We start from the raw sequence: 56,953 nt of genomic DNA, 5'->3' as shown, positions 1-56,953 counted from the left end.
TGTGGATCCCCCGGGACGTGCGCGGCACCTGCTGCGCGACGATCTGGCACTCCAAGGGGTACGAGGCCGGCAACCGGCTGATGGCCGACCGGATCGTGGAGGCCGCCTGGGGCTGGACCGCCGGGGGCCGGCTCCCGCTGGTGGTCGACGCCTCGTCCTGCGCCCTGGGCCTGTCCCGGGAGGTGGTCCCCCACCTGAGCGAGGACAACCGGGCCCTGCACGCGGAGCTGCGGATCGTGGACTCGGTCGTCTGGGCGGCCGAGGAACTCCTGCCGCACCTGGAGGTCCGGCGCACCGTCGGGTCGGCGGTCCTGCACCCCACCTGCTCGATGCGGCACCTGGGCGACGAGGAGCAGCTGCGCGCGGTGGCCGGGGCCTGCGCGGACGAGGTCGTGGTCCCGGACGACGCGGGCTGCTGCGCCTTCGCGGGCGACCGGGGGATGCTGCACCCGGAGCTGACGGCTTCGGCGACGCGGCGGGAGGCGGCGGAGGTGGCCGCGCGGCCCTTCGACGCGTACCTGTCGGCGAACCGGATGTGCGAGGTGGGCATGGAACGGGCCACCGGGCACGCCTACGCCTCGGTCCTGCTCGAACTGGAGCGCGCCACCCGGCCCTGAACCGCTGCGCGCGCTCCGCTCACGCCCCCGCGCCGCGCACGCCCCCCGAGGGTGCACGGCATGCGCCGGCGGCGCTCCCCCGCCGGAAATTCGATTGCCCGGCCCGCGACCGGAAGGCGAACCTTGCGTGGTTTGCACTCACCGAGCCGTGATGGGGCGTCATGCAGATCAGCGACCTTCCGTATCCGGATCCCGGGGTGCCGGACGCCCGCTCCGGCGCGCGTTTCCTGTGGTGGCTGGGCCGGGGGCAACTCGGCGGGCAGGCCCGCAGCCTGGCCTGGGGGCTGGTGCACTTCTGCGGCATCGCCGGGCTGCCGTACGTGGTCGGCCTGGGCGTCGAGGCGGCCGTCGACCGCGACGGAGGGCGGCTGCTGCTGGTCGGCGGGCTCCTCCTGCTGGTCGGCACGGCCATCGCGGTCGGCGACGCCATGCTCCACCGCACCGCCGTCACCAACTGGATCACCGCCGCCGCCCGCGTGCAGCAGCTGCTCGCCCGCAAGACCGCCGAGTTGGGCTCCGCCCTGACCCGCCGGGTCGCGGCGGGGGAGGTGGTGGCCGTGTCCACGGGGGACGTGGAGAAGATCGGCTGGTTCGTCGAGGCGGTCTCCCGCTTCCTCGCCGCCGCCTTCGCGGTCGTCGCCATCTGCGTCGGGCTGCTGTTCTACGCGCCCGCGATCGGCGTGGTCGTGGCGGCGGGCGTCCCGGTCCTCGCGCTGTCCGTGCTGCCGCTGCTGCCGCGCGCCACGCGGCGGGCCGACGTCCAGCGCGAGAAGGCGGGCAAGGCCACCGAGCTGGCCTCCGACACCGTGGCGGGCCTGCGGGTGCTGCGCGGCATCGGCGGCGAGGAGCTCTTCCTCGACCGCTACCGCGAAGCCTCTCAGGAGGTCCGCCGGGCCGCGGTGCGCAGTGCCCGGATGTGGGCGCTGATCGCCGCGGTCCAGGTGCTGCTCCCGGGCGCCCTGATGGTCGCGGTGGTCTGGTACGGCTCCGTGCTCGTCCTGGACGGCCGGCTGGCGGTCGGCGAACTCGTCGCCGCCTTCAGCGCGGTGGCCACGATGCTGTATCCGCTCCGGCACTTCGAGGAGATCGCGATGTCCTACTCCTTCTCGCGGCCCTCCGCCCAGCGGGCGGCCCGGGTGCTGTCGCTGACGCGTACGGACGGCGGGGCGGGTCCCGCCTCCGCGCCGCCGCCGCAGGCTCCGGCACCGGGCGGGGACCTGTACGACCCCGCGACGGGGCTGCTGGCACCGGCCGGGCGGTTCACGGCCGTCGTGTGCGGGGACCCGGACCTGGCGGGCCGGCTCGCGGAGCGCCTGGGCGGTCACGCCGTGCATTCCGGGGACGGGGCCGGGGCCCCGCCGTCGGCACTGCTCGGCGGGGTCGCGCTGGACGGGCTCGCGCTGGACGCGGCGCGCGGGCTGGTCCTCGTCCAGGACAAGGATCCGGTGCTGCTGTCGGGGACCCTGCGCGAGCTGTTCGACGTACCGGCGTCGGGCGCCGTCCCGCCCCCGGCGGCGCTGGCGGCGGCGCAGTGCGGGGACGTCCTGGACGCCCTGCTCCAGGCGGCCCCCGACGGGGTGGACGACGCCATGGACACCCGGATCACCGAGCGCGGCCGGTCCCTGTCCGGCGGGCAGCGCCAGCGGCTCGCGCTGGCCCGGTCTCTGGTCACCGACCCGGAGGTGCTGGTGCTGGACGAACCGACCTCGGCGGTCGACGCGCACACCGAGGCGCGGATCGCCGACGGGGTCGCCACCCTGCGCGCCGGGCGCACCACCGTGGTGCTGGCGTCCTCGCCGCTGCTGCTGGACCGCGCCGACCGGGTCGTCCTCGTGCACGGGGGCCCGGCCGTGGCGGCGGGCACCCATCGCGAACTGCTGCGCGCCGAGCCCCGCTACCGGGCGGTGGTCACCCGGGAACCGGACGGGGAACGGGGCCGGATCGGCGGCCCCGCCGGGAACATCACCGAGGAACTCACAGGGATCGAGGAATCAGCATGATCGGCGTGGCGCCGCCGGAGCACGATCCGGCGGCCCCCGAGACGGCCGCGACACTGCCCGTGGGTACGTCGGCGACCGTACGGGGCTATGTGCGCGGCCTGCTGCGGAGGCACCGGCGGGCCTTCGCGGCGCTGGTGGCGGTCAACGCGGTCGCCGTGGTCGCCTCCATGGCCGGCCCGTACCTGCTGGGGCGGGTGGTGGACGAGCTCTCGGCGGGGGCGCGCGAGCTCCATCTGGGGCGCGTGGCGCTGCTGTTCGCGCTGGCGCTGGCCGTCCAGACCTGCTTCGTGCGGCTGGTCCGGCTGCGCGGGGCGATGCTCGGCGAGGAGATGCTGGCCGACCTGCGCGAGGACTTCCTGGTGCGGTCGGTCGGCCTGCCGCCGGGGGTCCTGGAGCGAGCCGGTACCGGGGACCTGCTGTCGCGGATCACCACCGACATCGACCGGCTGGCGAACGCGATGCGCGAGGCGGTGCCGCAGCTGGCCATCGGCGTGGTCTGGGCGGGGCTGCTGTACGGGGCGCTCGCGGTCACCGCGCCGCAGCTGGCACTGGCCGCGCTGGTGGCGCTCCCGATCCTGGTCGTCGGCTGCCGCTGGTACTTCCGGCGGGCGCCCTCCGCGTACCGCTCGGAGGCCGCCGGGTACGCGGCGGTCGCGGCGGTGCTGACGGAGACGGTGGACGCGGGGCGGACGGTCGAGGCCCACCGCCTGGGCGGGCGCCGGATCGCGCTGTCGGAGCGGCGGATCCGGGAGTGGACGGCCTGGGAGCGGTACACGCTGTTCCTGCGGACGGTGCTCTTCCCCGTCGTCAACGCCACCTATGTGACGATCCTCGGCGCGGTGCTGCTGATCGGCGGGTACTGCGTGCTGCGCGGCTGGATGTCGGTCGGCCAGCTGACCACGGGCGCGCTGCTGGCGCAGATGATGGTCGACCCGATCGGCCTGATCCTGCGCTGGTACGACGAGCTCCAGATCGCGCAGGTGTCGCTGGCGCGGCTGGTGGGGGTGCGCGAGATCGAGCCGGCGGCGGGTGACCGCGCAGTGGTCCCGGAGGGCCGGGACGTCCGGGCGGAGGAGGTCCGGTTCGGCTACCGGGAGGGCGTGGACGTGCTGCACCGGGTGTCGATGTCGGTGCCGCCTGGCACCAGGATGGCGCTGGTCGGCCCCTCGGGCGCGGGAAAGTCCACCCTGGGCCGGCTGCTGGCGGGGATCTACGCGCCGCGGACCGGGGAGGTCACCCTCGGCGGGGCGCGGCTCTCGCGGATGCCCGCGGAGCGGGTGCGCGAGCACGTGGCGCTGGTGAACCAGGAGCACCACGTGTTCGTGGGCTCGCTGCGGGACAACCTGCGGCTGGCCCGGACGGGCGCCGAGGACGCCGAACTGTGGGCGGCGCTGGGCGCGGTGGACGCCGACGGCTGGGCGCGGGCGCTGGAGTCGGGGCTGGACACGGAGGTGGGTTCGGGCGGCAGCGCGCTGACCCCGGCGCAGGCGCAGCAGATCGCGCTGGCCCGGCTGGTGCTGGCCGACCCGCACACGCTGGTGCTGGACGAGGCGACCTCGCTGCTGGACCCGCGGGCGGCCCGGCACCTGGAGCGGTCGCTCGCGCGGGTGCTGGACGGCCGTACGGTCATCGCGATCGCCCACCGGCTGCACACGGCGCACGACGCGGACGTGATCGCCGTGGTCGAGGGCGGCCGGATCAGCGAACTCGGTTCGCACGACGAGCTGGTGGCGGCCGACGGGGCGTACGCGGCCCTGTGGCGGTCCTGGCACGGGTGACTTGGCCGGGCGGCGCCGGGCGGGTCCTCCCGCCCGGCGCCGCCCGGCCCTCGCGGGACGCTGCGGGCCCTCAGAGGGCCTCGCGGTCGGGCGGTCGGGCGGTCGGGCGGTCGGGCGGTCGGGCGGTCAGATGAGACCCAGGGCCGAGGCCCCGCCGACGCCGCCCAGGAGCATGAACACCGGCATGAGGACCTTGAGCTCCACCCAGCTGCCGGCCCGGAAGCGCATCGCCTTGGGCGGGCCGATCGGGTACCAGCGCTTCCCCTTGATCGGCAGGGGCCAGAGGATCGGGCAGCCGGAGACGGTCAGCGCGTCGCCGATGTCGTGGACGAGGGCGCCGAGCAGGATCGGCAGGCCGAGCCAGAGGTACTCCTGCCCCGGGCCGGTGAACAGCCAGCCGGCGCCGTTGCCCGGCTCGTCGAGGACCCCGGCCAGGATCCAGGCGCTGGTCGCGCCGAGCAGCCAGACCAGGACGTCGCTGGACATCCGCGCGGCCCGCCACAGCAGGCCCTCGACGGCCAGCACCAGGTGGACGAAGAGGAGGACGAGGACGCCCCAGCGGTCGAAGCACACCGCGACGGCGGAGGAGCCGGCGCCTATGAGGACCGCCCAGAGCCAGGTGTGGGTCAGGGTGCGGTGGCCGCCGCTGCGGCGGGCGTCGCGCGGCGCGCGGGTGGCCTTGTAGACCGCGTACGAGATCTTGTCGACCACCTCGCACAGGCCCCGGGACAGCGGCCCGAAGGCGCGGGAGATCGTCGCCGACTTGTGGTCGAGGTCGGGGGCGAGTGCCGCGCCGGCGCAGATCAGGGCGCCGACGACCAGTACGGGCCAGGGCATCGGGTGGCCGAAGGCCGCGGTCGCGGCTCCCACCCCCAGCCAGGCCGCAGCCCCGGACAGTGAGTGCGCCGGACCCATCATGCTTGTTTCCCGCCCCGGTCCTGTCGTGGTGGGGCCCCGTCGACGTCTTCGGTCGGGCCGCCTCGACGGCCCAGCGTACCTGCGATGATCTTCTTTCCGTCCGCCGGTTCCCTCTTCCGGCGGGAAGACAGGCAAGATGGGGGCGTGACCCTCATTGATCAGCTCCCGCCGACCGCCGACCCCGACGCCCTCTTCGAGGCTTTCTCCTCGTGGGCGGAGGACCAGGGCATCACCCTGTACCCGGCGCAGGAGGAGGCGCTGATCGAGGTCGTCTCCGGCGCGAACGTCATCCTGTCGACCCCGACCGGCTCCGGCAAGAGCCTCGTGGCGGCGGGCGCGCACTTCACCGCGCTGGCCCAGGACAAGGTCACCTTCTACACCGCCCCGATCAAGGCGCTGGTCTCGGAGAAGTTCTTCGACCTGTGCAAGCTCTTCGGCACCGAGAACGTCGGCATGCTGACCGGCGACGCCTCCGTGAACGCCGACGCCCCGGTGATCTGCTGCACCGCCGAGGTCCTGGCCTCCATCGCCCTGCGCGACGGCAAGTACGCCGACATCGGCCAGGTCGTGATGGACGAGTTCCACTTCTACGCGGAGCCGGACCGCGGCTGGGCCTGGCAGATCCCGCTGCTGGAGCTGCCGCAGGCACAGTTCGTCCTGATGTCGGCGACGCTCGGCGACGTGAAGCGGTTCGAGGAGGACCTGACCCGGCGCACCGGCCGGCCGACCTCGGTGGTCCGCTCCGCGACCCGGCCCGTCCCGCTCTCGTACGAGTACGTGACCACGCCGATCACCGACACCATCACCGAGCTGCTGGAGACCCGGCAGGCGCCGGTCTACATCGTGCACTTCACCCAGGCCCAGGCGGTCGAGCGGGCGCAGTCGCTGATGAGCATCAACATGTGCACCCGCGAGGAGAAGGACAAGATCGCGGAGCTGATCGGAAACTTCCGCTTCACCACGAAGTTCGGCCAGAACCTCTCGCGCTACGTCCGCCACGGGATCGGCGTGCACCACGCGGGCATGCTGCCCAAGTACCGGCGGCTGGTCGAGAAGCTGGCCCAGGCCGGCCTGCTGAAGGTCATCTGCGGTACCGACACCCTCGGGGTGGGCGTCAACGTCCCGATCCGCACGGTGCTGTTCACCGCGCTCACCAAGTACGACGGCAACCGCGTCCGCACCCTGCGCGCCCGCGAGTTCCACCAGATCGCCGGCCGCGCGGGCCGCGCGGGCTTCGACACGGCCGGGTTCGTGGTCGCCCAGGCGCCCGAGCACGTCATCGAGAACGAGAAGGCCCTCGCGAAGGCGGGCGACGACCCCAAGAAGCGCCGCAAGGTGGTGCGCAAGAAGGCTCCCGAGGGCTTCGTCGCCTGGTCGGACACCACCTTCGAGAAGCTGATCGCCGCCGACCCCGAGCCGCTGACCTCCCGCTTCAAGGTCACCAACATCATGCTGCTGTCGGTCATCGCCCGGCCCGGCGACGCCTTCCAGGCGATGCGCAGCCTTCTGGAGGACAACCACGAGCCGCGCAAGGCGCAGCTGCGGCACATCCGCCGGGCCATCGCGATCTACCGCTCCCTGCTGGACGGAGGCGTCGTCGAGAAGCTCGACACCCCGGACGCCGAGGGCCGCACCATCCGGCTCACCGTCGACCTCCAGCAGGATTTCGCGCTGAACCAGCCGCTGTCCACCTTCGCGCTGGCCTCCTTCGACCTGCTGGACCCGGAGTCCCCGTCCTACGCGCTGGACATGGTCTCCGTCGTCGAGTCCACGCTGGACGACCCGCGCCAGATCCTGGCGGCCCAGCAGAACAAGGAGCGGGGCATCGCGGTCGGCGCGATGAAGGCCGACGGGATCGAGTACGAGGAGCGGATGGAGCGCCTCCAGGAGGTGACCTATCCCAAGCCCCTGGAAGACCTGCTGGTGCACGCCTACAACGTGTACAGCAAGAGCCACCCGTGGGTCCGCGACCACCCCGTCTCCCCGAAGTCGATCATCCGCGACATGTACGAGCGGGCGATGACCTTCACCGAGTTCACCTCCTTCTACGAGCTGGCCCGCACCGAGGGCATCGTGCTGCGCTACCTGGCGAGCGCCTACAAGGCCCTCGACCACACCATCCCCGACGACCTGAAGTCCGAGGACCTCGAGGACCTGATCGCCTGGCTGGGCGAGCTGGTGCGCCAGGTCGACTCCAGCCTGCTCGACGAGTGGGAACAGCTGGCGAACCCGGAGGTGGAGACGGCCGAGCAGGCCCAGGAGAAGGCCGACCAGGTCAAGCCGGTCACGGCCAACGCCCGCGCCTTCCGCGTGCTGGTCCGCAACGCGATGTTCCGCCGGGTCGAGCTGGCCGCCCTGGACCACGTCGACCAGCTGGGCGAGCTGGACGCCGAGTCCGGCTGGGACGCCGACGCCTGGGGCGAGGCCATGGACGCGTACTGGGACGAGTACGACGACCTCGGCACCGGCCCCGACGCCCGCGGCCCCAAGCTGCTGCAGATCGAGGAGGACCCGGCGCACGGCCTGTGGCGCGTCCGTCAGACCTTCGCCGACCCGAACGGCGACCATGGCTGGGGCATCAGCGCCGAGGTCGACCTCGCCGCGTCCGACGAGGAGGGCCGGGCCGTGGTCCGGGTCACCTCGGTGGGCGAGCTCGGCGCGCTCTGACCTCCCCCGGACCGCGTCCGGGGGGATCCCCGATGCGCAAGGCACCGGCCCGGGCGGACCCGCCCGGGCCCCCGGACCCGCCGAACACGACAGTGGAGAGCCCGTGACGACGAACCCCGCCGAGAGACTGGTCGACCTGCTCGACCTGGAGCAGATCGAGGTCAACATCTTCCGGGGGGCCAGCCCCCAGGAGTCCCTCCAGCGCGTGTTCGGCGGGCAGGTCGCCGGCCAGGCCCTGGTGGCGGCCGGCCGCACCACCGAGAGCGACCGCCCGGTCCACTCCCTCCACGCGTACTTCCTGCGCCCGGGGATCCCCGGGGTCCCGATCGTGTACCAGGTGGAGCGGGTCCGCGACGGGCGCTCCTTCACCACGCGCCGGGTCACCGCCGTCCAGCAGGGCAAGACCATCTTCAACCTGACCGCCTCCTTCCATCACCCGGAGGAGGGCAGCATCGAGCACCAGCTGCCTCCCCGCCTCGACTTCCCCCACCCGGACGAGCTCCCGAAGGTCGTGGACGAGATCCGCGAGCACCTGGGCGCGCTGCCCGAGGCGCTGGAGCGGATGGCCCGCCGCCAGCCCTTCGACATCCGGTACGTGGACCGGCTCCGCTGGACCCCCGAGGAGCTCAAGGACGCCGACCCGCGCAGCGCGGTGTGGATGCGCGCGGTCGGCCCGCTGGGCGACGACCCGCTCGTGCACACCTGCGCCCTCACCTACGCCAGCGACATGACACTCCTCGACGCCGTGCGCATCCCCGTGGAGCCGCTGTGGGGCATGCGCGGTTTCGACATGGCCTCCCTGGACCACGCCATGTGGTTCCACCGGCCATTCCGGGCGGACGAGTGGTTCCTGTACGACCAGGAGTCCCCCATCGCCCACGGTGGCCGGGGCCTGGCCCGCGGACGCATCTACGACCTGGAGGGCAGGCTGCTGGTCTCCGTGGTCCAGGAGGGCCTGTTCCGCCCCTACCCGGCGGAGAAGGCGATGCCGGCCGTGTCCCCGCAGTAGAGCGGGCCCGCCGGGTCACCCGGCGGCGCCAGCCACCCTGCCGGTCCACCCGGCCCGCCGCCCCTCCTCGTTCCTCCCGTCGCCCCTCCCGTTTCCCGAAGAACTGAGCCTCTCCATGACCACCCCGGCCCTCCCCTGCCCCTGCGGGCTGCCCGCCGCCTATCCGGCCTGCTGCGGCCGCTTCCACTCCGGCGCGCAGCAGGCGCCCACCGCCGAGCTGCTGATGCGCTCGCGCTTCAGCGCCTTCGCGGTCGGCGACACCGCCTACCTGCTGCGGTCCTGGCATCCCTCGACCCGCCCGGGCCGGCTCGACCTCGATCCGGACCAGCGCTGGGAGCGGCTGGAGGTCCTCGCGACCGAGCGCGGCGGGATCTTCGAGACCGAGGGGTCGGTGGAGTTCCGCGCGCACTACCGCGAGGGCGGGCACACGGGATCGCTCCACGAGAACAGCACCTTCTCCCGGGAGGGCGGGGCGTGGGTCTACGTCGGCCCCCTCTCCCCCGTCGAGTTCGACTGATCCCGCGCCCCGGCCAGGGCCGAGTCCAGCCTGGCGCGGTACCGGTCGACCTCCTCCGGCCGCTGCGCCAGCAGGAGCGGGCGGGCCACCGCCGCGGCCGCCGGGACCTGCGGGTGGCCGTAGGGCGGGGGTGGTGCGAGCGCGGCGAGCACGACCCGCTCGGCCGGGTCGGGCACGGCGGACAGCACCTCCTCGTCCGGGAGCACGGAGGCCACCACGGCAGCCCGCTCCCACGGGTCGGCGGTGCGTCTCAGCAGCAGTCCCACATGCCGCTCCCGCCACTTCAGCGGGCGCAGGTCCGCCCGGGCCGCCCACAGCTCCCGGTCCGCAGGGGGCGCGGCGCCCCGCAGCAGCCCCGGCTCCCGGGCGGCGAACTCCCTCAGCTCCGCCGCCAGATAGAGCCAGACCAGAGCCCGGTAGCGGTTGACCCGGTAGCCGACGGGGCCCAGGTGCCCGCAGCGGGCGAGCCGGGTGAACCGGGTCGGCCCGGTGCCCAGTACCCGTGCGCCGTGGTCCGCGCCGGCCACCGTCTCGACCTGGGCGCGCAGCGCCTCCGGGAATCCCCGCGCCGCCTTGACCCGCTCCAGCTCGCTCCGGGTGTAACGGGCGGCGACGCCCGCCGCACGGGGCCCCTGGCACACCAGCCCCAGCTGGACTGCCCGGGCGAACTCACCGCGCCGCAGGCCCAGTTCCGCCGCGGCCCGGACCCCGCCGAGCAGGGCCTCCGGCCGCGCGTGCGCCTCCGGCGGCACGCCGGCCTCCTGGGCCGTACCGACGGGCGCACGCTCCCCCATGTCCACCTTCATCACGGTCCTCCCCCACACCTTGCGACCACCCCCGGCAGTCACTCTGTGTAAAGACCGTAACCGAGAGCTACGAGATCGCGCCCGGCCTGTGGACAACTCCCCGGACCCTGCCGGTTCCCCGCCGGATCAGCGGACCCGGGCTGCTCCTCGGACTCCCCCCGACCGCCCTCCGCTCAGCCCCCGGTGATCCGCCGCTCCGCGACCCCCAGGTGTTCCCCCACCCGGTTGACCAGCAGCGTCATCTCGTACGCGACCTGCACGATGTCCGCCTCGGCGGCGCTCAGGGCGCACAGGCTGCTGCCCGAGCCGGCCGCCACCACGAAGAGGAAGCCCTCGTCGTACTCGACCATCGTCTGGCGCACCTCACCCGCCCTGAAGTGCCGTCCGGAGCCCTTCGCCAGGCTCTGCAGCCCGGCCGCGACGGCGGCGAGGTGCTCGGCGTCCTCCCGTGCCAGGCCCGCGCTCGCCGCCGTCACCAGCCCGTCGTTCGACAGCACCACCGCGTGGCGCACCTGCGGGACCCTGCGCGTCAGATCGTCCAGCAACCAGTCGAGCTGCTTGTCCAGTGCCATTTCCAGCCCCTCCCCGTTGACCCGGCCGACGTGGCCGCGCCCCTCCCCGCGTGGTCGTGCCGCAAGCCTTCCCCACCAGGGGCTTTCCGGCAAGGAGGATGGACGCCTGGCACGGAAGATGACTCAAGAGGAATGGCGGGCCTCCGTCCCGCGCTCCGCCCGCGCCGGAAGGGCGTCCGCACCCCACACGGAGGGGAGCCCTGCCACCCCTCCCACCCGGTCCGTTCCCGACGGCGGACGCTCGGCATGCACCACCGCCGCCGACAGCGTCAAGAGGCGGAATCCGGCCCTTCACACGGAACCGGCCTGCGGCGCCACGGCTTCCAGCAGCCGGGCGGTGTGCACCCGCCCCGCGTACTCGACGAGCCGGATCAGCACCTCCTTGCCCGAGTCCTTGTCCCGCGCGTCGCACAGGACCACCGGTGTCCCCGGCTCCAGGTCCAGCGCCCGCGACACCTCGTCCGCCCCGTAGCGCCGGGCGTCTGCGAAACAGTTGACGGCGACCACGAAGGGGATCCGCCGGTGCTCGAAGTAGTCCACCGCCGGAAAGCAGTCCTCCAGCCGCCGGGTGTCGGCGAGCACCACCGCCCCGAGCGCGCCCTGCGCCAGCTCGTCCCACAGGAACCAGAAGCGGTCCTGGCCCGGTGTGCCGAACAGGTACAGCGACAGCCCGGAGCGGATGGTGATCCGCCCGAAGTCCATGGCCACGGTGGTCGTGGACTTCCGTTCCACCCCGCCGGTGTCGTCGACCAGCTCGCCCGCCTCGCTCAGCAGTTCCTCCGTCCGCAGCGGACGGATCTCGCTGACCGCGCCGACCAGCGTGGTCTTGCCCACCCCGAACCCGCCCGCCACGAGGATCTTCAGCGCGAGCGCGGCCAGATCGGCATCGCCCGCCGAGCCCCCCGTCCCCGCAGGTCCGTCGTCGTGCAGTCCCATCACAGTGCTCGCAATCCCTCGATGACTTCCCGCAGAATCCGCAGCTCCGGCAGCCGGGCGGGCGGCACCGGACGGCTGACCGTCACCTGCCCCGCCTCCAGCAGGTCCCCCAGCAGCACCCGCACCACGCCCACCGGGAGATCGGCCTCGGCGGCGAGCTCCGCGACCGACTGGGCCTCTGACCGGCAGAGCCCCAGCAGGGCCCGGTGTTCGGGACCCAGCAGTGCCGCCTCCCCCACCCCGCCGGCCGCGGCGTCGACCACGACCAGGGCGATCAGGTCGAAGCGGACCCCGTGCGGCGCCGGCTTCGTCCGCCCGCCGGTCATGGCGTACGGGCGGACGAGCGGGCCCGCTTCGGCGTCGTACCACCGGCCGTCCACGCGCCGGGCCTTCGCTCTCACCCGGCGGCCGGCGGGTGGTGGACCGCGTACCGGGGCGGGGTGTAGAGGTGCTCGCCGACCCGTCTGACCAGCCGGGCCATCTCGTACGCGATCAGGCCGACGTCAGCGCCGGCCGTGCTGAGGACTGCCAGGCAGGAACCGTCCCCGGCGGCCGCGACGAAGAGGAACCCCTCGTCCATCTCCACCATCGTCTGGCGCACGTCCCCCGCGCGGAAGTGCCGGCCCGCGCCCTTGGCGAGGCTGTGGAAGCCGGAGGCCACGGCGGCCAGGTGCTCGGCGTCCTCCCGGCTCAGCCCGCTGGAGGAGCCGACGGCGAGCCCGTCGTCGGACAGGACCACCGCGTGCCGCACCTCCCGGACCCGCATCACCAGTTCGTCGAGCAGCCAGTCCGGCCCACTCGTCCGGCGGACGCCGCCGAGCGCGGCTCTGTGGTGTTCGGTCATCACACTTCTCCTTCGCTGCCTGCATGGGCGGAGTCGTCCCGGGAGCCGCGCACCCAACCAGCCCGGTAGGCCGCCATCCGGTCCCGCACCTGCTCCGGACTCCGGCCCGGCGGCCCGGCGGCAGGCCCTTCCCAGGACGCGGGCGGCACGGCGGGGGCCTCGCGCAGCTGCGGGACCAGGCTGGCCTGGCGGACCCTGTGCGGCAGGTCGGCCGCGGGGGCGGGGGCCGGGGCCAGGGCTGACGCGGGCGCTCCAAGGTCGACGGGGGCGGCGCCCTGCGGGCGGCCCGGGCCGGGGGCCGGGACGCCGCCCGCGGTCTCCCGCGCGCCCGCCGCCCGCAGCGGCTCCGGCCGCTCCGCGCCGTCCGCGCCGTCCGCCTCCGCGGACTCCGCCACGGCGGCCGGCGGGGCCTCGATGGCGCCCTGGAGGAGGGCGAGCGGCAGCAGCACCACGGCCGTGGTGCCCCCGTACGGCGAGGGGCGCAGGTGCACCCTGATGCCGTGGCGGGCGGAGAGCCGGCTGACGACGAAGAGCCCGAGGCGGTCGCTGTCGAAAAGGTCGAGGTCCTCGGACTGCTCGATCCGCCGGTTCGCCTCGGCGAGGGCCTCGCGCCCCATGCCGAGCCCGCGGTCCTCGACCTCCAGCACGTAGCCCGCGCCGACGGGCTCCCCGCTGACCCGGACCTTGGTGTGCGGCGGGGAGAACTGGGCGGCGTTCTCGATCAGTTCGGCGAGGAGGTGGGTGAGGTCGGCGACCGGTCCGCCCGCGACGGAGGTCTCGGCGAGCCCGCGCACCTCGACGCGCGGATAGTCCTCGATCTCGGCGACGGCTGCGCGCACGACGTTCGTCAGCGGTACCGGCTTCGGCCAGGCCCGGCCGGGGGCCGCACCGGACAGGATGATCAGACTTTCCGCGTGGCGGCGCATCCGGGTGGTGAGGTGGTCGAGCCGGAAGAGGTCGTCGAGCTCGCCCGGGTCGTCGGCCCGGCGCTCCATCGAGTCCAGCAGGGTGAGCTGCTTGTGGACCAGGACCTGGCTGCGGCGGGCGAGGTTGACGAAGACCCCGCTGATCCCGCTCGCGAGTTCGGCCCGCTCGACCGCGGCGCTGAGGGCGGCCCGGTGGACGGTGGACAGGGCCACGCCCACCTGGGTGATCTCGTCCTCGGCGGGCGGGCCGGCCGGGGCCTCGGCCTCGATGTCGATCTCGTCGGCCCGGCCGGCCCGGATCCGGGCCATGGCGTCCGGGAGCTTGCGGTGCGCGATCTCCAGGGCGGAGTCGCGCAGCGTCACCAGCTCCACGACCAGGAAGCGGCCGATGCGGACGGAGATGACGAGCGAGACGGCGACGGCGGCCAGGCCCAGCAGCACGGCGGCGCCGGCCGGGCTGAGGGCGGTCTCGGCCAGCGGGTCGGCGCGCCGGGCGGTCTCGGCGTGCGCGGCCTGCCGGATCTCGCGCATCGAGCTGCTGACGCTCGTGTACGCGCCGTCCCACCCCGGGGGCGTGCCGCGCGGCTCCTTCGCGGCGGAGCCCGCACTCGCAGCCGCAGCGGTTGCGGCCGGCGCCGTCAGGAACTTGTCCTCGGCGGCGGTCAGCTCGGTGTAGGCGGCGCTGTTCGCCACGGACCGCCAGACCGCCCGCTGCCCCGGGGGCAGGTCCCCGGCGCCGGCCGCCGTCAGCGCACGGCGGGACTCCACCGTGCCGGTCAGGCGGCGCTGCGCTTCGGCGTTGCGGGTGCCCGGCAGGGCGAGCAGGGCGTCCTCCCGGGAGAGCAGTTCGGCGGCCCGGGCGAACTCCAGCAGGACGCGGGCGTCCGGTCCGAGTTCGGCGTCCCGGCCGCCGGTCAGGGCTCCCTCGACGGCGAGGGCGGAGTCGGCGACGCGGGTGTACGTCTCGTAGGCCCCGTCCGGGGCGGCGCGGCGGGCGGCGATGTCCCTGCGGGCGGAGCCGAGCGCCTCGGCGTCGGCGACGAAGGCGCGGAGGCGGACGACGACGTCGGTGCGGTAGTCGCCGGAGTCGGCGACGGTGTGACGGTCGCCGAGGCGCAGCCGCCCCACCGCCGCATCGGTGCGACGGGCCTGCTGCTCGAGGGCGGACGCCTGGTCGGAGGCGGGGTCGGCCAGGAAGCGGATGGCGGCCCGGCGCTCGGCCTGAAGCTCGGTGAGAGCGGCGGCCACGGGCGTGCGCATCCCGGCGTCGACCTGCCGGACGCGGTCGAGGCGGGCCACGTCCTGGGCGGCCCCGACCGTCGCGAAGCCCCAGAGGGCGAGCAGGGAGACCACCGGGACCATGAGCAGCGAGACGACCTTGGCGCGCACGGTGGCGGGCCGCAGCCGGACCGCCGGCCGCGCCGGACCCCTGTCTCCCGCGCCGGTGAATCCGGGCACGGCCGTCACCTCGGCAGGGGGACCGGCATGGGCGCGGCGGCCGCGCACCGGGGGCACGGGCCGGCGCGGCGCCGCTGGTTCCGGTCTTCTGCGGGGTCTGCGCATGGGCTCCTCGTTCCGGGGAGTACGTCTGGACGGGGCGCGGGGGTCAGCGGGAGGGTGCGGCGCGCTCCACCGGGCGCCGGGCGGAGGGCGGCGCCGAGGCCGGCGCGGACGGGGACAGGTACGGGGGTGCCGGAGCAGGGGCCACGGCGGAGGCCGAGTCCGACGCCGCCCACTCGTCCGCCGTCGGGGACAGCGCGACGAAGGCGGCGGTGATGAAGAGGTACGAGCCGAGCCCGACCGCGAGCGGGAAGACGAACTGCAGCGCGGTGGCCCCGGGAAGGGCCTGGTCCGCGGGGGTCACTCGGACGGCGACGGCCATCATCCCGGTGTAGTGCATGCTGCTGACGGCCCCGCCCATGACGAGGGAGGCGACGGCCACGGCCAGCGGAGACCTGATGTTGAGGCCGGCCCACAGCGCGGCGGTCGCGGCGACGACGGCGATGGCGACGGACAGCCCGACGGTGAGCGGGTCGTAGGCGATCCGACCGTGCAGGCGCAGGGCCGCCATGCCGAGGTAGTGCATGCTCGCCACGCCGAGGCCGGTGGTGAGGCCGCCGAGGACCAGGGAGCGGCCGCGGTCCCTGCCGTGGCCGACCGCGAAGACCCCGGCACCGACGACGAGCACGGCGACGAGCAGGCTCAGCAGGGTCAGCGGCACGTTGAAGTGGATCTCGGTGCCGGTGACGTGGAAGCCCAGCATGGCGATGAAGTGCATCGTCCAGATGCCGGTGCCGATGGCGGAGGCGGCGGTGAGCAGCCAGTTGCGGCGGGAGGCGCCCGTCGCGGCGAGCGCGCGGACGGTGCAGCGCAGCCCCAGGGCGGCGCCGATCGATGCCATCGCGTACGACAGCACGGGTGTCAGCCAGCCATAGGCGGCGTGGTCCAGGTGTCCCATGGCCACGGGACGCTAGTCCGGGTGAGGGCACGAACAAGGGGCGCATTTCGAAAGCCGCTGGAACTGCTGGAATATGACAGAGCTACGTTCGTCTGCGATCACACCACGTGCCACCTTGCACACGGTGCACAGGGACCCCACGCGAGCCGCCGCGGGGCCGCGCAGGCCAATGCAGTTGCCTTTGAGTTGCGGAGGGGATCGTCGCCCTGTCTGTGACGGAGTAGGGCGCGGGCCGGCAGGTCAGACACGCTCCGTACCATCCATAGGTGATCAACCCGTTCTTCCACACACCCAGACGCCGCTTCATCACCCTGGCCACGCTGGCTGCCGTCGTCGCCTTCGGGTGGTACGCCGTTCAGCCGGTCTATCCACGATGTACGACCTACGCAGTCGGCTCAGGGTCCCTCATGTCCGCCGGCACTTCGACGGAAGAGTGGGAAGCCGTAGCCCGGAAGGCTTACGAGGACGCCTTGGCCGACGGCACATGCGGACCATCCCACGCCCGATTCCGAGACTGGATCGGCTGACCTGAGCCCGCATCCCCGAAGCGCTGCGGCCCTTGGTTCCGTCGTGGGGGCCTCGGGCTGCAAGCCTGTCAGTGCTGGGAGGCAGACTGCTGTGCATGACTTTGGTGACTGCGCGGGATTACGCCTGGATACGCTCCTCCCGGATGTTCGGCGACGCAATGACGGGCGGATACGGCCTGGCCCTCGTCCACGGCACCACTGCCACCGACATACTGCGTCTGATGGAGGCCAAGCCGAAGGGCACGGGTGAGGGACTGGATACTCTGGTCGAGGAGCATCTGGAGCATCGCGCTGCGACGGATTACTGGGACGATTCCTTCATCGCGGGAGCTTTCACCGTGCCGGGCACAGACGGCGACTGGACGCTCGTCTTCGACTTCAACGGTGGCGTAGGGATGTCACGGTTCATGCCGTCCCTGTCGCAGAACGGGCGAGCCGTGTCGCATTCCACCAACGGGGGCGCGCCGATCGACCTTTTCGACTGGTTTGAGGACGGTGAGCTGCGGACCGGCTTCGAATGGCCCACGAACAGATACGGCAGCACCCCGGACGAGCTGGTCCCGATGATGCGTGAGATCGGCTTCGACCTGACCGAGGACGAGGACGACACAGGCCCGAGTACCGATACCAAGGCGGCGGTGCTTGCCCTCACCGAGCGTCTGACGGGCGTACGGCTCACAGAGGAACTTCTCAAAAATGCCGAGTACCACCTCGGACACGTTCCGGAGGCGCCCGCAGAGGAGTGGACCAAGGTGGTCATCGACGTCACCGGCGCGGACGGGGAACGGTTCTACAAAGAGGTCACCCGCGAGGAGGTGGAGACCGCCACTGCCCTCGCCCGGGCCCGAGCCGAGGAACCGATCGTCATTCTCGGTCCCTCGTCACCTACTCCTTAGGCGGTGACGAGGCTCGGGTTCCCCTGAGTACCGGTCTTCCGGCTCGGCGGTTGCTTCGTGGTCCGGTTGTGGGCCCAGCGGCCCGGCTGGACTGTGTCTCGTCTGGCTCGGGTCCTCAGGACGGGCCAACGGTTCGGCTTCTTGATCGCGCGCGGGCACTCCCGGCCGCGCCGGGCCGGCAGAGGGCGTGCACGTGCCTCCCGCCCGGCCTCGGCAAAGGAGCGGGTGAGCTTGGCGGCGGTCGCTCCGAGCTGGGACGGAATGCTGCGGCGGACGATGCGTACGCACTTCAGGTAGGAGACACGGTCGGCGTCCACCGTCGGGCGGGTAAGCGCGGCCGTGTGGGCGAACTGGCGGATCGCATGGTGGACCGCGAGGTAGGCCCACAGTTCCTGTCGGACGCCTTCCGGTGTCCGCGACCTGATCGGCCCGCCCGGGCCGAGGTGGTTCTTGATCTCGTCGAAGGCGAGCTCGATCTCCCAGCGTTCCCGGTAGAGCGCAACCAACTCGTCGGCCGGATACTGCTCGGGATCCAGCAGCGTCGTGCCCAGATAGGCGACCTTGTCGCCCTTGGCGAAGGCGATGACCCGGTAGATCACGTGCCGGGGCAGCGTTCGGCCCTCTCGGGCGGCTCGGAGCCGGACGTCCTTTCCCGGTCGCGCCATCGACAGGTATGAGCCGTCCGGAAGTTCTTCCTGGGCGGTGCCCAGGTGGTTGGACTGGAGACTGACCAGCAGATCCGCGCCCCCCATGGTGAAGACGTGAGCGAACTCGACCGACCAGAAGCCGCGGTCGGCGATGACCAGGTCGCCGGGGCCGGTGGAGCCGGCCAGCGGGTAAGCGAGGCCGCGTTCTCCGTCGCGGTAACCGCCGAGGCGGGCATCGAGGACTCCGGGCGTTCCGACCTCGGCCAGGACCACCGCCCTGACCTGGGGGAAGCCGAAGGGCACACCGCCGGTGGCGGAGGGGCCGTCGAAGGTGTCGCCGTTACTCGTCGAATCCGGAAGATCGAACTGCGTGCCATCCAGGGCCAGGAGCCGCAGACCTCGCCACCATGCGCCGGGTGTGGCCGGGGTGGCGAGCGGGCCGGTCACCTGGCGGAAGACGGTCTCCAGCACGTCCTCGCCGAGGCGGGCGCGGGCCCGGCACAACGACGACCGGTTCACCCGCGCGAGGGCCCCGCTGCCCGGGATGCCGCTGGTCAGCACCCGCAGCACCTCCTCGTACGACTCCCGGGCGAACAGACACAGGGCCAGGACGAAGTACACAACCAGCCAAGCCGGCAGGAGACGACGGCGCCGCTCGGCTCGGCCGTGCTTGGCTATCGCCGCGTCCACCAGCTCAGCGGTGAACACCTTCGTCAGGATCCCGATCCGCACCCGCTGGCCCGCACCCCACCCGGTCACAAGCGGGGCAACGATCTCCTCAGCTCAAAGGCAACTGCATTGGGCCGCGCAGGCCCCCGGGGCGCCGGACCGGGCACCGGGTGCGGAATCATGGGCGTATGGACACGGTGAACCGCAGGAACGAGGACCGGGCGCGCGTACAGGAGTTCTTCGGGGCGCGTGCGGACGCCTGGGACGAGAAGTTCCCGGAGGACGGGCCCGCCTTCGCGACGGCCGTCGCCGAGCTGGGCATCGGGCCCGGCGACCGGGTGCTCGACGCGGGCTGCGGCACCGGGCGGGCGCTGACCCCGCTGCGCGCGGCCGTCGGCCCCTCCGGAACCGTGCTCGGTGCGGACCTCACCGAGCCGATGCTGGCCGCCGCCCGGCGGGCGGGACGCGGGGCGGACGGGACACTGCTGCGCGCGGACGTGGCCCGGCTGCCGCTGCGCGACGGGGCGCTGGACGCGGTGTTCGCGGCGGGGCTGATCGCGCACCTGCCCGAGCCGGCGGCGAACCTACGCGAGCTCGCCCGCGTGGTCCGCCCCGGTGGCCGGCTCGCACTGTTTCACCCGATCGGGCGAGCCGCGCTCGCCGCGCGCCACGGACGCGAGCTGACCCCCGACGACCTGCGGGCCGAGCACAACCTCGGCCCGCTGCTGTCCGGTTCCGGCTGGGAGATGACCTCGTACGCCGACGAGGACGCCCGCTTCCTGGTCCTGGCCGTACGCCGCGCCTGAGACAGGATCCCGGCCCCTCCACGTCGGCCGGGCCGCCGGGGTCCCCGCCGGACCCCCGGGGCTACGCCGGGGGCTGGGCCTCCGCTCCGGCCGGGCGGCGCGGATGGGGCACGGGGCAGCCGCTCGCCCCGGGCACCGGGAAGGTCCCGAGCTCGCCCACGTCGTAGCCGTCGGGGTAGCCCTTGATCTCCGGGTTCTGGCGCGCGTAGTGCGGAGCCTTCCGCGGCGGCAGCAGCCGTACCGCCCGGCCGCGCAGCCGCAGGGCTCCCCGGACCAGGCGGCCGAGGGCCGGGTGCGGGCGCTCGTAGCGGAAGGCCTCCAGCAGGGACTCGTCGAGGAGGGCGCGGCTCGCGCGGAGCACGGCGGGGGCGAGGGGCGCCGGATACCAGGAGGCCATCAGGCCAAGGGTGGCGTCGGCGACCCCGCGGCCGCCCTCGTCCCAGCCGAAGTGGGCCTCCTCGTAGGCGTCCAGGGTCGCCTCGAACTCCTCGTAGGAGCCGGGAACGTCCTTGATGCCCAGGTGTTTGCCGAGCGTCGCGTAGTAGTTGGCGCAGGCGCGGCGCTCGTGATGGGTCAGCGGGCGCCAGCCGTAGGCCTCGATCCAGCGCGACGGGATCACCACGAAGGTGCACAGGACGTAGCGCATGTCGTCGTCGGAGATGTCGTAGCTGCGGTGCATCTGGTTGACGCGGCGGATCGCGGTGCGCGCCGTTTCGTGCTCGAAGCCGTGCTCCACGACCGCGTCGAGCAGCAGCGCGGTGTCGTCGTAGCGCTTCTGGGGGCGCTCGGTGAACTCGGCCGTCTCGGCGAGCAGGCTGCCGATGCTCGGGACGGCGTAGGTACGGAAGAGGGCGAGTTCCAGGGCGCGGGTGAAGTCCCAGGGGAACTCGTAGGTGGCGGTGAGCCGGTAGATGGCGAGGAAGTCCTTGTCGGGGTCGAGCCGGAGGATCTCCTTCAGCCGGTCGTAACGCTGCACCGGTCTCCCTTCTCTGTGGCGGGTGGTCAACTCTACGTGCAGGTAGCAGGCTCGAAAATCGCCGCCCGCCGGGTCTCGACGTGCGAGTTACCCGCTGGTTAGGGTGCGCCGACGGGACTGCGATCGGGAGGCCACGTGTCGGACGAGGAGGGCGGGGGCTCGCTGTACGTGCTGAGCGCCGTGCTGCTGACCCCCACGCAGTTCCCGGCGCTGCTCGGGGACGACTTCCCGGAGGCCTGCGCCCTGCTGGGCGTGGCGCCGGCCGCCGAGGGGTACGGACTGGTGCTCGGCCAGGACGAGGAGGGCGCCCGCTGGACGGTCGTCGTGGACGACGTCTCGCTCGTGGCCGCCGCCATCGCCTCCTGGGACTGCGGCATGGAGTACGACCTGTCGCCCGACGAGCGGACGGTCGTGCTCTCGCTGGCGGGCTGGCCGCTGGAGCTGACGGTGTCGACGCCCGGCATCCCGGCGCCGCACGACCCGGAGCGGGGCGCGGACGGCACCGGGCGGGTACCGCTGGCCCCGCCGTCGGCGGACGCCTGGGGGCCGGTGCAGCGGAGGCTGGGCGCGGACCAGATCGCCCGGGAGTGGGCGGACTGGAGCGGGCGCGTGGCGGAGGACGGCGGGGCGGCGGCCGCAGCGCACCCGGGGCTGGCGCGGGCGCTGCGGGAGGCCGTGGACTACGCCCGGCAGGCGCCCCCGCCGGGGCGGGTCCGGTCGGCCTTCGCGGGTGAGGGCGTACGTACCTTCCGGGCGGACGGGCCCGGCTGGTCGGTGGTGGCCCGGACCGGTGACGCGGCCTTCGTCCTGCTGGACGAGGAGCCGGGCGGGGTGCTGGCGGTGCCCCGCGAGGGGGCGGACGGGCTGCCCGGGCTGTCCGCCCTGCTGGCGGCGCTGGACCGGGCGGCGGTGCGGCCGGCCTGAGGACGGACCCGGAACAGGCAACGAGGAACGGGGAACGGTGATGGTGGAGCCGGTGGGCGTGGTCGTGGGCGGCCGGGCCGAGGTCGTGGACGACGACTGGGGGCGGGAGCGGGCCGTGATCCGGCTGGACGCCGGACGGTTCGGGCCGGAGGCCCTCTACGGTCTGGAGGACTTCTCGCACCTCGAGGTCGTCTACCACTTCGACCGGGTCCCGGCGGACGCGGTCGAGACGGGGGCCCGGCATCCGCGGGGGAACCGGGACTGGCCGCTGGTGGGCATCTTCGCGCAGCGCGGCAAGAACCGGCCCAACCGGCTCGGCGTCTCCCGCTGCCGGGTGGTGAAGGTCGACGGCCTGGACGTGCACGTGGAGGGCCTGGACGCGGTGGACGGCACCCCGGTGCTCGACCTCAAGCCGTACATGAGGGAGTTCGGGCCCCGCGGCGAGGTCCGCCAGCCGGAATGGGCTTCGGCCCTGATGCGCGACTACTACTGAGCCGGCGCCGCCGGGCAGGACCGGACCGCCGCACTCGGGGCGAGCCGCATCCGGCCGGGCGCGCGCCCGCGCACGGCTCACACCCGCCCCGGCTCAGACCCGTTCAAGCGGTATGTGCGGCGGGGGCGGGAGGGTGACCGAGATGGCGTCGCCGGGGCGGACCCTACCGCCCTGCTTGACCACGCCCATGATTCCGGCCCTGCGGACCAGCCGGCCCTCCTCGTCCCGGCCGACGACCTGCTTGAGCAGTCCGTCCTGGAAGGCGTTGATCTGCGGGCACGGGTTGCGCAGGCCCGTCACCTCCACGACCGCCTCCTCCCCGATGCCCAGCAGGGTGCCGGTGGGCAGGGCCAGCAGGTCGATGCCCTCGGTGGTGACGTTCTCCCCGAGCTGGCCGGGCGCGACGCGGAAACCGGCTTCGGCGACCTCGTCGAAGAGCTCCCGGTGGATCAGGTGCACCTGGCGGAGGTTGGGCTGCGTCGGGTCCTGCGCCACGCGCGAGCGGTGCCTGACCGTGACCCCGGCGTGCACGTCGCCCTCGACACCGAGGCCGGCCAGCAGCGTGATGCTCTCCCGGTTCGGCTTGGTGAACGAGTACACGGCGTTGCTGCTGACCGCCGCGACCTGTGCGCTGGTGTTCATGTGACCGCTCCCCCCTTGGCCGCTCTCAGCGGCCGATCTGCTTTCTCGACATGCCCCGCACCCGACGCCTCTGGGAGGGGTCCAGGAAGAGGTAGGCCAGCACCGGTACCCCGATCAGCACCGCCAGCGCGGCCCAGAACCCGAACAGCCAGAACAGCACGACCGCCGCCGCGATCGCGACGACCGCGGTCCTTCCGCTCTTCGACATCTGCGGACACCTCCTCCTGCCTCCTGCGTCGGCCACTACCCGCACAACGCGCCATGGCGACGGTACGTTCCCGGCCACGCGAACGCACCCCGCGCGAGGAAGCCGGCGAGCAGCCCCGCCCCCTGCGGCCCCCGGCGGGCTCCGGCGAGGCGGCCGGCCTCCGGCGCGGACCGGCCGGGTTGCGGCGAGAACTGGCCGACGCGGCGCTTGCCGGGGTCACGGACCCGCACCACGATGGGGCCCTCCGCTCACCGCGGCTCCACGGTCCCTCGGGAGGGTGACATGCGCGATCCGTCGCCGGCGCTGCCGGGCGGGGCCGATCCCGTCGAGCGCACGCGCGTCCTGCGGCGGGCGCACGAGGCCTTCACCCGGGACGGGCGGGTCGAGCCGCCCGTCCGGGCGGTGATCGCGAAGTCCTGGCGGCGCTGCGCGCGGGCCCGGGTCAACCCCGAGTGCGCGCCCCGGCTGGAGCGGCCGGAGCCGGAGCTGCTGGCGTACCGGGAACGGCATCCGCTGGCCCGGGTGATGCCGCTGTTCCGGGACCTGGTGGGGGCGTTCGCGGCGCACGGGGCCCATCTGCTGGCGGTGTGCGACGCGCGGGGCGGGCTGCTGTGGGTCGAGGGCGAGCCCGCCACCCTGGGGCGGGCCGAGGAACTGGGCTTCGTACCGGGTTCTCGCTGGGCGGAGACGGCGATGGGAACCAACGCCCCCGGTACGGCGGTCGCGCTGGGCGAACCCGTCCAGGTCTTCGGAGCCGAGCACTTCAGCCGCCGCGTGCACCCCTGGACCTGCGCGGCCGCCCCGGTCCGGGACCCGCGCACCGGCCGGGTGCTGGGCGCGGTGGACATCACCGGCGGCGACGGGCTGGCCCATCCGCACTCGCTGGCCTTCGTGCAGGCGGTGGCCCGGGCCGCCGAGGCCCAGCTGTCGCTGCTGGCACCGGAGCCGGACGCGGACGCCCCCGACACCCTCACGGTGCTCGGCCGCGACGAGGCGCTGCTCGTGCTCGGCGGGCGCCGGATCAGGCCGGGCCGGCGGCACAGCGAGATCCTGGCCCTGCTCGCGCAGCACCCCGAAGGGCTGTCCGGGGACGAGCTGGCCCACGCCCTGTACGAGGACGAGTCGGTGGCGGCCGTGACGCTGCGGGCGGAGATGTCCCGGCTGCGCGCCCTGCTGGGCGCCGGGAACCTGCTCTCGCGCCCGTACCGCACGGCCGTACCGCTGGAGGCCGATTTCGCGGCCGTGACCCGGCACCTGGCGGCGGGGGCCGTGTCGGCCGCCCTCACCCGCTACCCCGGCCCGCTGCTGCCGTCCTCCTGCGCCCCCGGCATCGTCCGGCTCCGGCGCCGGATCGAGGACCAGGCGCGGGCGGCGGTGATCGCGCGGGCGGACGTGGGGCTGCTGTCCGACTGGGTGTGCAGCCCGTGGGGCGCGGAGGACCCGGCGGTGTGGCGGGCCCTGGCCGCGGCGCTGCCGCCGCGGGACCGGCCGGCCGCGCTGGCCCGCGTACGTTCCCTCGACGAGGAGCTGGGCGCGGGGCGTGCAACGTTGCCGCAACCTGCCCGCTCCTAGCCTCCCTCCCGAGCGCTGTCCGACGGCGGCCGGCGCCCGGCAAGGGGAGGACCACCATGGCCCGTTACGCTGCGCCCGGAACCGAGGGCGCCCTGATGGCGTACGCGTCCCGCTACGACCACTACATCGGCGGCGAGTACGTCGCGCCCGCCCGCGGCCGGTACTTCGAGAACCCCTCCCCCGTCACCGGGCAGCCGTTCACGGAGGTCGCCCGGGGCACGGCGGAGGACGTGGAGCGGGCCCTGGACGCGGCGCACGCGGCGGCCCCGGCCTGGGGCCGTACGTCGGTCACGGAGCGCGCGGGCGTCCTGCTGCGCATCGCGGACCGGATGGAGCAGAACCTGGAGGCCCTGGCGGTCGCGGAGACCTGGGAGAACGGCAAGCCCGTCCGGGAGACCCTCGCCGCCGACCTCCCGCTCGCCGTCGACCAGTTCCGCTACTTCGCGGGGGCGCTGCGCGCGCAGGAGGGGTCGCTCAGCCAGCTGGACGAGGACATGGTGGCCTACCACTTCCACGAGCCGCTGGGCGTGGTCGGGCAGATCATCCCGTGGAACTTCCCGATCCTGATGGCGGTGTGGAAGCTGGCCCCCGCCCTGGCCGCCGGCAACACTGTGGTCCTCAAGCCGGCCGAGCAGACCCCGGCCTCCGTCCACTACTGGCTCGGCCTGGTGGCGGACCTCCTTCCCCCCGGGGTGGTGAACATCGTCAACGGCTTCGGCGAAGAGGCGGGCAAGCCGCTGGCGTCGAGCCCGCGCGTGGCGAAGGTGGCCTTCACCGGGGAGACGGCGACGGGCCGGCTGATCCTCCAGTACGCGGCGGAGCACCTGAAGCCGGTCACGCTGGAACTCGGCGGGAAGAGCCCGAACCTCTTCTTCGACGACATCTGGACGAAGGACGACGACCTGCGCGACAAGGCCCTGGAGGGCTTCACGATGTTCGCGCTGAACCAGGGCGAGGTGTGTACGAGCCCTTCGCGCGCGCTGATCGAGCGAGGCCGCTACGGCGACTTCCTGGACGCGGCGGTCGCCCGCACGGAACTGATCGTGCCGGGCCACCCGCTGGACACGGACACGATGATCGGCGCACAGGCCTCCGAGGAGCAGCTGAAGAAGGTCCTCTCGTACGTGGAGATCGGCCGGCGTGAGGGCGCGAAGATCCTCACGGGCGGCGGCCGCATCGACCACGGCGGGGACCTGGCGGGCGGCTTCTACGTCCAGCCGACCGTCTTCGAGGGAGACAACCGGATGCGGATCTTCCAGGAGGAGATCTTCGGCCCGGTGCTGTCGGTGACCTCGTTCGAGGACTTCGACGACGCGATCCGCATCGCCAACGACACGGCGTACGGCCTCGGCGCGGGCGTCTGGACCCGCGACGTCAACACGGCGTACCGCGCGGGCCGCGCGATCCAGGCGGGCCGCGTCTGGACGAACTGCTACCACGCCTACCCGGCACACGCGGCGTTCGGCGGCTACAAGCAGTCCGGCATCGGCCGCGAGACCCACAAGATGATGCTGGAGCACTACCAGCAGACGAAAAATCTCCTCGTCTCGTATTCGCCGAAGCGGCTCGGCTTCTTCTAGGAGCACGAAAAACGGCGCCTGACCTGGGCTTTTGCCCGTCAGGCGCCGTTGGCGCGACCCGCTCCACGCGGATATCAGTATTTCCTGTTCCTCCCAGTTCCTCCCGCCCGTCTCCCACTCCAGACCGGCTGTTCCGGACCAGTCACGGACCAAACCGGCTCACGGAGTGAGCGGCACTCCCTTGCTGACGCGGTCCCACTCCTCCATGGACTGCTCGATGAGACGGTTGGCCTGCTCCTGAACGCCATCAAGGAACTTGGCGTAGTACTTGAACAGGACATGGATGCTGTGACCGGCCCGCCGAGCACACTCAGCAGGGTCGACACCCGGGTGGAGCCAGAACGAGATCCCGGCATGCCGGAGGTCGTAGGGCCGCTTCGCCAGACCGGCCGCCAGCTCCGTGCGGGTCAGGACGTACTCCCGCGCCCTCGACCACGTGATCCCGTACGCCGCCGCCTCCACATAGTTGCCCGCCTGGTTCTGGAACAGCCGCCCGTCCGGGGCGACACCGAAGCGCTCGACGTGGGCACGCAGGACGCGGACGAACTGCGGCGGAATGGGTACAGGTCGGGTCGCCGTCGCAGCACGGCGCGCGTTCGGTGTCGTCCAGGTGCAGGGCGCGGGCGACGGCGTCCAGGACGGCTTCGGAGACGCCTTGGGTGCGGCCTGGTTCCAGGCGGATGTAGTAGTCGACGCTGACTCCGGCGAGCTGGGCGACTTCCTCGCGGCGCAGGCCCGGAACGCGGCGGGGCCCGGCGTGGGGGGGGGCGATGCCGGCCTGTTCGGGGGTGATCCGGGCCCGGCGGGTGCGCAGGAACTCGCGGATCTCGCTGCTGCGGTCCATGTATCCACCGTACGGCGCGCCCGTGGACCTGCCGGGCAGCGAAAGGGGTACTGCTAGACCCCTGGACGAACGAGCCCCTGTACGGGCCTCCGCGGCGGGTCGGCGGGTGGTTGCCTGGATAGCGGGCCTGCCTCACCGCACACCGCACCACCAGGAAGAGGGAGTATCCGATGAAGCACGTATCGCTGGGCGGGCTGGACGTCTCGCGCATCGGCCTGGGCGCCATGACCATGGCCGGCGTCTACACCACCGGCGGAGGGCTCGACGACAGCGAGTCAATCCGCACCATCCACCGGGCACTCGACCTCGGCGTCACACACATCGACACCGCCGAGATCTACGGCCCCTTCCACAGCGAAGAAGTCATCGGCAAGGCCATCAAGGGCCGCCGAGACCAGGTCGTCGTGGCCACCAAGTTCGGACTGGTCTCCCACGCCGGCGACAGCCCGGCCCCGGACGTCACCGACAGCACCGCCGCCAACATCAAGGCCGCCGTCGAGGGCTCCCTGAAGCGTCTTGGCACCGACCACATCGACCTGTACTACCAGCACCGCGTCGACCCGAACACGCCCATCGAGGAGACCGTCGGCACACTGGCCGAGCTCGTCACCGAGGGCAAGATCCGCCACATCGGGCTCTCCGAGGCCGGCCCCGCAACGATCCGCCGCGCCCACGCCGTGCACCCGGTCGCAGCCCTGCAGACCGAGTAATCGCTGTGGACCCGCGACGTCGAGGACGAGATCCTCCCGCTGCTGCGTGAACTCGGCATCGGCTTCGTCCCCTACTCGCCACTCGGGCACGGTCTGCTGACCGGGCAGATCCGTTCCGTGGACGACTTCCCCGACGATGACTGGCGCAAGACCAACCCGCGATTCACCGGCGAGAACTTCCAGCGCAACCTGGCGATCGTCGACGAGGTGCAGGCGATCGGCGCCGAGATCGGCGCCACGCCGGCGCAGACCGCGCTGGCGTGGATCCTCACCCGCGGCGACGACATCGGCCCCATCCCCGGAACCCGGCGGGTCGCCCGCGTCGAGGAGAACACCGCCGCAGACGGCATCGAGCTCACCCCGGCCCAGCTAGAGCGGCTGAACAACCTCACCCCCACCGCGGGCGAGCGCCACGACGAGGCGAACATGGCCGCCATCGACCGCTGACCCCGCCGAACACGAGAAGACATAGGCGTACCCGGAGTCCGTCGAGACAGCACATGCCTACTTCGCCGCCCTCCAACAACGAGACCGCAGCCCCAACTAGTTACTCAGCGCTACACGCCATCTGACGGTTGCTATACGAGAACAGGGACGAGAGGGCCCGGCAACCAGGATGCCGAGGTTGAGGACGCCGAAGGCACAGCCGAGGGCAAAGAGGAGTTCGCGGGGCGGAAGGCCACGGGCCGGCGGAACCGGCTCAGCTCGATCAGCCGGACGACGGCGTAGACAGCGCTCGCCGAGGAGGCCAGCAGGGACATGGGTCCGCAGCGGCCCCCGAGGAAGGGCAGAACGACCACAACGCCGGTGCCCCGCAGAGGTCGTGCCCGCTGACGCGGCGCTCACGACGGACACGGTCCCGGGCGTGCGACCACACTGCGACCACCAAGCCCGCGGGCACACGAACAGCCGTCCCGTCATGGACGAGAGAACGGCCTCCGACCTGCTGAAGGCAGGGTCGGGACGACAGGATCTGAACCTGCGCCCCCTTTGACTCCCAGCGACTCAGGAAGCGGTGTGGCCCCGCTTCCGTTCGGCTCGGCGTCGCAGGTTGCGGATGACCTCATGCCAACGCCATGAGCCGTCCCAGCCGCAGTCCACGTGCCCGCCAGGCTCCCAGCCCGCAAGCTCTTCCAGCTGCTTAATCAGGGCATCTGGATCGACAGACACACGGTGCGTACGCTCGTCGTCGAGTTGCCCTGCGATGTCGTGCAGCCGGTGGGCAGCGCGGTAGTAGGACAGCTGGGTGTCGGTCAGTCGGCGTACGGCATAGCCTCCGCACTTGCTGCACCAGTCCCAGTCGTCACGGGCCAGCAGGTCCGCCACTGTCAGGAGGTCGTCGCCCGCCGCGAGGCCTCGATCACGTGTGTGCCGGCATAGGGGTGAGTGCCCCCTGCCTTCGAACTTGGGATCCGAGTTCGTGGCGTAGATCTGCGCCTGACCCAGAACACCCAGCGGAAGGCTGCTGCCACCGCGCCAACGGTCGGCGCTGGGCGGCCGGAACGGCAAGAGGTCCAAGGGGCCAGACGCGAGCAGGCCCTCCCACACCGCAAGGGGCAGCATGCCGGAGCGGCCCGTGTCGAGGGTCCGCAAGTCGGAAACGCCACGCGCCATGGCGAGCAGGCGCAGATTGCGCTCCTCCTTGTCGTGCTCCCGACACGTCCGCCGGACAACGTCCCGGGCCCCGGCTGCAAGGCCCAGGTCGGCCCCGAAGTGGCCATCCTGCCGTACATGGCCGTGGCCCGAGGATGGGGCATCGCCAGCCTCTGGCGCGGGGACGTCCTCCTTGATCCACGGAGTGATCACGCTATCGGGAAGGTCCGACGCGCTGGCGACGATGACGCCGAGCCAGCCCTGGGCGAGTCGCCTCTCAATGGCTTCGAGAGGCAAGACCTCCGCTCCCCCGCTCGTCGAAAAGACGATGTAGAGCTGGTCGGCGGCGTACGAAAAGCGCCGCAGCGCCCGGAGATGCGCGAGGGTAGCGGGCTGGCGGTCGAAGACAGGGGTGTCGTCGAAGACCCCGGGCCAGACGAAGTCCGGATGCCCTTGGGACCCCGCTTCAGTAGCCACGGCTTCGGAACCGCCCGGCTCGCACGTGAGGCTGCTCGAGGGCGCAAGGAGTCTGTCGGCGACGAGGGCCGGGACCCTCAGCGTCAGCGTACGCCGCCCCCAGTCGGCGGTCGCGGTCCACGTCACCACCACGCCGAGGGTCCACCGATCCAAGCCGTCCAGGACGTCGGGAGTCCCTCCGGGCGAAGGCTCCTCCGCGCCCTCCGGCAAGCGCGCCGTGACCCACACCGTCGGTGTCGAATCCGTCGTCGCAGCGGCGGCGCAGGCTTCGTCCTCCCAGGACTGAATCAGCCGGGCGGCTCCTTCGAGAGCTTCCGCGCGCCCCTTCTTGTTGGGCCTGATGCCGTGCACGAGGTCATATCGGATGATCGCCCGTGATTCCGGTCCTTCCCAGCTCCGCTCGGCCGAGTACTGCCACCTGCGCCACAAGGAACTCAGGGCTGTGGAGATCTGGCTGCTGTTGCCGAGCACCACGAAGTCAGGATCGTCGGTTGATACTGGGGGCGTTACCAGTCTCGCTGCCGCAGCGGATACGACGAGCCCGGCCGGCTCCACGAAGAGGGCCGCATGTGCTCGCAGGGTCTCGAGGTAGCTCGCCTTCGCCACCACCTTCGGCTTCGCCCAGTCGGTCAGCCACGGAAAGTGGGCGATGATCACCTGCGCCCGGTGGAGGCTCTGGGCTGCGTGACGCCAGCGGGCCAAGACCTGATCCTGCAGGTCTTGGGCCTCCCTGCGCGCTTCCCAGTGCCCGGCGTCGTCCTCTTCCTCGTCTTCGCCCTCGTCCATGGCACCCCGTTCGGAGTGCAGAAGCTCGGCTGCGGCTCGTTCCTCATCCTGGGTCCAGTACACGTCCTCGTCGGGCTCTGCGTAGGCCTGCAGCTGGTGGAGCAGTCCCGTTCCGGTAAGCGCGTTCATGAAGAGGCCGAGCCCGGATGACGGCCGGACCCTCGGACCCCAGTCCGTACAGCCGGAGCAGAACCTGTCCACCGCGTCCGCATTCAAAGGGACTTCTGCCGTGGTCACGTTGGACGTCCGGAGCCGGGCGCACTCTCTCCGAACATGCAGTCTGGCGTTCTTGCCCTTGGCCGAGTAGACGGTGATCTTGGTGCCCTCGAACGGCCCGAGCGGTACGTCGGATGTCAGCATGCGGTCGCGCACGAACGCCCCCTTCTCTCGCCTTGCGAGCTTAGGGCCGAGCAGTGACATGCGCTGCCGGATGCTGGACGAAGCCCCACCCTGGTGACAGCGACTACGTCTGCGTGTTGCTCGTGACACCACGACCGATCTTGCTTCAGAGCGTTCTCATCGGGCCGGCCCAACGCGCACTGCCCGCTCGCATCCAGAAGGCAGCCTGGCACCGGCACACCGCACCAGTTGACCAGCCGCCCGCCTCGACTTTCAGACCTCCACGCCCCACTGGCCAGATGCGTGTACGCAGCACTGGTCCCCAGATCTGGCGTCGCCGGAAATCGTCCTGATTCCACCGCGCGCACAGACACCAAAGCTGAGCCCGCCCCAACGACACCGACGCCTCTGGCGGCAGCTGACCTGATTCGCGGTGAGATGACGGGGTGCACGCGGCTGGCGCCCATGCTCCCCGTCATCTCACAAACCAGAAACCGGAGAAGGTCAGATCACCGGTGGTCGGCCAAGTCGCGTCATGCGCCACACGGTCCGCCACCGCATCGGACGCCGTGGCGGGCACGGCACCCGCACCCCCTCGAAGAATCCAGCCCACCACGACTTCAACCCGGCCAGCGGCGGCCGCTGGGCCAGCGTGTACGCGGCCCAGGTGGCGAGGTAGACCGGGACGAGGACGGCGGGCAAGTGCCGCTTTGCGAGCCAGACCCGGTTGCGGCCGGTGTGGTGGTAGTAGACCGCGTGCCGGGAGGCCGGGGTACGGGGGTGGGTCAGGACCAGGTCGGCCCGGTAGTCGATCTCCCACCCGGCATCCAGGGCCCGCCAGGCGAAGTCGGTCTCCTCATGTGCGTAGAAGAACTTGTCAGGGAAGTCACCGACCTGGTCGATGACGCCCATGCGGATGGCGTGGGCGCCGCCCAGGAACGTTGTGACCGGCCCAGAGATGAGCGGGTCGGCGCCCCCGAGGCGGGGGACGTGCCTGCGCTGGGAGACGCCGTTCTCGTCGGCGATGCGGAAGCCCACGATCCCCAGCTTCGGATTCGCCGTGAACGCTTCCCGAACCAGGTGGAGGGTGTCAGTTCGAGGGAGGAGGCCGTCGTCGTCGAGGACGAGGACGATGTCGGCGCCGCCGTGTTCACGCAGCCACCGCACCCCGGCGTTCCGGCCGCCGGGGATTCCGCGGTTCTCCGGCAGTTCGACGGCCGCCACCGGGTCCGGCAGAGCGGGGAGCTTCGCTCCTTGCCCGAGCACGACGACCGTGGCGGGCTCGCCTTCCTGGGCTGCCACCGACTCGAGGAGAGCTCGGAGTTCAGCCTCCCGGTCTCCCATGGTGATGATCACAACGCCGACCGTCGGCGGACCGGTTTGGGCGCGGTTCATGCCTGGGCTCGCAGCAGGTCGACGGCGCGTTCGTGCAAGGCTCCGGCTCCGGGGATTCGGCGCTTTCGGTAGCTGGCAGCCGTGGACTGGATCGCCCTGATTTCCTTCACGGTCCGGTCCGAGACCAGGCCCTGCATGAAGTCCAGCGACCGACCCCACACGGCCACGGCCTCCTCGTGCCGCTGCTGCGCGGCGACCGACCGCCCGATGTTGACCATGGTCAGGCCGTGAACCCGCTGATAGGTCCCCGGCGTCCGTCCCTTGAGCGCCGCCCGGTAATGCTTCTCCGCAGCCCGGTGGTCGCGCATCTCGGTCAGGGTCTTGCCGGTGTGGGAGGCGACGGTCGCCGCGACCGGACCCGACGCAGCGGCGTAGCCAGGCACCGGGTCACCTGCGGTGAGCATCGCGGCTTCGGCCGACAGCAGGGCCGCCGCCGCCTTCCCGCTCTGTCCACCGGCCCCGTACGCCCTGGCGCAGGTGACCAGCAGTAGGGCCTCAGTCTGCCGGTCGACCTTGCCTGTCGCCCGCCGCAACGCCTCCTCCGCCAGACCGATGCACGCCTGCGGGTGACCGAGGTCGAGTGCCTGGTGGGTCAGAGCCCGCATCATCCACGCGGCGTGCCCGTACGGGTCTGACTCGCAGGCCAACTGGAAGCCAAGGAGGTAGTAGCGCTGAGCGGCGCCCTCGCGTCCCAAGTCGTGGTGCTTCCAGCCCACCAGGCACGCCAGAGTCGCCGCCGCCCCGAACGCGCTGCGCCGTACCGGCTCCGAGGGGAAGCGGCTCTCCAGCATGGGGACCACGGTGTCGGTGAGGTAGGCGGTCACCATTGTCAGGCCGTGGCCGCCGCCCAAGCGTTCATCCATGCTCCGGAACGTCTCCGTGAGCTCCCGCACGGTGGCGACTTCCTCAGTGCCGACGGCGCCGCCGCGTTCGGCTGCCCGGAGGGTCGCGGCGACGGCCTGGTGGTCGTAGCCGAGCGGCAGTGCGACGGCGGCCGTCGCGAACGCGGCGTTGAGGAAGTTCCTGCGACGGAGCATCACGAATCTCCCGAGGTCGGTGGCGTTGGCCAGTGGATCGGCCCCCAGGGCCTCGCCGGTGCCTGCGCAGCCTAGACCGATCTCTGTGGGCGTGACCTTCCGCTTCATCCTTCTGGTGAGGGCTTCGGCGATGTACGAGCGGGTCTGACCGCTTGGTGTACCACCCATGACCCAGGAGTGAACAGCCGAGCGGGAGGTATGCAGCGTCACCCCGGACTCGGCGGCCACCGCACGGATGTCCCTGGCCAGGACCTCGTAGGTACATCCGGCCTCGGCGATGACGTCCGCCAGCGCGGTGTTAGGACTACGGCTCTCCGCCAACTCCCACTCCCCGCAGCGATCTTGAACAGATTGAACAAGGTGCCCCGCCGTCCACGGTACCCCCACCCGATCACCGTGAGTTCAATAGCCGTAACGCCAAACGTGATCGGCCTGGAACCTGTCCGGAAACCCGGCCCTACGCCGACGCTTCGCCCTACACGGACCACCGCGAACAGGAGCCAGGGAGATGTCTCGTACGACAGCACCGCCCCACCCCAGGACCGGCCTCACCTCCGCCGGCCCGCGTGCTCCCGGTCGCCTCCTACGCGGTGGCGAGAAACGACACGGCCCGCTCGTCCAGCTCGGCCGCGCAGCGAAGCCCCCGTGCCCGGAAGGGTGCGAGGTCGGCCCGCATGGTCTTGACGGCCTTGCGGGTCCGCACGGAGCGGACGCCTTCCATGTGGTCCATGGCCTGCCCGAACGTGGCGCACGCCTGCTCGATCCGGCCGCGCTTGAGGTGGAGCTCCGCCCCCGCGACCAGGTCCAGGGCCACGATCCGGGCGTAGGTTCCGGCGGGCCTTGTGGCGGCGGCGTGCAGGTACTCGGCGGCGGCGGCCCGGTGGTCCCCGAGGGTTTCGAAGACCTTCGCCGTTCGGGAGAACACCGACGGCGCCACAGGCCCCCACGCCAGGCCCCAGAACGGCACCTCGTCGCCCCGCTGGCTGCCCTGTTCCAGGAGGGTGCGGGCCCGGCCGACTTCGGCGAGGGCGGCGGCCGACAGCCCGGTCTTGGCCAGGGTGTGGGCGTGGACGACGCGGAAGAGGGCTTCGGTCTGGGCATCCACGCGGCCCTTGGCCCGGGTGAGGCCGGTCTCGGCGAGGCCCTGGCAGTGCTCGGGACGGTGCAGCTTGAGCCCCTGCATGGCCATGGTCCGCATCACGAACCCGTCATGGCCGGGCAGCCCGGACTCGACGGCGAGACCGTAGGACTGGAGGTAGTAACGCTGGGCGAGGCCCTGCTGTCCGGCGTCGTAGGACTTCCAGCCCAGCAAATGGGCGCCCCGGCTCGCGGCGGACAGCATCTGGGCGCGGATCTCGTCCGTGCGGAACCGGCCCCGGCACAGCGGCGCGACGTCGTCGCGGAGGTAGGTCACCAGGGCGGAGCGGCCGTGCTGGCCGCCATGGCGTTCGTCCATGTCGGAGAACATGCCGATCATGTCGCGCACGGCGTTGACCTCGGCCATCCCGAGGACCTGACCGGTGCGGGCGGCTGCGGTCCTCTCCGCGATGTCGCGTACGTACGCCAGGGGCAGGGCTGCGGCGGCCACCGAGTAGGCGGAGGCCGACAGGAAGCGTCTGCGGTCCAACTCGGCCCTCCACATCGGGATCAGGGAGTCGATCGGGTCGCCCCCCAGCGTAAGACCGATGCTGTCATGGCCGTCCGGGTCGGCGTCGGCGAGGCCCAACTCCACGGGGGTCAGGAGGCGGCCCAGGCGGCGGGAGAGCGCGACGGTCAGATAGCGGGCCGTGTCGGGCTGTGGTCGGGCGCCCTGCACCCAGTGGTCCACGGCCGACTTGTTCGTCCGCAGGGCCGTCCCGCACTCGGCCGCGACGGACCGGACCGCTTTCGCGACGGCTTCGTACGTTAAGCCGGACTCCGCGATCACGTCGCGGAGACGGTCGTTCGGTGTGCGTGTGGCCATGAAGCACCTGCCCGTATACCCGATATACCGCTTGCCCTCGCCGACACGGTACCCCTGCCCGATCACCGTGAGTTGAATAGTCGTCATGCCCGAGGAACCGGCCGCCCGGCGGCCTTCTCGGTGCTGCTCTCATCCGGATCAGCCGTGAACAGGAGCTATGGAGATGTCCCACACGAGCGCACCGATCCTCCCCGCCCGGCCCAGAGCCGGCATCGCACCGCCGGCCCAGGTACCGCCGGTCACCTCATCCGTGGACGTCGCCTGCGACATCGACACAGCGCTCGCCCTCGCCGACCACGCCCCCCACGGCACGGCCGCCGCGCAGATCCGGGAGCGGCTGCGGCAGCACATCACCAACCTGGGCGGGCCCGCGCAGGAGTTCGCCGACTGGATGCCGGACGGCCGGGGCCGCGACATAGCTCTCGCCACGGTCCACCACGCCCGCAACATGGCCGCCACTCGGGGCGGGGACCCGGTCGCCTCGCTACGGCTGCTGGCCAAGCTGGCCCAGCACCTGGCCCGGTACGCGGCCGACAACCACTCGCCCGCCGGACGGCGGGCCGCCTGACCGGTCCCGGCCGTGGCCTGGCCTTGGCGGCCACGGCCGGGGCCCTCCATCCGCGGCAGGTGCTCCACAGCACCTTCGCCGGCGCACCTGCTCCACACCACCTTCGACCGTCATCGAGGAGCCCACCGTGAACACCACCGTCAGCCCGGACAACGTCTTCGCCTACGCGGACGAGCGGATCGCCCAGGCCGCCGCCAACCTGTGGCCGGACGGCCCGGTGGTGGTCGGCCCGCACATCCCGTCGGTGACCGGGTATGTCCGCCGGGTGGAGGCCGCCGGACGGCCTCTGTTCGCGAAGGTGTCCCTGCTGGGGGTGTCGCTGGCGTCGGTGCTGCGCGGCACGCACGGGGACTGGGCGGAGGTGAGGGCCAAACAGGCCGCGTACTTATCGTCGCCCGGCGCGCTGCTGGAGCGGGAGGCCGCCCAGTACGGGGCACTGGCCGGAGCCGGACTCGGGACGGCGACGGTGGCCGGGCTGGCCGACGGGGTCCTGTTCACCGAACCCGTGGACGGTGTGACGCTCGGCGAGGTCCTGGCGAAGGACCCGCACCGCACGTTCGACGTTTTGGCGGGTGTGGCGGAGGAGCTGGGCGCACTCCAGAAGCCTTCGGTGGCCGCGCTGGTGGAGGGTGCCGCGATCCGGGAGCGGTCCGTCCAGGGCACGTTCGCCCGCAAGTTCAACGGGATCTCCGGGGACACCTACGTGTCCCTGACTGGGTCGTCTGCGCCGGTCCTGGGGGCCGTCGTGGCACGGCTGCGGAAGATGCGGCTGTCCGGCACCTACGGCAGCGGGATCGTCTACGGCGACTTGAAGCCCGAGCACGTCGTCATCCCGGACGGGCCGGATCGACGGCCGAAGTTCATCGACCCGGGCCTGGCCTTGGGCCACCCGGCATCCGACGTCGCCAAGCTGGTTTCCCGCATGGTTCTCGGGCTCATCGTCCAGCCCCCGGCCGGGCCCGGAGCCACCGCCGTCCTCCAGGGCATCGGCCAGTTCACCGACCTGGCCACCTACCGGCTGACCCCGGCGGAGCGGGCGGCGTGGCTGAGGCAGCTGGTCGTCCTGTGGCTGATGGACACCGTCAACATCTTCACCACCTACCTGACAGCCCCCACCGGCCTGCCCCTGCCGGAGTCGGCCCGCACGCTGATCGCCCAGGCCCCCGCCGTGTGCACGCTCCTCGACCGGGTCTCCGCGCTCCTTGCAGCCGTGTCGATGGACGGCCGCACCGTGTGGCGCCTGGCCCTGGATCACGCGGCAACGGCGGCCGGACGATGAGCTCGCGCACCGGCCCCGTCGGGGTCATCGGAGCCGGAGCTGTCGGCCAGACTGTCGCAGCCCTCCTCGTGGCCGCCGGATGGTGCGAGGAAGTCCTGATCGCCTCCGGCAGCGACCGCTCGGCCGCCGCTCTGGTCACCGACCTCCAGGACATGGCCCAGATCGTCGGCTCGCCCGTCCGGGCCCAGACTGCCCACCCCGCCGACATGCGCGACTGCGCGGCCGTGGTCGTCGCCCCCCGGGCAAAGTTCACCAACACCGCGACCGCCGACGTCCGGATGGCCGGTCTGGAGGCCAACGCCCCGCTGATCGCCGCCCTGGCCCGCTCCCTGACCGAGTACGAGGGGACGGCCGTGGTCGTCACCAACCCCGTCGACCCCTTGACGTGGCTGTTTGCCCGCGCCTCCGGCGCGGCCCGCGTGTACGGGGTCGGCTCTGCCACCGATACCGCCCGCTATCGCCTCGCGCTGGCCGCCGAACTCGCCGTCCCCGTCGAGAGCGTGAGCGGGCATGTGATCGGTGAACACGGCGACGCGGCCGTGCTGTGCACCTCCACCACCCGCGTCGACGGCCGCGGCGTCCGCGTCCCTGTCCGGGCCGTACGGGCCGAGTTGAGCGCCCGCCCGCGCCGCATCAACGCCGGGATCGGCCGGGGCCGCTGCGGTCCGGCCGGCGCTGTGCTCCATGCCCTCACCCACGCCCTCGGCCTCAAGGACGGGCCGGTCGAACTCTCCATCGACCACCAAGGCGCCCAGCTCGGCCTGCCCGTCCACTTCACCGCCGGAGGCCCGGCCGTCCGCCTGCCCAGCCTGGACCCGGCCGAACGGCGTCTCCTCGCCGCCGCCGACCACAAGATCCACCTCGCGTGCAAGACGATCTCCCACCACCTCGAAGGAGTCCGATGACCCTCGCGACCCGCATCAGCGCCGCCCAAGCCCACGTCACCGTGACCAGCAGTACGGCGGTGATCACCGACTGGTCCATGCGCTACTTCGGCCTGTGGTGGAACGCCGTGGACGCCGTCGCCCCGCACGCGGGTCCGGTCGTGGCCGCCGACGTCGAGGCGGTCGAGGTTGCCACCCTCGCCCAACAGATCGGCGAGGGCCGGCACCAGGAGTGCGTGTACGCCAACGAGCCCATGCTCTACGCCCGAGGCAAGGACGGTGTCGTGGCCGCTGTCCAGCCGGGCGAGCGCCTGGCCTACCGGTACGAGCCCGGCCTCCTGCGGATCGTCGGCTGCGACGAGGTGCCCGTCGCGCTCGCCGCCGCCCGCCTGGCCCGCGAGGTCCTGCGCTCCAGGCTCCTCGCGGACGGCTGGCGCATCCTGCACGCCTCAGCCGCCGTCCGCGACGGGCGTACCGTGCTGGCCCTCGGCGAGAAGGGCGCGGGAAAGTCCACCGTCGGGCTCCTCCTAGCCCGCGCCGGATGGCAGCTGCTGGCCAACGACCGCGTGTTCGTCCGCCCCAACGAAGACGGCGGGGTCGCCGTGCTGCCGTGGCCGTCGGCCGCCGCGATCGGTCTCGGCTTCCTCGACGCCATCGGTCTCTACGACGACGTACGCGCCCGCGTCCTGTCCGGGGAACAGCTCCACCCCACCCAGCACGAGTCCGTCACCCGCGCCCTTCTGGACGGCCGTCGCCTGCCCATTCGCTCCTCTTCCGGCAAGGAGCTCAAGCCGCAGTTCTTCCCGGACCAGCTGGTGACCTGGCTCGGGCTGACCCTGGCCACCGAGGGCAGCGCCGCCAAGATCGTCTTCCCGCGTATCGACCCCGCCGCCGCCCCGGCCGTCCTCAGCGAGGGCCGGGCCTTGGGCGAGGACGACTTCTTCACGGGGGCCACCGAGGACCGCTACCCCGACGTCTTCGGCCTCGCCCCCACCGGCGAAGCCAGCCGGGTCACCCGCGAACTCCTGGCCACCCGCCTCGCCGGCCTGCCCCGCCACAACGTGGTCCTCGGCCACGACGTCAAGGCGAACGCCGAATTCCTCGCCGAACTCGCCACCACCTGAACCCGCGGCAGGTACTCAACAGCACCACGCCGGCGCGCGTGCTCCCGGTCACCTCCGCCGGGCGCGTCCCCACCAACACCACACCCAGGTACGGCCGGTGGTGTGAGCTGAACCCCCGCCACGGGCTCCCTGGGCAGGACGTGGCGGGACCCGCCACGGAGACCGACAAGAAGGAAGAGAGACGTTGACCGACACGACGGATGACAACGCGACCGTGCTGCGCCAGGCGATGACCAGCAACATGGTCAAGGCCGGAATGATCACGAGCGAGCGGGTCGAGGCCGCGTTCCTGACGGTCGCCCGTCACCGGTTCGCGCCCGAAGCGACGCCCGAGAAGGCATACGAGGTGGAGTCGGCGGTCCCCACCAAGAGGGACCAGCACGGCATCGCCGTCAGCTCGGTATCGGCGCCGCGCATTCAAGCCATGATGCTGGAGCAGGCCGAGCTGAAGCCCGGCCAGGACGTGGCCGAAGTCGGATCGGGCAGCTGCAACGCCGCGCTCATGGCCGAACTCGTCGGCGACGACGGGGTGGTCACAACCGTCGACATCGACGCCGACGTCACCGCGCGGGCCCGCAAGCTCCTGGACGAGAACGGCTACGCCCGGGTCAAGGTCCACACCGTCGATGCTGAGGGCGGTATCCCGGACACCGGAGCCCTCGACCGGCTGATCGTCACCGCTGGGGCCTAAAACATCCCGCCCGCCTGGACCGACCAGCTGAGCGACGGCGGGCGCCTCGTCGTCCCGCTGCGGATGCGGGGCCTGAGCCGGTCGGTGGCCTTCGACCGCGACGGCGACCGGCTCGTCTCCCGATCCGCCCAGATGTGCGGCTTCGTCACGATGCAGGGCGCCGGAGAACACCAGGAACGCCTGCTCCTGCTGAGGGGCAAGGAGACGCGATGGCCTCGCGCTGCCCGTCCACGGCAACGCCCCGCTTTGGGGCCTGGGCGAGGAGGGCGAGGGGGCCGGCGATGCCGTGGGCCATGCCGAAGTTGCCGTGTCCGCCCGGGGTGTAGAAGCGGTGCGGGTCGTGGGCGCACCACCAGCCCGGCAAGCGAAGGAGGGCGGCCCGGAGGTCGACCTGGGGCAGTTGCCCGTGGAGCCGGCTGATGGCCGCCTGGTCGGAGTCCGGCAGCGAGGCGCGCAGGAGTAGCTTCAACTCCGCTCTGGCCTGGGGGTCCACGATCGGCTGGTCGATGCGGTCGACGACGGCTCCGGCCCCCAGCTGCGTGATGCCCCACTCCCCAGGGACTTCCTGGATGGCCCAGAGGCGACCGCCTTCGCATGGCGCCCCGCCCGACTCGCGCACAAGCACTGAGGCCGGGCGGGGTGTCGGTCGTCGGCGGGCATCGCGACCGTCTTCTGGAGCCGCACATCGATCGATGGCCGTATTGCGACGCAAAAGGCCGACGGCCGGACCCAAAGGGGTCCGGCCGTCGGGGTATCAGACAGTCGGTTGCACAGTGAGCTGGCCCTCGCTGCTCTCCGGCAGGGTGTGGCGCAGCACCGGTGCGGGTGAGGCCAGAGAGGCGGCGAAGGCCGCAACGAGATCGTGTGGCGTGCTGGCGGAGAACATCACGGCCCACAGAAGCCCGCCGCCCATCCTCGGTTCGCACCATGCCTGCCATCCCGCCGCTTCCACCTCGGGATCGAGGACGAGGGGGTCGCCGTCTTGAATGCCTTCGTCCGGCAAAGCGGTCAAGGCCATGGTGGCGGCCAGCCGCGGGTCGGACATGGCGGTGGGGGTATCGATGTCGCCGATCCAGCCACTGCTGGCGAGCGCGTCGAGAACCGCCTGCGGTCCGGCGTAGCCGTGGGCGGGATCCGGGCGGTCCTCCAGGGCGAGCAGGAAGTCGGTGACGACCTCGGCCGGGGTGCCGGCGGAGAAGTACGCATTCCACTGGGGAAGGCTGGCGGGGGTGGCGCGGGCAGAGACCGTCCATGCCACCGGCTGATCACCCAGGAGGATGGGCTCGTCGGCCAGCACCCACTGCGCCCAGCTCAGTGCGTCCGGAGCGACATACAGGACGGTGCTGCGAAGAACCTGCCGGGCGTCGTCGGACTCGTCGGGCTCACGCCGGCCTCGGACGAGGGTGAGGCTGGTCCAGCCCGCAGCAGCGAGGTGGGAGCCGACCTGGTCGGCAAGGAGGCCGTCGTCGCCGGCGAGATGGCGCGGGGTGACCCAGTACGCGGGAAGGGAAGAGAAGTCAGGGGACGGGGGCAGAAGTGCTCCTTGTCGTCAGGGGGTGTCGCGGCTCGTATCGTCGTCGGAAACGGCGCGCAGCCGCCGTCCCCGTGCAGGCGTCTCGACCGGACGCATCCAGGTAAGGGCCTCGGCGACCGGCCTGGGGAGGTACCCGTACTGCACCGCCTCCGCGTCCTCGGCGAGATAGACGACCGGTCGCCCGTCCTGTCCGTGTCCACGGTCACGGCACCCATCTTGTGGGCCATGGGAAAGAAGGGGGTGATCGCAAGCCGGACCCGGGCGGAGGGGTCTACCCCGGACAGGTGTTTCATCAGCTCGGCGACGGTCATCTCGGCGCCGGGCTCGGGCTGGGGGACCACGGTTCTCCTCACGGGTTGAAAGCGCTGTCTCGGATACGGAATGCACCGCGCGGTCTGCGGGGACGGACTACGGGAAGACGGGCGAGCCGCTGGAGGACGGGAGGCGAGGATCCCGGCCGCAAGGCGGCGGCGTGGTCACTGCTGCCGGCCAGCGGTGGCGAGCACCTCGGAAACGGTAGCGGCCACGAGCCGCGCCGGGGTTTGCGGGTCGAAGACGACACGGTAGCCAGGAACCTTGGCGGTGCCGGTGACGGCCAGGACCCAGCCCTCGTCCTCGGCTCCGGGTCGGCCGTCGGGAAACCAGCCGAGATAGAGCCTGCCGTCGGCCGAAGAGATATGGGTGTCGGCCCTGTCGTCGACGATGAGGGTGAAGTCGCCGTTCGCCTCAGGGAAGCAGTCGATGACCTCTGTCGGTTGGCCGGGCCCCAGAAGCCAGCTATGCAGTCGCAACTTCTCGATCGCGGTGCGGAATCCAGCGTTCGGCATCTCCACCGTCACAAGCATCACCTCTCTGACCTGTGAAAACCCCAAGTCTTGGGGAAGGTCGTCTAGGTTGACACTCACTGCGGCGTTGCACCAGTCCTTGCTGAATCTTTCCTGTCTGCCACCGGCGAACTGTCCCCTGCCATCCAATCGAGGCCTTTGGCAGCGAGCCCAGCCACGTCAACGACTCATGTGACATGGCCGCTCAGCGCGACGGCATCCTGGAGGAGCAGCAGTAACTCAGGCTCCCCGTTCGGCACTCGGCGGGACAATAGCCTGGTGTCGTCCTCGTCGATACCCGGTGGTGTGCGGGCCTGCACTGCGTTGCCCCCGGCATGAGCGAGGCACTGATTCTGCTGGACACACTGCTCGACGGCGTAACCGAACCCACGCCTGAAACTGATCACGGCCGCGGTCGTGATGCAGACCTTCGCCACGGCCTTGGTCGTCACCATCCCGGCACGCAGATACTCGAGGAACTGGCAGCGGCACTCCGGCGGGAAGCGGGAGGGGCGGCGCTCCGCGCGCTTGGCGGTCGCGGCGGCCACCGCGTCGCATGCGGAGGCGAAGTACGGCTGCTCGCTACGCCAGGTGGCCGACGATACCCACCGCCTCGACACCGTCTGGGTCCACACCTGTCGGCACGAGCGCCAGCCCCGTATCTGTCCGGCCGCGCGAAGCACCTCTTGGACCGCGAACCCCAGATCCTCCGCCACCGCCTGTACGGCCTCACCCGTGCGCGGCCTGCTGCTGGCGTGGAGCGGGTCGATCGCCGAGCTACTGCCCACACAGAGGCCTGGACTTTCTGTCCAGCTTGGACGTACAGTCCATTCATGGGAGATGTTACAGAGGGCCAGGATCCTCGTGTGCGGATGTGGGCGCCGGTATGCCAGGCCGTCGCGCTGCTGCTTGGTCCGTACGCCGAGGTGGTCCTACACGACCCGCAGACCGACCGGGTGCTGGAGATCTGGAACCCGATGACCACCCGCGGCCCGGGGGATCCTTCGCTGCTCGGCGAGCTGGACGCGCTCGACCCTTCGGCGCAGGACGTGTACGGGCCGTACGAGAAGCTGCTGGTGGACGGTCGGCGCCTGTCGTCGGTCAGCGCGGTTCTGCGGGATGAGCAGGACCGGCCGTCGGCGGTGCTGTGCATCAATCTCGACCGCACGCCGCTGGAACAGGCAGCGTCGGTCCTGTCCGCCTTCGGTGCGCCGATCGCGCAGCGCCCCGAGCCCTTGTTCGAGCAGGACTGGTCCGAGCGCATCCAGCACGTGATCGGCTCCTACGTCCGCGAGACGGGCCGCCCCGTCGAACGCATGACCCGCCAGGACCGCCTGGCCGTCCTCGGCCGCCTCGACGAGGCCCGGGTGTTCGCGGTACGCCGCGCCGCCCCCGTCGTCGCCGGGGCGCTGCGGGTGTCCCGGTCCACCGTCTACGGCCTGCTGGCCGAGCTCAGAGCACCAAGCGCAAAGGACTGATGCACATGACCCGGCTGCCCGATTTCCGCCTGGAGACGTACTTCTCGCGGTGGGAGTTCACCGCCCGCCACCATCTGACCGCCTCCGACGTCCAGACCATGACGCTCGGCGAGCTCCTCGCCCTGGCCGACGACAAGGACCTCGACGCCTTCGAGAACCTGTCCCTGGGCTACACCGAGACCTTCGGAGACCCGGCCCTGCGGGAAGTGATCGCGCAGACGTACGAGCGCGCGGGCGCAGACGACGTCATCTGCTTCGCAGGCGCCGAGGAAGCCCTCTACCTGGCGATGAACGTCCTGCTCGACGCAGGTGATCATGCGGTGGTGGTGACCCCGAACTACCAGGCCGCCGAGACCGTGCCGCTGGCACTGTGCGAGGTCACCGGGGTGGCCCTCGACCCCGACCGGGACTGGGCCCTGGACCTCGACGAGGTGGCGGCGGCGATACGGCCGAACACCCGCCTCGTCTCGGTGAACTTCCCCAACAACCCCACCGGCAAGGTCATCGACGCAGCCGACTTCACCACGCTGGCCCGGATGTGCGACGAGCGCGGCATCCATCTGTTCAGCGACGAGGTCTACCGCGGCCTCGAGCACGACCCGGCCCGCATCCTGCCGCAGGCCGCCGACCTCTCCGAGCGCGCCTTGTCGTTGAACGTGACCTCCAAGTCCCTCGGCCTGCCGGGGCTGCGGATCGGCTGGATCACCTGTCGCGACCGCGAGCTGCGCTCACGTTTGGAGCGGGCCAAGCACTACACCACCATCTGCAACTCCGCGCCCAGCGAGGTCCTGGCCCGCATCGCGCTGAAGGCCCGCGCCACGATCCTGGACCGCAACCGGGCCCTGGTCGCGGCCAACCTGCCGGCCTTCGAGGCGTTCTTCACCGAGTTCGCAGAATACTTCGAGTGGCACGCCCCAGACGGCGGCTGCGTCGCCTATCCCCGCTACCTCGGCGCCGACGGAGTGGAGGAGTTCTGCACGCGTTTGGTGGAGGAAGCCGGCGTCCTGCTGCTCCCCGCGAGCATCTACCACTCCGAACTCACCGCCACCCCCGCCGACCGGTTCCGCATCGGCATCGGCCGCCGCAACCCGGAAGAAGGCCTGGCCGCCTTCGCCGAGTGGATGCGGGCCCGTCGATGACTCTCCCCGTTTTCGACCTGGCCGCCATCGAAAGGGCGGCGACCTCACAGCTGGTCCTCGCCAGTGTCCGGGATGCGCTGATCGCCCATGCCGAAGGCCGCACCCTCGTGCCGCCGCCGCTGCACATGGACTTCCCCGAAGCCGACGGGGACTGCCACGTGAAAGCCGGCCGGATCACCGGCGCCGCCGACTTCACCGTCAAGATCGCGACCGGGTTCTACGGCAACCACGGCCTCGGGCTTCGTACCAACCACGGCCTGGTCTGCGTCGTCAGCGCCCGCACCGGACAGATCCGCGCACTCCTCGACGACCGCGGCCTGCTCACCGCCTGGCGCACCGCAGCAGCAGGCGCGCTGATCACCCACGCCATGGCCCGCCCCAGCGCCGCAACGCTGGCCGTCTTCGGCACCGGCGAACAAGCCCGCCTCCAGGCAACCTGGCTGGCCAAACTCCGCCCCATCAGCACAGTGCTCGTTCACGGCCGCACCCTGCACACAGCCAACGCCCTGAGCGAGCAGCTCAACGCACACGGGCTGCACGCCCGGCCCGCCGCAGCCCAGGAAGCAGCCGGCGCAGACATGATCATCACCACGACCCCGGCGGCAGCTCCCGTCCTGGACGCCGCCCACGTACGCGAAGGCGCACACGTGACGGGCATCGGCACGGACATGCCCCACAAGAACGAACTGCCACCAGCGCTCTTCCACCGCGCCCAGCTCATCGCCACCGACGACCACGCCCAATGCCTCGACCACGGAGACTTCGGCCACGCCGTCCGCGCCGGAGCCGCCGCCCACAACGACGACATCGCGGCCGGCCTGCTGCTCAAAGCACCTGTCGACCGCCCCGAAACGGCGATCACCGTCGCCGACCTCACCGGGGTAGGAGCGCTCGACGCAGCACTCGCCTCGGCCGTCCTCCACCGGCTCCTGCGGTAACCAGCGGAGCCGGGCGGGCGAAGCGCCGCCGACACCGCTCACGCTCCCCGACCGCCGGGGCCCTGTCATGGGCGCCAGCAGCGACATCGAGGAATCAGCCGTCGCACGGGTGCCGTTGCGGCTGTTGCCGCCGTTCTTCCCTGCCGGGTCGTGCTTGTCATAGCCGAGGTGGTCGGTGATCTCGCCCTCCAGGGCGGACTCCGGCAGCCACTTCGTCAGGTGCGGCAGCAGCCCGCCCTCGCCGGCTGCGGCTCAGGCGGCTCGACAGTCTCTGCCTCGGTCACGTTCTCACTGGTCATCGGTGCACCCTCCGTGATCGGGAGTTACACCGAACGAACGATTCACAGTCCCCAGCCACGCCCCGGGCCGAGTGCGGGTCAGGCCGGGCACCGACGGGTTTGCGCGTGGCTCACCTCAAGCTCGCATGGCGGCCACAACAGGCCTCCGCCCACCCCCTCCGAGAGGGTTCATACGGCACACGAAGGCGCTGCTGATACTGCGAGGCGGGCGTGCCGGCAAAAGCAGGCGCAAATGCGGGTGCCGTTGGACGGTAGTAAACTGCTGGAAGCTGGACATTCAATGCGTCGCGTCTGCCTCAGCGCTGCTTGGAGCAGGCTCTTTCTCCGACAATCGAAGGAGGAGCGTTTCACGCCGTACAGCCAGGGAAGGCCTGGCTGAACGCTGATAGCGGGATGACTCAGCAGGCGACGCACCGGATTGGGCGCCATCCGCTTACGCCTAGCAATCTGCCGCCGGCAATCATTTAGGGAGCCCGCGATTCCCCGGCCTGGTTTCGAAACCGAGACCACCGGCCGCGCGGGCCACCGTTCTCTTTCACCCACTTCGGGTGACCAGACGGAGGCCGTGAACATGCTTGCACGGAACGCGAAGAAGCAGCTGGCCGTCACGGCCGCGCTACTGTCCGCCGCCCTGGTGACGGCGGGCACATCATCGGGCAGCAGCTCGACATCCGTCGCAGCGTCCTCATCCGCGTCGCCGACGCCGAACCCGGAGGCGACCAAGAAATATCCGGGCTGTGACGCCCACTTGCATGATGGCGACAAAGCAAAGATGACGACGTTTTCCAACATTCGCGGGGTGCAGTACGCCGAGATCAGCCTCATCTGCGGCCCCGGCGTCGCAACCATGTACAACACGACATTCATGAACAACCCGAAGAGTCCCAGCACCGTGGACACGAACCTCAAAGAATCGGCTCCCCTCGCCTTGTGGAACAGCTTCTCCCAAGACTCGGTGGCACTGGACTACAGCGTGCCGAATTCCCTCAAAAATGGCCCCCGCTTCTGGGTCAACGACTGGATGAAGCTGCCCGTCGGTCCCACGCTGTATTTCAGCGGCCTCTACGCCCGCTGGTTCGCCAACCCGCAATTCGCGCCGGGCATATCCAAGATTTTCGGGGACCCGAAGACCGCCTACAAGGAGACCACCGTAGAGCGCAATTCGTCCATGGGGTTCAACGCGGGTTCAAAGATCTTCGTCCTTGTCGACCCCGACAACCATCCCTACATCATGCAGGCCGGATCCTCGCAATTTGACGCCGGCGAGAACATCCAGACCCTGACGCAGCCGGACTTCGCGAGCAAGCTCCACCTGCCGAGCGGCTGGCAGTACAAAGTCATCACCATTACCAAGCCTCTGACGATCCAGGCCGTCAACGGGAAAGCGACCGTCCTGACCGACTACCTGGCCAACACTTACGACTCCTGCACCTCTCCTTCCACCGCCGCCTGCAGCTACAACCCTCTGACCGGCCAATAGAGCCTGCGATGATGTGAACGGCTCCGTGCACGACGGCGCGGGCCTGAGAGGCTACGGCAGCACTACCACCCCTCATGACCGGCAAGAACACCCGGGCATACTGCCGGTCCAACTGCCGGTCTGTCCTTCGTGCAGTCCGCGGGCCTGCCGAACCACGTCACGGCGCATGAACGTCGCGTGCATGCCCGTCCTTGACAGATGCCTGGAGATCTTTAACTTCGCGGCATTGGGCGACCGCCTATGACGACAAGGAGCGCCCGAGGTCGTGGGGGGGGGCCGGTCGTTGGCGGGTGCGGACCGAACGGCCCCTTCGCCGGCCCTCTGCCCTGCGGGAGGGGGGTGAGCAGGCAAGGCGTGGCGGCCTTCGGTGACGCATTCTGGAGGTGCGGACTTTGCGCACCAACGAAGTGGGTGATCGGCGTGATGTGGTACGATGGCGGTTGGGGCTGGGGCGGCTGGTTCTTCGTGGCCATCGTCATGGTGCTGTTCTGGGCGCTGGTGATTGCCGGGATTGTCGTGCTGGTCCGCTACCTCGCGGGCGGTCATCACGGTCACCAGGGCGGCCCGCCTCCCCCTTCCGGTGAACCCGGGTGGGGAAGCAGGCGAGCGGAGGACCTGCTCGCCGAACGGTTCGCCCGCGGGGAGATCGACGAGGACGAGTACAAACGGCGCCTCGCACTGCTGCGGGAGCACCGGTGAGCGAGAATCGCCCACGGGGGATCTGGCTGGTTGCAGGGGCGGCTGCCGCACTGGTGCTGGGTATCGCGTCCACACTCCTGTTCGCCGCCACCGGCGCCTTCCGCGGCAGTGCCCCGGCAGCCTGGCGAGGGCCAGGCACGCAGTGCAGTGCGCCTGCCCTGAAAGGGCACGTGGTGGATGTGACCGTCGGGGACATGGGGCCGGGCATGATGGGCCGCCCCCACTGGCGCACCCCGGGCCCAGGCCGGCAGGGCATGGGCATGATGCGCCTAAGCGCCGCACCGAGCACGGTCCCGGCCGGTGTGGTGTCGCTGCGGGTCACCAACGTCGGTGCCCTCCCCCACGAAGTGGTCGTGCTGCCCCTGCCTGCGGGTCGGGCCGCGGGGGAACGCCCCGCCGGTTCTGATGGGAAGGTCCCTGAGACGGGCAGTCTGGGTGAGGCGTCGCGCAGCTGCGGTGCGGGGACCGGGAACGGCATCACCCCCGGCGCGATGGCCTGGACCACGCTGACGCTGCAGCCCGGCCGCTACGAGCTGGTCTGCAACTTGCCCGGCCACTACACGGCCGGCATGTACACGGAGCTGGACGTCACACGGTGACCACAGCGCGCCTGTCCAGCACGCATCACGGAGTCTTCCTGCGAGCGGGAGTCGGGCGGCTTGTCCGCAGCCGTCCGAGGCGGGCTGGGCATCGCCGCGCAGCGGGCCCGTCGCTGAGCAGGTCAAGGGGGGATGCTGCGTGCGCGGCCGTGCAGTCGACCTGGTCAAGGGGGTCAGCGGGCGGGGCCGTCGTCGAGTGGGGTGCCGGTCAGGGGGTCCGTTCAGGCCCCTTGACCGCGGGGTTGTTCGCCAGCGGCCGACTGCCCGCCGGTCACCCCCTGGGCGCTCTGGTGCGGACACGTACGCCGACCCCGCCGGCGGGCCGGACGTGTGGGAGCGCGGCGCGCCGTACGGAAGCGGTCTGCGGCTGTACACGGCGGCGGACATACCGACCCTGCAATGCGGACCGGGGGACGTGTGCCTGGCCCATGGCCCCCAAGAGCGAGTCGCGCTTTGCGAGGTTGTCGATGTGACCCGCGCACTCGTCCTCACGGCCCTGCGCGCCACGGGAACCAACTAGGAAACGATGCGTAACCCGCTGCGCGGCACCACGGCCAGGAAGGACGCGGCCCGTGCCCTGCGTGCCTGCCACACCGCCCTGGACAAAGTGGCACGCCCGCCCTCGGAAGACCGTCAAAGAGCACCTCCTCGCTGCACTGCCGCAGGCCCCACCGTCTACGCGCAAGGAGCACGACATGCAGCTCGGCTACCGACCCATCCGGGGGCGTCCGGTCGTGCCCCTAGCCTCGCCGTTTCGGTTGCGGTGATGAGGCGTCCTTGAGTGGTAACTGTCGTGTGGCCGAGGCGATTTCGGTGTTCGGACATGGCGGAGCCCCGGAGCGGTGGTCGGGTTCTCCAAGGTCCTTCGGGTCGTCGGCGGTCAGGGATGTACTGGTCAGCCGGCGGGACGGGGCAGTGCGGCGAGGCGGTGGAAGGCCGTGGCCAGTTCATTTTTCCAGGGCCAGTTCGCGGAGATCCGCAAGCGCAGGCGTCGGCCGCCGCGGGTGAGGCGGGCGGCGACGTGCAGCAGCCGGTAGCGGAGCTTCTTCGGCTCGGCAGCGGCCAGCTCCCCGTCCAGCAGCAGGACGCGCGTCCAGGCCAGCAGGTCGATCGCCGCGAGGCTGAGTTCGAGCCAGACGGCGTTGACGGCGAAGTGGCGGGAGGGGAAGCGGCCGAAGCCGGTGGTCTTTCCGCACCGGATGTGGTCTTCGACGGTGGCATGCCTGCGGTGGCGGACCTCCAGGAACTGGGCGGATCCGCCCCCGGAGTATGGGGTGTCGGTGAGGAACACCTGATGGCGCAGGCCCTCGTCCAGGTCGAACAGGGACAGCTGGGCGCCGGGGTGCGGCCGCTCTCGGCGCACGATGATGCGGGTGCCGGCCGGGTAGCCGTCCAGACTGACCATGCCGGTCAGCTCGGCGACCTCGGCACCATCCCGCAGAGTGCCGTCCTGGTCCAGGGCGGGATGCCAGAGGCGGTCGGGCATGGTCCGGACAGCGCGGCGGACCGGCTCGGTGAGGGCGTATCCAACCGAGAAGAAGGTACGGATTCCTTGTTTCCGCAGGTCGCGGACGTGGGCGAGGAAGGCTTTCGCGGATCCGGCGCTGTCGGCGCGGACCAGGATGTCGGTGCCGTGCCGGTGGGCGCCGGGGATCTGCGCGAGCGCCTGGTCGAGCACCGTGATGTGGTCGGCGGCGGTGTTGGCGCCGGCGTTCCCGGGGCGCAGCCGCCCCGACACGGCCTCGCGGGTGTTCGCGAGGAAACACAGCAGCGGGTGGAAGCCGAAGCCGCCCTTGTAGGTGGGTGCGGCCTGCTCTTTCTCGGAGTGGCAGGTGACCAGCGTGGCGTCGAGGTCCAGGACCAGGCCGGGAAGTTCTCGCCCGCCGGCCCGGGCAGTGGGTATGCCTTCACCGGTCTCGGCGGCCTGCATCCAGGCGACTTCCCGAGCCGAGGCGCGGGCCACTCGCAGCGAAGCGAGTGCAGCCTCGTCGGTGTCGGCGAGCAGCCGCCAGGCCGTCGGTGTCGAGGCGACCGGGCCGAACACCTCGGCCTGGTCCCGCAGCACGGCGAGGTCCGCGATGGCCTCGCCGCCGTCGGCGAGCATCACCGCCAGGTCGGTGGCGATTCGGCCCGGATCATGTCCGGTCCCGCGCGGCCGAAGCGGCCTGAGAGCGGCGGAGTACGCGGCGGTCAGCCCGGTGGCATCGGCAAGATCCGCCAGCAACCGTGCCCCGGCATGCCCGACCACAGCCATCGGCGCTGACACAGATCTTGGGACGCAGCCCGATACCCTGCACGTAGAAAGTGCCCTCCGCCTGGACCGACAGAACCCCTCAGCAAGGTTCATCGTTCCAGGTCAGGAAGGCACTTTCGTGTTTCCGCCCCAAAGCCATCCGTACCCAAGTGAAACGGCGAGGCTAGCCCTTGACGCGGACTGAGGCTGCTCCTGCAACCCCGCCGAAGGCCTCGTCGCCGCCATCCGCGCCACCTCGCGTCGAGTCCGGTGTCCGGTGTCCGGTGTCCGGTGTCCGGTGGGAGCTTGCCTCGACGCGTCGCTTTGGGGCAGGCGCTGTGGCGGTCCGCTCGAACCGGCGGACCGCCGCGCGAGACGGACTATGCCTTGAACAGGTTCGTGAGGAAGGAAACGATCTTCGAACCGTAGATGAGCGCGCTCCGGAGGAACCCCGCCGCGCTGCCGGTGTTCTCTATGGTGAAGGAACTCTCGCCGCTCGCGGTGCAGGACTGTGCGCCCTCAAGCTGGTTGTCGAACTGCACCGTGTTGGAGTTGTCCGTCTGCGTGGGGACCGCATAGGCGTCACATGTCGTTCCCTTCATGTCGAGGGTGATGTTCGCGTGGGTGCCCGCGAACAGCCACGTCGCCACGACCCGATCGTTCTTGTCGCCGGCGTACGCCCCTTCATCCCCCTCCCAGAACGCGTAGTTGGCCAGGTAGTAGTTGGTGAACCTGCGCAGCGTGACCTGTGCGGCGATCTTGCCCGCGGGCAGGGTCGCCGTCCTGCACTGTCCGATCGGGAACGAACCGATCACCGAGGTGCCGGTGGCCATGTCGAAGCTGTCAGGGTTCGACTGGACGTGGTAGGAAATCACGGCTCGCGCCGCATAGGCTCCCTGGTTGCAGACCTTGATCTTGTTGGGCCCCAGGTTGATCGCGTCGAGCCTTTCCTGCCTGGTCGCCTTGATCTGGTCGGCGGCCTGCTGGTCGGGGTCGTTGATCTTCGTCTGGATGGCGCCGGTCTTGTCCCGCAGATCACCACCGTTGACGGCGAGGAACAGCTCTCCGCCCTGCGCGGTGCCCACGGTGATTGTTGAGGTGACGGGCAGCCAGGCGCCCGACTTCCAGGAACCGAACCGGTACACCAGGGTGCCGAGCGGGGCATCGGGGAGCACGGCACTGCGGCTGTAGCACAGCGCCCCGTTCGGTGTGTGGCCGGTCTGGTCCAGGCGGGTCAGGAACGCACAGTCCGCCGTGGTTCCCGTTCCGCCGCTCACCCTGTCGATCGATTCGTGCCCGATGGAGGTGAAGCCCCCGGTGGCGGTGATGTCCACGCGCTGACCGTCGGTGAACCTCCGCCCGGCATCGGTGGACGCGCTGATCGGGTTGACGTAGGCGGACGTCGAAGCCGACCCGGTGTAGACCGCGTTCCTGTCGACGGCCTTCACCTGGTACGAGCCCGTCAGACTCGTCGAGTTACGGCCGTTGACACCGAGGATCAAATGCCCGGCCGACCCGTCGGGGACGGTCATGGGGCGCCGGGTGTCAACCTGGAACCACGGGCCGCTCCCGAACCGGCCGATGAGCGCGCCGGCTCCCACGTGAGGCAGCGGGGCGCCCGAGTCGAAGCACTGGCGCCCGCCCCCCGCAGTCGCGGTCGTCCATCCGTCGGGCCCTACGGTTGCGTTCTTGCAGAGCATGCCGCTGCCGTTGGCATCCACAGCGGTCGCGTCGATGGTGGTGGTCCCGGTCGCGGTGAACTGGAGCCGGTCTCCCCAGGAGAAGCCGACTCCGGTGTCCACGCCCGGTATGCCCGGGAGTACGTTCTCGATCGAGGCGGTTCGCGCCAGCGACGCGGAGTCCGTGCTCGGCGGGGGATCTGCGAGGGCGGGCACCGGGAGTCCCAGTACGACCGTCGTGAGCACGGTGGCGGCGAGTGCCGTTTGGACACTGTTGCGCCGAATTGTTCTCATGCAGTTTCTCCTTCGCGTCTGCGATTGCAGGGAGGGCGACCGGACCGGGCATCGGGGAGCCGGGCCGTGGCCGGAGTCTGACAGCGGGGCCGTCGCGCCGGGCCCGACCGCGCAGAGGAACCTGCCGCGCGAGGCAGTGTCGACGTGCCCATGCCATGAAGCAACCGGGTCGGATCACCCTGCTGTTCCAAACACGGTAGGCACCCGGCGCGGCACGTTCGATTCAATGCCGCCGCATGTTCCTTTTCCGTAATACTCCTGACGCCCTGCCAGGTGTGTCCGGAGCGGCGGAGCCGGGACGGCGAGAGGCCCTGGTGCGACGGAAGGCCGTCGCAAAGTACTGCAAGGACGAGAACCCCAGGAGGTTCGAGCTCCGCGACCGAGCGGTGCGCGCCCCGTTCCAGCAGCGCACGGGCGCGCACGGTCTTCCGGCGCGGCACGAAGTCCTTGGGGTGGTTCCGGTCTCGGCACGGAAAGCCACACCCGGTCGGGTCGGGCGCGGGGGGTGCGGCAGGACCTGGGCGCGGTGCGCCAGCACGAGTTTCGGGCAGGGCGAAGGTCCGGCGCCGGAGTGATCAGGCCGACCGCTCGACCTGGGTTCAGTTCAGAGGTGTCGGCGGCAAGGGGTCTGATGGGTTGCTCCGGCTGGTGTAGTGGCAGGGCCGGCGTTGTGGATGAGTCCTTGGCGGGCCCACTGGGAGAGTTGTCGGTGCATAGTGCCCGGGGTGACGTCGCCGATGTGGCGTGCGAGGTCCCGGGGGTGCCAGCGGCGGTCGGGGTCCGTGCGTGCCTGCGGCGGTCGGCCGGTGGCTGGCCGCAGTCGGCCGCGTGGGCTCTCCCCGTCGCGAGGGCGAGACGGTTACGCCGAAGACGGCCAGGCGCAGCGTCAGGAACATGAGGACCGCCCGTGCATACGGTCTGGGTGCCGTCGACTCCACAGTCATGGGCTGCCACTCTCCGTTGTCAGGCTTCCGCGCCTGAACGCGCTGAGGGCATCCGCCGGGCCCTGGGTATGAGGCAGTCCACTCGATACCTCGCGCGGCGCGGCAGGTCGTCGATCTGCGCATGCCACGACCGGCGCTCATCGGATTTCTCGACCATCCGGGTCGCCATAGGGCGCGGTGCCCGCCGATTGCCGGGTCTGGCGGTGACGATGAGTGACGGCAGGCCGGTGTGTGCCTTGTGGACCTGCCCGGAATCACATCGTCGAGCTGCGGCTCGCAGCCGTCCAGCCCTCGCGCGAGCAGGGGCCGGCCGGGGCGCGGGATCCGGCGGCATAAGGAGGAACCGCACATGATCGCTCCACGCGGCCTTGCCCGTGCACGAAGGGTGGAGGGCGAGGCGACGCCCTCCACCCGGTCGAGGGGGCTCCTGCGACGGAGGCATCGCGCGCTGACGGCCGGCGCCCTCGCCGTGGGGATGTCCTTCGCTCTCGTCCCGGTCCTCGCCGCGCCGGCCACCGCCGCCGGCACCTGCGTACAGTCCGGCAACCTGGTCACCTGCACCTTCAACTACACCGGCGCGGCCGACTCCTTCACGGTCCCCGCCGGGGTCACCCAGGTCGGCTTCGACGCCAAGGGCGCCTCCGGCGGTGCGGGGTCCAGCCTCTTCAACCCCGGCGGAACTGGTGCGGCCGGAGCCGAGGTCACCGGCACCCTCGCCGTCACCCCCGGCCAGACACTGCAGGTCAACGTCGGCGGCGCCGGCACCAACGGTGCCCTGGGAGGGGCATCGGGGGTACCGGGCACCGGCGGCTTCAACGGCGGAGCCAACGGCGGCGCGACGAGGGACGGGCAGAACACCGGCGGCGGAGGAGGAGGCGCCTCGGACATCCGCACCGGCACCTTCGACCTCGCCTCGCGGCAGGTGACGGCCGCGGGCGGAGGCGCCGGAGGCGGCGCAGGCCAGGCGGGCAGCGGCGGTGCCGGCGGGGCAGGCGGCCAGTCCGGTGCCGACGGCACCGCCGGCGCCGGCGGTGGCGGTGCCGGCGGAGGCGGCGCGACCCCAACCACACCCGGTGCGGCCGGCGGCAACGGCGCCGCGGGTACGCTCGGCGCCGGCGGAGTTGGCGGCCTCGCGCTCCAGGGCGGCGGCGGTGGCGGCGGCGGTGTGTACGGCGGCGGCGGTGGCGGGGGAGCGTTCAATTCAGCCGGCGGCGGTGGCGGCGGATCGAGCGCTGCGCCGGCGGGCAGCACCTTCTCCACCGGCGTGAACACCGGCAACGGCATCGTCATCCTCACCTACAACGCCCTGCACGTGACCAAGGCCGCGCAGCAGCAGACCTTCACCGCGGCCGGGCAGACCATCAACTACACCTACACCGTGACCAACAACGGTGTGGCGACGCTGTCTGGGCTGACGGTGACCGATGCGACGGCGGGGGTGAACGTCAGCGGGTGCGGGACCAACCAGCTCGCGCCCGGGCAGTCGACGACCTGCCAGGCCACCTACACCACCACCGCCGCGGACGTCACCGCCGGACACGTCGACGACCAGGGCACCGCCACGGCGACGTCGCCCGACGGCGCCACCGCGACCGCGACCAGCAACCAGGTCACCGTGCCACTGTCCGCACTCACCGTGACCAAGGCGGCGGGACAGGCGCAGTTCACCGCAGCCGGTCAGGTACTGACCTACACATACACGGTGACGAACACCGGCACGACCTCGCTGTCCGGTCTCGCAGTCGTTGACAACGGCCCCGGCACGCCCACGGTGACCTGCCCGGTGACAGCCCTTGCGCCGGGTGACTCGACGACCTGTACCGCCACCTACACCACCACCGCGGCGGACGTGAAGGCCGGGAAGGTCGTCAACGCGGCCACCGCCACCACCACAGGCCCCGGCAACACCACCATCACCACGAACAGCAACACCGTGACGGTGCCGTTCGTCGGCCTCACCGTGGTCAAGGCAGTGGAGGAAACCGCCTACTCCGCCGCCGGCCAGTCCCTGCACTACACCTTCACCGTCACCAACACCGGCAACCAGCCGATCAGCAACCTCACCGTCACCGACAACGGCCCCGGCACCCCGGCCGTCACCTGCCCCGTCACCACACTCGCTCCGGGCGCCTCCACGATCTGCACCGCCACCTACACCACCACCGCGGCGGACGTGAAGGCTGGGAAGATCACCGACAACGCGACCGCGACCGGCACCACCCCCGACGGCACCCAGGTGACCGCCACCAGCAACACCCTCACCCTGGTGGCGTGCACCCCGTGCAAGGACAAGGACCACGGCGGCTGCAAGGGCAACCACCCCGGCGGCAAGCACCACTGCAAGCCGTGGGACTTCGCCTGCCACCGCAACGACCGACCGGACGCCCGGCGCAGCTGACACCCCGGCAGCACCAGCCAGCGCCCGGCACTCTCCCCTCTCCTGGGCCCCGTGGCCCCGCCACACAAGGCGGGGCCACGGGGCCCGGGGCCGGCTCCCTCCCATCCCACATACCGGACGGAACTCGGCGTCCCGGTCCGAGTCGCGGTCCGCGCCGATGTACCCGTTCCACGACGGCCGGGAGTGTCTAGTTTTTCGTGTGAGCCCTGGTGGGGACTGTAAATCGTTCGATTGACAGACCTCGTGGCGAAACGCAGTCGGCCCTGGGAACCTGCCGGGTTCCCAGGGCCGTTGGCGGTGAGGTCAGTTATCGCCGGTGCGCCGGTGCTGACCGGTGCCGGTCTCGCTCTCGTTGAAGTGACCCCTCAGGTCCCGACACTTCCGTTTTATGCCGCGAGGTCCAGCCGTTGATAGCAGCGGACCCTCGCCTGGTACGGCGTGATGTAGCCGATGGTCGAGTGGAGCCGCTCCCGGTTGTAATGTTCCGCGATCCACCGGAAAACGTCCTGCCGGGCCTGCGCCCGGGTTTCCCAGACGGTTGTACCGATCTCTGCTTTCAGGACGGCGAAGAAGCTCTCCGCGGCGGCGTTGTCGAAGCACGAACCGGTGCGCCCGGTGCTCTGCCGGATGTCCAACTCGCCCAGCAGGGCGCGAAATTGATGGGACGTGTATTGCGACCCGCGATCGGAGTGAAAGATCGCGTTTCCTGCCGTGTGCCCGCCCTCGTGGGCCATTCG

General features: G+C 71.5%; 46 protein-coding genes and 5 pseudogenes (1 of these 51 cut by a window edge). 26 read left to right on the top strand and 25 right to left on the bottom strand.

Translation table 11 applies throughout. From position 1 onward, the window contains the following. The 3 genes from ACFY15_RS17800 to ACFY15_RS17790 all read left to right on the top strand — a co-directional run. A protein-coding gene (locus ACFY15_RS17800; RefSeq protein WP_390825751.1) for an FAD-binding and (Fe-S)-binding domain-containing protein crosses the window boundary here: on the top strand, positions 1-617 show its end. The gene continues 2,305 nt to the left of window position 1, outside the view; the window shows 617 of its 2,922 coding nt (coding positions 2,306-2,922); its start codon lies beyond the left edge, outside the window; its stop codon occupies positions 615-617. Between the two features lie 161 nt (positions 618-778). Beyond that, a complete protein-coding gene (locus ACFY15_RS17795) occupies positions 779-2,617 on the top strand; it encodes an ABC transporter transmembrane domain-containing protein (RefSeq protein WP_390825750.1) in 1,839 nt (612 codons plus the stop codon). After that, entirely contained in the window at positions 2,614-4,395 is a 1,782-nt protein-coding gene (locus tag ACFY15_RS17790; protein ID WP_390825749.1) for an ABC transporter ATP-binding protein, read from the top strand. The genes ACFY15_RS17795 and ACFY15_RS17790 overlap by 4 nt, the downstream gene beginning before the upstream one ends. Before the next feature lie 126 nt (positions 4,396-4,521). On the opposite strand, the gene ACFY15_RS17785 is transcribed toward ACFY15_RS17790, so the two are convergent. After that, the gene (locus ACFY15_RS17785) at positions 4,522-5,313 is read right to left on the bottom strand and encodes a metal-dependent hydrolase (protein WP_390825748.1); all 792 of its coding nucleotides are present in this window, start codon (positions 5,311-5,313) and stop codon (positions 4,522-4,524) included. A gap of 84 nt (positions 5,314-5,397) precedes the next feature. On the opposite strand from ACFY15_RS17785, the gene ACFY15_RS17780 reads away from it, so the two are divergent. The 3 genes from ACFY15_RS17780 to ACFY15_RS17770 all read left to right on the top strand — a co-directional run bounded on the left by ACFY15_RS17780 (position 5,398) and on the right by ACFY15_RS17770 (position 9,506). Next, positions 5,398-7,980 carry a DEAD/DEAH box helicase gene (locus tag ACFY15_RS17780; protein ID WP_390686679.1) on the top strand — a complete coding sequence of 861 codons (2,583 nt, stop codon included), beginning with the start codon at positions 5,398-5,400 and terminating at the stop codon, positions 7,978-7,980. A gap of 103 nt (positions 7,981-8,083) precedes the next feature. Further along, entirely contained in the window at positions 8,084-8,989 is a 906-nt protein-coding gene (locus tag ACFY15_RS17775; RefSeq protein ID WP_390686680.1) for an acyl-CoA thioesterase, read from the top strand. 115 nt (positions 8,990-9,104) lie between these two features. After that, on the top strand, positions 9,105-9,506 hold the full coding sequence (locus ACFY15_RS17770; protein ID WP_390686681.1) for a YchJ family protein: 402 nt from the start codon (positions 9,105-9,107) through the stop codon (positions 9,504-9,506). On the opposite strand, the gene ACFY15_RS17765 is transcribed toward ACFY15_RS17770, so the two are convergent. From ACFY15_RS17765 to ACFY15_RS17735, 7 genes are all read right to left on the bottom strand, one after another. Beyond that, complete coding sequence (locus tag ACFY15_RS17765) at positions 9,470-10,312, bottom strand: DUF6397 family protein (protein WP_390686682.1); 843 nt, start codon at positions 10,310-10,312, stop codon at positions 9,470-9,472. The two genes, ACFY15_RS17770 and ACFY15_RS17765, sit on opposite strands and share 37 nt — an antisense overlap. A gap of 173 nt (positions 10,313-10,485) precedes the next feature. Next, positions 10,486-10,884: a roadblock/LC7 domain-containing protein gene (locus ACFY15_RS17760; RefSeq protein ID WP_042809302.1), complete on the bottom strand. Its 399-nt coding sequence runs from the start codon at positions 10,882-10,884 to the stop codon at positions 10,486-10,488. A gap of 291 nt (positions 10,885-11,175) precedes the next feature. Next, positions 11,176-11,820, bottom strand: a complete 645-nt coding sequence (locus ACFY15_RS17755; protein WP_390686683.1) for an ATP/GTP-binding protein — start codon at positions 11,818-11,820, stop codon at positions 11,176-11,178. Continuing rightward, a complete protein-coding gene (locus ACFY15_RS17750) occupies positions 11,820-12,146 on the bottom strand; it encodes a DUF742 domain-containing protein (RefSeq protein WP_390686731.1) in 327 nt (108 codons plus the stop codon). Before ACFY15_RS17750 ends, ACFY15_RS17755 begins: the two co-directional genes overlap by 1 nt. A gap of 71 nt (positions 12,147-12,217) precedes the next feature. Further along, positions 12,218-12,664: a roadblock/LC7 domain-containing protein gene (locus ACFY15_RS17745; protein WP_390686684.1), complete on the bottom strand. Its 447-nt coding sequence runs from the start codon at positions 12,662-12,664 to the stop codon at positions 12,218-12,220. Continuing rightward, positions 12,664-15,153 (bottom strand): nitrate- and nitrite sensing domain-containing protein, encoded by a 2,490-nt coding sequence (locus ACFY15_RS17740; RefSeq protein ID WP_390686685.1) that lies wholly within the window; start codon positions 15,151-15,153, stop codon positions 12,664-12,666. Before ACFY15_RS17740 ends, ACFY15_RS17745 begins: the two co-directional genes overlap by 1 nt. A gap of 43 nt (positions 15,154-15,196) precedes the next feature. Next, positions 15,197-16,048, bottom strand: coding sequence for an MHYT domain-containing protein (locus ACFY15_RS17735; RefSeq protein ID WP_390686686.1), 852 nt, complete (start codon positions 16,046-16,048; stop codon positions 15,197-15,199). Between the two features lie 266 nt (positions 16,049-16,314). Between ACFY15_RS17735 and ACFY15_RS17730 the strand changes: the two genes are divergently transcribed. Then, complete coding sequence (locus ACFY15_RS17730) at positions 16,315-16,575, top strand: hypothetical protein (RefSeq protein WP_390686687.1); 261 nt, start codon at positions 16,315-16,317, stop codon at positions 16,573-16,575. Between the two features lie 95 nt (positions 16,576-16,670). Next, entirely contained in the window at positions 16,671-17,471 is an 801-nt protein-coding gene (locus tag ACFY15_RS17725; RefSeq protein ID WP_390686688.1) for a DUF6461 domain-containing protein, read from the top strand. Here ACFY15_RS17725 and ACFY15_RS17720 read toward each other — a convergent pair. Next, a complete protein-coding gene (locus tag ACFY15_RS17720) occupies positions 17,468-18,850 on the bottom strand; it encodes an IS4 family transposase (RefSeq protein ID WP_390825817.1) in 1,383 nt (460 codons plus the stop codon). The two genes, ACFY15_RS17725 and ACFY15_RS17720, sit on opposite strands and share 4 nt — an antisense overlap. A 125-nt stretch (positions 18,851-18,975) precedes the next feature. On the opposite strand from ACFY15_RS17720, the gene ACFY15_RS17715 reads away from it, so the two are divergent. After that, positions 18,976-19,593 carry a class I SAM-dependent methyltransferase gene (locus tag ACFY15_RS17715; protein ID WP_390686690.1) on the top strand — a complete coding sequence of 206 codons (618 nt, stop codon included), beginning with the start codon at positions 18,976-18,978 and terminating at the stop codon, positions 19,591-19,593. 61 nt (positions 19,594-19,654) lie between these two features. On the opposite strand, the gene ACFY15_RS17710 is transcribed toward ACFY15_RS17715, so the two are convergent. Next, positions 19,655-20,569: an oxygenase MpaB family protein gene (locus ACFY15_RS17710; RefSeq protein WP_390686691.1), complete on the bottom strand. Its 915-nt coding sequence runs from the start codon at positions 20,567-20,569 to the stop codon at positions 19,655-19,657. A 135-nt stretch (positions 20,570-20,704) separates the two neighbouring features. Between ACFY15_RS17710 and ACFY15_RS17705 the strand changes: the two genes are divergently transcribed. Both ACFY15_RS17705 and ACFY15_RS17700 read left to right on the top strand, forming a co-directional pair. Then, on the top strand, positions 20,705-21,493 hold the full coding sequence (locus ACFY15_RS17705; protein WP_390686692.1) for a hypothetical protein: 789 nt from the start codon (positions 20,705-20,707) through the stop codon (positions 21,491-21,493). Between the two features lie 40 nt (positions 21,494-21,533). Then, positions 21,534-21,986: an SAM-dependent methyltransferase gene (locus ACFY15_RS17700; RefSeq protein WP_390686693.1), complete on the top strand. Its 453-nt coding sequence runs from the start codon at positions 21,534-21,536 to the stop codon at positions 21,984-21,986. A 93-nt stretch (positions 21,987-22,079) separates the two neighbouring features. On the opposite strand, the gene ACFY15_RS17695 is transcribed toward ACFY15_RS17700, so the two are convergent. Beyond that, complete coding sequence (locus ACFY15_RS17695; RefSeq protein WP_390686694.1) at positions 22,080-22,628, bottom strand: MOSC domain-containing protein; 549 nt, start codon at positions 22,626-22,628, stop codon at positions 22,080-22,082. A 25-nt stretch (positions 22,629-22,653) separates the two neighbouring features. Beyond that, a complete protein-coding gene (locus tag ACFY15_RS17690) occupies positions 22,654-22,836 on the bottom strand; it encodes a hypothetical protein (protein WP_390686695.1) in 183 nt (60 codons plus the stop codon). Positions 22,837-23,118: 282 nt separating this feature from the next. On the opposite strand from ACFY15_RS17690, the gene ACFY15_RS17685 reads away from it, so the two are divergent. Further along, the gene (locus ACFY15_RS17685; RefSeq protein ID WP_390686696.1) at positions 23,119-24,408 is read left to right on the top strand and encodes a GAF domain-containing protein; all 1,290 of its coding nucleotides are present in this window, start codon (positions 23,119-23,121) and stop codon (positions 24,406-24,408) included. Between the two features lie 56 nt (positions 24,409-24,464). Continuing rightward, positions 24,465-25,988 (top strand): aldehyde dehydrogenase family protein, encoded by a 1,524-nt coding sequence (locus tag ACFY15_RS17680; protein WP_390686697.1) that lies wholly within the window; start codon positions 24,465-24,467, stop codon positions 25,986-25,988. Between the two features lie 159 nt (positions 25,989-26,147). On the opposite strand, the gene ACFY15_RS17675 is transcribed toward ACFY15_RS17680, so the two are convergent. After that, positions 26,148-26,450, bottom strand: a complete 303-nt coding sequence (locus ACFY15_RS17675; RefSeq protein ID WP_390686734.1) for a hypothetical protein — start codon at positions 26,448-26,450, stop codon at positions 26,148-26,150. Between the two features lie 34 nt (positions 26,451-26,484). Beyond that, a pseudogene (locus tag ACFY15_RS17670) lies at positions 26,485-26,832 on the bottom strand (helix-turn-helix domain-containing protein); the annotation flags it as partial. Positions 26,833-27,002: 170 nt separating this feature from the next. Here ACFY15_RS17670 and ACFY15_RS17665 point away from each other — a divergent pair. Next, a pseudogene (locus ACFY15_RS17665) lies at positions 27,003-27,989 on the top strand (aldo/keto reductase). 558 nt (positions 27,990-28,547) lie between these two features. Here the strand turns inward: ACFY15_RS17665 and ACFY15_RS17660 are convergent. The 4 genes from ACFY15_RS17660 to ACFY15_RS17645 form a co-directional block, all read right to left on the bottom strand. Further along, positions 28,548-30,818 (bottom strand): hypothetical protein, encoded by a 2,271-nt coding sequence (locus tag ACFY15_RS17660; protein ID WP_390686698.1) that lies wholly within the window; start codon positions 30,816-30,818, stop codon positions 28,548-28,550. A 423-nt stretch (positions 30,819-31,241) separates the two neighbouring features. Then, positions 31,242-32,132: a glycosyltransferase family 2 protein gene (locus ACFY15_RS17655; protein ID WP_390686699.1), complete on the bottom strand. Its 891-nt coding sequence runs from the start codon at positions 32,130-32,132 to the stop codon at positions 31,242-31,244. After that, entirely contained in the window at positions 32,129-33,490 is a 1,362-nt protein-coding gene (locus tag ACFY15_RS17650) for a tetratricopeptide repeat protein (protein WP_390686700.1), read from the bottom strand. Before ACFY15_RS17650 ends, ACFY15_RS17655 begins: the two co-directional genes overlap by 4 nt. 262 nt (positions 33,491-33,752) lie before the next feature. Beyond that, positions 33,753-35,132, bottom strand: a complete 1,380-nt coding sequence (locus ACFY15_RS17645; protein WP_390686701.1) for a hypothetical protein — start codon at positions 35,130-35,132, stop codon at positions 33,753-33,755. A 163-nt stretch (positions 35,133-35,295) separates the two neighbouring features. On the opposite strand from ACFY15_RS17645, the gene ACFY15_RS17640 reads away from it, so the two are divergent. From ACFY15_RS17640 to fxlM, 5 genes and pseudogenes are all read left to right on the top strand, one after another. Next, positions 35,296-35,700, top strand: coding sequence for a hypothetical protein (locus tag ACFY15_RS17640; RefSeq protein ID WP_390686702.1), 405 nt, complete (start codon positions 35,296-35,298; stop codon positions 35,698-35,700). A 127-nt stretch (positions 35,701-35,827) separates the two neighbouring features. Further along, positions 35,828-36,979, top strand: a complete 1,152-nt coding sequence (locus ACFY15_RS17635) for a hypothetical protein (protein WP_390686703.1) — start codon at positions 35,828-35,830, stop codon at positions 36,977-36,979. Next, positions 36,976-37,884, top strand: coding sequence for an NAD(P)-binding domain-containing protein (locus ACFY15_RS17630; RefSeq protein WP_390825747.1), 909 nt, complete (start codon positions 36,976-36,978; stop codon positions 37,882-37,884). The genes ACFY15_RS17635 and ACFY15_RS17630 overlap by 4 nt, the downstream gene beginning before the upstream one ends. Continuing rightward, entirely contained in the window at positions 37,881-38,987 is a 1,107-nt protein-coding gene (locus tag ACFY15_RS17625; RefSeq protein WP_390686705.1) for a hypothetical protein, read from the top strand. The genes ACFY15_RS17630 and ACFY15_RS17625 overlap by 4 nt, the downstream gene beginning before the upstream one ends. A gap of 229 nt (positions 38,988-39,216) precedes the next feature. Further along, a pseudogene (fxlM, locus tag ACFY15_RS17620) lies at positions 39,217-40,098 on the top strand (methyltransferase, FxLD system). A 334-nt stretch (positions 40,099-40,432) separates the two neighbouring features. On the opposite strand, the gene ACFY15_RS17615 reads toward fxlM, so the two are convergent. The 3 genes from ACFY15_RS17615 to ACFY15_RS17605 form a co-directional block, all read right to left on the bottom strand. Further along, positions 40,433-40,993 carry a DUF317 domain-containing protein gene (locus tag ACFY15_RS17615; protein ID WP_390825816.1) on the bottom strand — a complete coding sequence of 187 codons (561 nt, stop codon included), beginning with the start codon at positions 40,991-40,993 and terminating at the stop codon, positions 40,433-40,435. Between the two features lie 695 nt (positions 40,994-41,688). After that, complete coding sequence (locus ACFY15_RS17610; protein WP_390686733.1) at positions 41,689-42,039, bottom strand: DUF317 domain-containing protein; 351 nt, start codon at positions 42,037-42,039, stop codon at positions 41,689-41,691. 185 nt (positions 42,040-42,224) lie between these two features. Next, on the bottom strand, positions 42,225-42,752 hold the full coding sequence (locus tag ACFY15_RS17605; protein WP_390825746.1) for a hypothetical protein: 528 nt from the start codon (positions 42,750-42,752) through the stop codon (positions 42,225-42,227). Between the two features lie 117 nt (positions 42,753-42,869). On the opposite strand from ACFY15_RS17605, the gene ACFY15_RS17600 reads away from it, so the two are divergent. From ACFY15_RS17600 to ACFY15_RS17590, 3 genes are read left to right on the top strand one after another with little or no spacing between them, the layout of a single operon-like run. Next, positions 42,870-43,514 carry a transcriptional regulator gene (locus tag ACFY15_RS17600; RefSeq protein ID WP_390686708.1) on the top strand — a complete coding sequence of 215 codons (645 nt, stop codon included), beginning with the start codon at positions 42,870-42,872 and terminating at the stop codon, positions 43,512-43,514. A 5-nt stretch (positions 43,515-43,519) separates the two neighbouring features. After that, positions 43,520-44,653 (top strand): aminotransferase class I/II-fold pyridoxal phosphate-dependent enzyme, encoded by a 1,134-nt coding sequence (locus ACFY15_RS17595; protein ID WP_390686709.1) that lies wholly within the window; start codon positions 43,520-43,522, stop codon positions 44,651-44,653. Then, positions 44,650-45,591, top strand: coding sequence for an ornithine cyclodeaminase family protein (locus tag ACFY15_RS17590; RefSeq protein ID WP_390686710.1), 942 nt, complete (start codon positions 44,650-44,652; stop codon positions 45,589-45,591). The genes ACFY15_RS17595 and ACFY15_RS17590 overlap by 4 nt, the downstream gene beginning before the upstream one ends. A gap of 102 nt (positions 45,592-45,693) precedes the next feature. On the opposite strand, the pseudogene ACFY15_RS17585 reads toward ACFY15_RS17590, so the two are convergent. After that, positions 45,694-45,890, bottom strand: a pseudogene (locus tag ACFY15_RS17585) (transposase); the annotation flags it as partial. Positions 45,891-46,455: 565 nt separating this feature from the next. Between ACFY15_RS17585 and ACFY15_RS17580 the strand changes: the two are divergent. The 3 genes from ACFY15_RS17580 (at position 46,456) to ACFY15_RS17570 (ending at position 48,668) form a co-directional block, all read left to right on the top strand. After that, on the top strand, positions 46,456-47,370 hold the full coding sequence (locus tag ACFY15_RS17580) for a hypothetical protein (protein ID WP_390686711.1): 915 nt from the start codon (positions 46,456-46,458) through the stop codon (positions 47,368-47,370). Between the two features lie 411 nt (positions 47,371-47,781). Continuing rightward, entirely contained in the window at positions 47,782-48,069 is a 288-nt protein-coding gene (locus ACFY15_RS17575) for an SHOCT domain-containing protein (protein WP_390686712.1), read from the top strand. 170 nt (positions 48,070-48,239) lie between these two features. After that, positions 48,240-48,668: a sulfocyanin-like copper-binding protein gene (locus ACFY15_RS17570; RefSeq protein WP_390686713.1), complete on the top strand. Its 429-nt coding sequence runs from the start codon at positions 48,240-48,242 to the stop codon at positions 48,666-48,668. 895 nt (positions 48,669-49,563) lie between these two features. Here the strand turns inward: ACFY15_RS17570 and ACFY15_RS17565 are convergent. Beyond that, positions 49,564-50,965 (bottom strand): annotated as a pseudogene (locus ACFY15_RS17565) (IS1380 family transposase). 316 nt (positions 50,966-51,281) lie between these two features. Beyond that, positions 51,282-52,703 carry a hypothetical protein gene (locus ACFY15_RS17560; protein WP_390825745.1) on the bottom strand — a complete coding sequence of 474 codons (1,422 nt, stop codon included), beginning with the start codon at positions 52,701-52,703 and terminating at the stop codon, positions 51,282-51,284. Between the two features lie 1,464 nt (positions 52,704-54,167). Here ACFY15_RS17560 and ACFY15_RS17555 point away from each other — a divergent pair. After that, positions 54,168-56,216 (top strand): hypothetical protein, encoded by a 2,049-nt coding sequence (locus ACFY15_RS17555; protein WP_390691785.1) that lies wholly within the window; start codon positions 54,168-54,170, stop codon positions 56,214-56,216. A gap of 386 nt (positions 56,217-56,602) precedes the next feature. Here ACFY15_RS17555 and ACFY15_RS17550 read toward each other — a convergent pair. Beyond that, the coding region (locus ACFY15_RS17550) for an integrase core domain-containing protein (protein WP_390825744.1) at positions 56,603-56,953 on the bottom strand (351 nt) is incomplete at its 5' end.

Source organism: Streptomyces sp. NPDC001373, from assembly GCF_042895815.1.
In the GTDB taxonomy this organism is placed as follows: Bacteria; Actinomycetota; Actinomycetes; order Streptomycetales; family Streptomycetaceae; genus Streptomyces.
Note: the sequence above shows the minus strand (reverse complement) of the source record. Positions and strands in the feature narration are given on the sequence as shown.

What these genes read in the sequence shown, in the direction of transcription:
- ACFY15_RS17795 (WP_390825750.1), top strand. Translation starts at nt 779, where the DNA reads ATGCAGATCAGCGACCTTCCGTATCCGGATCCCGGGGTGCCGGACGCC.
- ACFY15_RS17790 (WP_390825749.1), top strand. Translation starts at nt 2,614, where the DNA reads ATGATCGGCGTGGCGCCGCCGGAGCACGATCCGGCGGCCCCCGAGACG.
- ACFY15_RS17785 (WP_390825748.1), bottom strand. Translation starts at nt 5,313, where the DNA reads ATGATGGGTCCGGCGCACTCACTGTCCGGGGCTGCGGCCTGGCTGGGG.
- ACFY15_RS17780 (WP_390686679.1), top strand. Translation starts at nt 5,398, where the DNA reads ATGATCTTCTTTCCGTCCGCCGGTTCCCTCTTCCGGCGGGAAGACAGG.
- ACFY15_RS17770 (WP_390686681.1), top strand. Translation starts at nt 9,105, where the DNA reads ATGACCACCCCGGCCCTCCCCTGCCCCTGCGGGCTGCCCGCCGCCTAT.
- ACFY15_RS17765 (WP_390686682.1), bottom strand. Translation starts at nt 10,312, where the DNA reads ATGAAGGTGGACATGGGGGAGCGTGCGCCCGTCGGTACGGCCCAGGAG.
- ACFY15_RS17760 (WP_042809302.1), bottom strand. Translation starts at nt 10,884, where the DNA reads ATGGCACTGGACAAGCAGCTCGACTGGTTGCTGGACGATCTGACGCGC.
- ACFY15_RS17755 (WP_390686683.1), bottom strand. Translation starts at nt 11,820, where the DNA reads ATGGGACTGCACGACGACGGACCTGCGGGGACGGGGGGCTCGGCGGGC.
- ACFY15_RS17750 (WP_390686731.1), bottom strand. Translation starts at nt 12,146, where the DNA reads ATGACCGGCGGGCGGACGAAGCCGGCGCCGCACGGGGTCCGCTTCGAC.
- ACFY15_RS17745 (WP_390686684.1), bottom strand. Translation starts at nt 12,664, where the DNA reads ATGACCGAACACCACAGAGCCGCGCTCGGCGGCGTCCGCCGGACGAGT.
- ACFY15_RS17740 (WP_390686685.1), bottom strand. Translation starts at nt 15,153, where the DNA reads ATGCGCAGACCCCGCAGAAGACCGGAACCAGCGGCGCCGCGCCGGCCC.
- ACFY15_RS17735 (WP_390686686.1), bottom strand. Translation starts at nt 16,048, where the DNA reads ATGGGACACCTGGACCACGCCGCCTATGGCTGGCTGACACCCGTGCTG.
- ACFY15_RS17725 (WP_390686688.1), top strand. Translation starts at nt 16,671, where the DNA reads ATGACTTTGGTGACTGCGCGGGATTACGCCTGGATACGCTCCTCCCGG.
- ACFY15_RS17715 (WP_390686690.1), top strand. Translation starts at nt 18,976, where the DNA reads ATGGACACGGTGAACCGCAGGAACGAGGACCGGGCGCGCGTACAGGAG.
- ACFY15_RS17700 (WP_390686693.1), top strand. Translation starts at nt 21,534, where the DNA reads ATGGTGGAGCCGGTGGGCGTGGTCGTGGGCGGCCGGGCCGAGGTCGTG.
- ACFY15_RS17695 (WP_390686694.1), bottom strand. Translation starts at nt 22,628, where the DNA reads ATGAACACCAGCGCACAGGTCGCGGCGGTCAGCAGCAACGCCGTGTAC.
- ACFY15_RS17690 (WP_390686695.1), bottom strand. Translation starts at nt 22,836, where the DNA reads ATGTCGAAGAGCGGAAGGACCGCGGTCGTCGCGATCGCGGCGGCGGTC.
- ACFY15_RS17685 (WP_390686696.1), top strand. Translation starts at nt 23,119, where the DNA reads ATGCGCGATCCGTCGCCGGCGCTGCCGGGCGGGGCCGATCCCGTCGAG.
- ACFY15_RS17680 (WP_390686697.1), top strand. Translation starts at nt 24,465, where the DNA reads ATGGCCCGTTACGCTGCGCCCGGAACCGAGGGCGCCCTGATGGCGTAC.
- ACFY15_RS17660 (WP_390686698.1), bottom strand. Translation starts at nt 30,818, where the DNA reads ATGTCACTGCTCGGCCCTAAGCTCGCAAGGCGAGAGAAGGGGGCGTTC.
- ACFY15_RS17655 (WP_390686699.1), bottom strand. Translation starts at nt 32,132, where the DNA reads ATGAACCGCGCCCAAACCGGTCCGCCGACGGTCGGCGTTGTGATCATC.
- ACFY15_RS17645 (WP_390686701.1), bottom strand. Translation starts at nt 35,132, where the DNA reads ATGGCCACACGCACACCGAACGACCGTCTCCGCGACGTGATCGCGGAG.
- ACFY15_RS17640 (WP_390686702.1), top strand. Translation starts at nt 35,296, where the DNA reads ATGTCCCACACGAGCGCACCGATCCTCCCCGCCCGGCCCAGAGCCGGC.
- ACFY15_RS17630 (WP_390825747.1), top strand. Translation starts at nt 36,976, where the DNA reads ATGAGCTCGCGCACCGGCCCCGTCGGGGTCATCGGAGCCGGAGCTGTC.
- ACFY15_RS17625 (WP_390686705.1), top strand. Translation starts at nt 37,881, where the DNA reads ATGACCCTCGCGACCCGCATCAGCGCCGCCCAAGCCCACGTCACCGTG.
- ACFY15_RS17610 (WP_390686733.1), bottom strand. Translation starts at nt 42,039, where the DNA reads ATGCCGAACGCTGGATTCCGCACCGCGATCGAGAAGTTGCGACTGCAT.
- ACFY15_RS17600 (WP_390686708.1), top strand. Translation starts at nt 42,870, where the DNA reads ATGGGAGATGTTACAGAGGGCCAGGATCCTCGTGTGCGGATGTGGGCG.
- ACFY15_RS17595 (WP_390686709.1), top strand. Translation starts at nt 43,520, where the DNA reads ATGACCCGGCTGCCCGATTTCCGCCTGGAGACGTACTTCTCGCGGTGG.
- ACFY15_RS17590 (WP_390686710.1), top strand. Translation starts at nt 44,650, where the DNA reads ATGACTCTCCCCGTTTTCGACCTGGCCGCCATCGAAAGGGCGGCGACC.
- ACFY15_RS17555 (WP_390691785.1), top strand. Translation starts at nt 54,168, where the DNA reads ATGATCGCTCCACGCGGCCTTGCCCGTGCACGAAGGGTGGAGGGCGAG.